Source organism: Pseudonocardia broussonetiae (genome assembly GCF_013155125.1).
Classification (GTDB): domain Bacteria; phylum Actinomycetota; class Actinomycetes; order Mycobacteriales; family Pseudonocardiaceae; genus Pseudonocardia; species Pseudonocardia broussonetiae.
Genome location: NZ_CP053564.1, coordinates 287190 through 342927, shown reverse-complemented (window position 1 = coordinate 342927; position 55738 = coordinate 287190). Strand labels below are relative to the sequence as shown.

The window sequence follows — 55738 nt, the reverse complement described above, 5'->3', positions numbered from 1 at the left end:
GAGGGTGCGCTCTCGGTGATCACAGAGCTGTGATCGTCGGGAGTGTGACGTGGGGGTCGTGGCGGGGGCAGTGGTGGTGCGGTTTCGGTGATCACCGGGCGGTGGTCGTCAGGAGCGTGACGTGAAGGCCGTGCGGACGACGTTGGTGGTGCGGTCTTGGTGATCACGGGTCTGGGGCCCGCGGCCGGATCCGCGGTGGTTGCGGCGGGTGCTCGGGTGCGGCGGGTGCGGTGATCGTCGAGAGTGCGCCGTCACGGTCGTGGGGAGGGCGCTGACGGTGCGGTCTCGGCGATCACTCGGCGGTGATCGTCGGGAGTGTGACGTGACGGTCGTGGCGAGGGCGCTGGTGGTGCGGTCTCGGTGATCACCGGTCCGGCTCCGCCCGCCCGCCGCCCACTCCGCCCGCCGCCCACTCCGCCCGCCGCCCACTCCGCCCGCCGCCCACTCCGCCCGCCGCCCACTCCGCGCGCCGCCCACTCCGCCCGCCGCCCGCCGCACCCAGCCGCCCCTCGGTGCCCGCCCCCCGGTTGCCCGCACCGGGTGCAGGCCCCCAGCCCGCCCCAGTGCCCACCCCCCCGGGTGCCCGCCGCCGGTGCCCGCCCCCCGCCGCCCGCCGCCCGGTGCCCGCCCCCCAAATGCCCGCAGCCCGCCGCGCCCAGCCCGCCCCCCGGCGCCCGCCGCCCCCAGCCCGCCGCCCCCCGCCCCAGCCCGCCGCCCGCCCCGCGCCCGTCGCCGACGTGTCGGGCGGGGCGGCTAGCGTTCGGGTGTGGAGGCTTCGTACGACCGCTCGTCCGCCCGCACCCGGGCCTGGGTGCACGAGGCGATCCGCCTGGTCGAGGCCGACGCCAACCGCTCCGCCGACACCCACCTGCACGTGTTCCCGCTGCCGCGGGACTGGGGGGTGAGCGTGTACCTCAAGGACGAGTCGGTGCACCCGACGGGCAGCCTGAAGCACCGGCTGGCGCGGTCGCTGTTCCTGTACGCGCTGGTCAACGGGCACATCGTCGAGGGCACGACGGTGGTGGAGGCCAGTTCGGGGTCGACGGCGGTGTCGGAGGCGTACTTCGCGCGGCTGATCGGGGTGCCGTTCGTGGCGGTGATGCCGCGGAGCACGAGCCCGGAGAAGGTCGCGCTGATCGAGCGGTACGGGGCGCGCTGCCACTTCGTCGAGCACGGGCCCGAGGTCTACGACGTCGCGCAGGGCCTGGCCGACGGCTGCGGCGGGCACTACCTCGACCAGTTCACCCACGCCGAGCGCGCCACCGACTGGCGCGGCAACAACAACATCGCCGAGTCGATCTTCCAGCAGATGGCGCAGGAGCCGCACCCGGTGCCGGAGTGGATCGTGGTCGGGGCGGGCACCGGCGGCACGTCGGCGACGATCGGGCGCTACCTGCGCTACCGCCGCCACGACACCCGCCTGGCCGTCGTCGACCCGGAGAACTCGTCGTTCGCGCCGGGGTGGGAGAGCGGGGCCCGCGACCACGCCACCGGCGTCAGCGGGAGGATCGAGGGCATCGGACGACCGCGGATGGAGCCGAGCTTCGTGCCCGGCGTCGTCGACGCCATGATCCGCGTGCCGGACGCGGCGAGCATCGCGGCCGCGCGGTTCCTGCGCGGGCGCACCGGCACGTGGGCGGGCGGGTCGACGGGCACCAACCTGTGGGGCGTGTGCGGGATCGTCGCGCGGATGCTGCGCGAGGGCCGGCGCGGCAGCGTCGTCTCCCTGATCTGCGACGGCGGCGAGCGCTACCGCCACAGCTACGACGACGACGGGTGGGTCGCCGCGCAGGGGATGGACCTCGCGCCGTACACCGCGACGCTGGAGCGGTTCGTCGTCGACGGGACCTGGGACCCGCCCGCGGGGGGATGACGAACGACCCCGGGCGGGAGCAGACGAAAGGATGACGACACCGCGCCGCGGCACGGGCACGGTGGTGCCATGAGCACCGCACCGTCCGCCGCCCCGCGCCTGCGGCTGCGCGCGCCCGCCCACCAGGTCGACCCCCGCGCGGTCACGTGGTGGCGGCTGCAGGACGCGCTGTTCTGGGTGGCGGTGCTCGTCGCCGTCGGGGTCGTGCTCGTGTTCTGGCGGCCCGGGTGGCTGGTGGCCCTGGAGGTCGCCGTCGCGGTGGTGGCGCTCGTCGACGTGGCCGTCTCGCCGCGCGTCCGGTACGCGCGCCACCGGTGGGAGGTCACCGACGTGGCCGTCTACGTGCGCACGGGCACGGTGATCGAGGACTGGCGGGTGGCGCCGCTGTCGCGGGTGCAGACCGTCGACACGCAGCGCGGCCCGCTGCAGCAGTGGCTCGGGCTGTCGACGGTGACCGTCACGACGGCGTCGACGGCGGGCGCGCTGAAGATCAAGGGGCTGGACCGCGACGCCGCCGCCGAGCTCGTCGAGCGGCTCACCGCCGCCACGGAGGCCACCCCCGGGGACGCGACGTGACCGTCACCGGCGCGCCGCCGGTGACCGCATGGAGCCGGCTCGACCGCCGCTCGATCTGGGTGGAGGCCGTGCGCCCGGCCGCGGGGCTGCTGCTCGCCGGGGCCGTGGCCGTGACGTTCCGCGGCTGGGACCGGGTCGGCTGGGTCGAGCCGGCGATCGGCGCGGTGGTCGTGGTCGGGATCCTCGCGCTGAGCGGGTGGGCCTGGGCGACCACGACCTACCGCGTCACCGACACCCACGTGGAGCTGCGCAGCGGGCTGCTCGTGCGGCAGGAGCGGTCGGTGCCGCGCGACCGACTCCGGTCGGTCGACCTCACCGTGGACGTCGTGCACCGCCTCGCCGGGCTCGCCGTCGTCGCGATCGGGACCGGGCGCCAGGGCGGGGAGTCCGACGACGACGTGAAGCTCCAGGCCGTGTCGACGGCCGAGGCCGAGCGGCTGCGGTCGGTGCTGCTGGCGCGCGGGCCCGCCCGCACGGACGAGCCCGGCGCCGGGTCCGTCGAGGAGGCGCCCACCGCCCCGATGGCCGCCTTCTCGGCGTCGTGGGTGCGGCTGGCGCCGCTCTCCCTGCTGGGCCTCGTCGCGGTCGGGGTGGTGGCCGCCGCGCTCGCGCAGTTCGCCGACGCGATCGACTACGGGCAGCTGTGGCGCTCGGGGCCGGTGCGGTCGGCCGTGGAGTGGGTCCGGGGCGTCGGGGTGCCGCTGGTCGTGCTCGCGGTGCTCCTCGGGCTGGTGCTGCTCAACACCGTGCTCTCGACGGTGCTCTACGTCGTCCTCTACGGCGGGTTCCGGCTGGTCCGCGGCGACGACCGGACCCTGCGCCTGACCTACGGCCTGCTGACGCAGCGCTCGGTGACGATCGAGGAGGCCCGGATCCGCGGGGTCCGCGTCGACGAGCCGCTGCTGCTGCGCCTGGGCGGGGGAGCGCGGGCCCGGATCGTGGCGGCGGGGGTCGGCGCGGCGGGCGCGGACGGGAAGGAGCGGCGCGACTCCGACCTGCTGCTGCCCGCAGTGCCCGCCGGCCTCGCCCACCGGGTCACCGCCGACGTGCTCGGCGTGCCGGACTCCCCGGCCGCGGTGCCCCTGCGCCGGCACCCGCGGGCGGCGCTGCGGGTGCTGCTGGTGCGGTGGGTGCCCGCGTCGGCGCTGCCCGCGCTCGGGCTGGCGGTCCCGGCGGGGCTCGGGGTGTTCGCGCACTGGCCGTGGCAGCTGGCGCTGCTGCTCGTGCCGGTGGCGGTGGCGGGCGCGCTGCTGGAGTTCGCGAACCTCGGGCACGCGCTGTCGGGTCCGTTCCTGGTGGCCCGGGGCGGGGCCGCGGTCCGCAGCACCGCGGTGGTGCGGCGCGACGGGATCATCGCGTGGCGGGTGCGGCGCAGCGTGTTCCAGCGGCGCCCGCGGCTGCTGTCGGTGACGGCAGCGGTGGCGGCCGGAAAGGGCGACCGGACGATCGCGTGGGCCGGCCAGGACGAGGTGCTGGCGCTGGCCGTCGACGCGGTGCCGGGGCTGCTGGCGCCGTTCGTGGAGCCCGATCCGCACTGACTTTGCTCTGCACACCGATACGCACCGGGTGGGACGGGCCGGTGCGTATCGGTGCGCAGAGCAAAGGGGCCCCGGCGTGACCGGCGTCAGGCGTAGCTGCGCGGGCTCGCCGCCGCCCCCACCGGCACCGGCCGGTGCTCCAGGCGGGCCGCGGCGGTGAGCAGGGCCGCCTCCGACCCCGGGCGGCCCACGAGCTGGACGCCGACGGCCCGGCCCGCGATCACGACCGGCGCCACCATCGCGGGCAGCCCGGCCAGGTTCCAGGCCTGCGTGAACGGCACCTGGCGGGTCTGGGCGAGCAGGGTGCGGGTGTAGCCGCGGCGGTGCAGCGAACCGGCGGCGGGCGCCGGACCGGCGACGGCGGGGCTCATCATCAGGTCGTAGCCGCCGTCGTCGAGCCAGGCGACCATGCGGTCGCGCCAGGCGCGCACCGCGCGGGGCCCGGGACGGGCGCGGCGGCCCCGGCGGGCCACGGCGGCGGTGCGCCGCTCGACGTCGGACGGGTCGAGCCCCAGCGCCGCCAGGTCCTGCGCCACGCCCGCGTGCCAGCGCCGCATCCACTGCAGCGCCAGGCCGGCGGGGTAGGGCGGGTCGGCGAGGGTGACGACGGCGCCGCCCGGACCGGCGCGCAGCCGCGCGGCCGCGCCGACGGCGGCCGAGCGGTGGTCGGGGTGCAGCCGCCCGATCGGCGACGGCACGCGCAGCGACAGCACGATCCGCGACGGCCCCCGCTCGCCCAGCACGACGGGCTCGCCGCGCAGCACGCCGAGCATGAGCGCGGCGTCGGCGGCCGTGCGGGCCAGCGGCCCGGCGGCCGACATGCCGTACCAGTGCTCCTGCGCCTTCCCCGGCAGCGGGACGACCCCGGAGCCGGGCTTGACGCCGACCAGCCCGCAGTAGGCGGCCGGGATGCGGATCGAGCCGCCGCCGTCGGTGCCCAGCGCGAGCGTGGCCATCCCCGCGGCGACCGCGGCGGCGCTGCCCCCGCTGGACCCGCCCGGGTCGAGCGCCTCGTCGAGCGGGTTGCGGGTGTCGCCGAGGCGCGACTGCGTGAAGCCCCAGATCGCGAGCTCGGGCATCCGCGTCTTGCCGATCACGACCGCGCCGGCCGCGCGCAGCCGCTTGACCAGCTCGTCGTCGCGCCGGGCGGGGGCGTCGGAGGTGGCGGTGCTGCCGTGGCGGGTCGGGTAGCCGGCGACGTCGACGCAGTCCTTGACGGCCACCGGCACGCCGGCGAGCGGCAGTGCGAAGCGGTCGGCCCGGCCGTCGACGGCCTCGGCCTCGGCGAGCACGCGGCGGGCGTCGACGACCTGGAACGCCCCCACGACGCCGTCGCGGGACTCGATGCGGGCGAGGTGGGCCCGTGCGACGTCGACGGCGCTGCTCCAGCCGTCGTGCACGCGCGCCGCGATCTCCGCGGCGCCCATCGCCGTCAGGTCGTCGGGGTCCATCGGCTCACGATCCCACTGAACAGGGGTTATCTGCCACCGACCCGCCGGGTGCGGTCCGCAACCGAACGGGGCACGCCTGCGCAGCGCACGGTGACGCGGACCGCGCAACGGCCCGGGTGGCGGAGGCGGACGGGAATCGAACCCGCCTGGCCGGGATGCCCGGCCACGTCGGTGTTGAAGACCGCGGGGGCCACCAGGCACCCTCACGCCTCCCTGCCCCGGCAGGGGCGACGAGCGCCTCAGGCGCTGACGTCGAGGGCCTCCGACACGCCGTCGGCGGTGTCGAAGAGGGTGAGCAGGCCGGTGGCCTGCAGGGCGCGGGTCACGATGCGCGAGCCGCAGACCAGGCGCAGGCGGTGCCCGCGGCGGTCGGCGTCGTCCTTGGCCGCGACCAGGACGGCGAGGCCGGCCGAGCCGAGGAAGGTGACGTCGCTGAGGTCGAGGACGACGAGCGGCACGGCCGCGATCTGCTCGTCGAGCTGGGCTCGCAGCAGGGGGGCCGTCAGCGTGTCGATCTCGCCGACCACGTGCACGACGGTCGCACCGTCGCCGTGGCCGACCACGTCGAACCGGATGACCTCGCCGACGTCGCCGGGGTCACCGGACACCCCGCCGTCGAGGGGAAGATCGCCACTCATGCGCACAGGCTCCTCGAGCGTTCGTGGACTGAGGCGCGGACTGTGTACTCGAACCGCCGCTCAACCCTACGACCGGCCCAGGGCGCGCACAACATCAGCCCCCGTCACCGCGAACGGACCAGTCGACGCCCGTTTGCCGCAGCGCTGAACGGGGTACCCCTGCCCAACTGATCGGGTTCGAGGGAGAGCACGTGATGCGCAGGGGAACAGCGGCGGACGTCCAGCGGGTCCGGCACGTGCTCAGCGGCCTGGCCTTCCCGGCCGCCAAGTGGCAGCTGATCATCCACGCGGAGGAGTACGGCGCCGACGCCGCCACCCGCACCGATCTGTGGGCCCTGCCGACCGGCACCTACGACAGCGCCGCCGCCGTCGTCGCGGCGATGGGGCTGACGGCGGCACCTCCGCGCCGGTCGTTCCGCTCGGCCCCGCCCGCCCAGGCGGCGGCGCGGGACCTGCCGCGCCGCTGACGGCCCCTCAGCCCGGTTCCTGCTCCCCACCTGCGGTGAGGGCGGTGCGCAGCTCCTCGGGCCACGGCGAGGGGCGGCCGGTGCCCGGGTCGACCAGCACGGTGGAGAGCGTCCCGCGCGCGGCCGTCACGCCGTCGCGGGTGACCGTGAAGGCGTAGCGGGCCGACGTCGTGCCGACGTGCTCCACGGCGAAGTCGACGTCGACGGCCTCGCGGAAGTACAGCCGCTCGGTGAAGTCCACCGTGGCGTTGACGCGCGGCTCGCGGCCGAACGTCACGTCGGCGATGCCCAGCCGCTCGTGCAGCACGGTCTCCGCCTGCTCGGCCCAGTGCAGCACCGCCGTCCAGTGGTGGTGGCCCGCCGCGTCCGTCTGCGCCCACTCGACCCGGCGGCGGATCCGCACCCGGGCCGGGTCCTGCATCTGCGTCATGGCCGGAGATCATGCCCGCATGGCCCCCTTCTCGGTCCGCGTCGGCGTGCGCAGCTACGAGCTCGACATGAACGGGCACGTCAACCACGCCGTCTACCACCAGTTCGGTGAGCACGCGCGCAGCTCGCACCTGGCCGCCGCCGGCTGCTCGTTCGGCCGGATGGTCGAGCTCGGGCTCGGCATCGTGCTGCTGGAGACGCGCGTCCGGTTCCTGCGCGAGCTGCGCCAGGGCGACGAGGTGGAGATCGACTCGCGCGTGGGCTTCGGCGCGGGGCGGGCCTTCACGATCGACTCCACGGTCCGCCGCGACGACGGCGTCGTGGCGGCGGAGATCTCCTGCGTGATGGGCGTGCTCGACCAGGGCACCCGCCGGCTCGTCCACGCACCCGCCGACCGGCTGCGCGAGATCGCGACGGCGCCGGAGGTGCTGGGGCTCTGACGCCCGGCCCCCTCCGCTGCGCCGGACGGCGGGGGTGCTGGCCGCACCGCGGCGGTGGGGGTGGGGTGCGGAGCGGTCGGCCGGGCAGCAGGGTCGGTGCGGCGGCGCCGCGGCGACAGGCTGGGCGCCAGACGCCGCCGGGCCCCGGCGGCCCGCCCGCAGGAGCACCGATGAGCGCCCCGACCCTCGCCCGCCACCACGCGGCCCCGCGCGTCCACCCGTTCCCCGGTGCGCCCGACACCGCCCCCACGGTCGTCCTCGCCCCGCTCACGGCCGCGTGCACGCCGCGCCTGGGCCGCCGCGCCCTGCTGCACGAGCACCGCGCGACGCTCGCCACCCCCCGTCGCCCGTACGGCCCCGTCGCGCGGCTGCTGTTCGTCACGATGGACCTGCTCTACGGCAGGCGGGGGACGCTGGAGAAGTTCATGGTCCTGGAGGTCGTGGCGCGGATCCCGTACCAGATCTGGGAGAACGCGGCCTACCGCGCGCTGGGCCGCCGCCACCGCGACGCCGGGCTCGCCCACCGGATCACCGAGCGGATCGAGGAGAACCGGGCGCAGCAGGACAACGAGCAGTGGCACCTGCTGATCCTCAGCGAGCTGGTGGCCGCCCGCGGCGGGGGCCGCTCGTGGTTCCGGTTCCGGCTGCTGCCGTGGGTGATGGCCGCGAGCTACTACCACCTGTCCTGGCTGCTGCACGTCGTCGCGCCGCGCCGGGCGTACCGGCTCAACGCCGACTTCGAGGACCACGCCGAGCACACCTACGCCGAGTTCGTCGCCGAGCACCCCGAGCTCGAGGCGGTGCCCCACCGCTCCGCGTTCGCCGCGCGGTACGGCTCCCACGGCTCCGTCGCCGACCTGCTGCGCCAGATCTCGCACGACGAGCGGATGCACAAGCTCGAGTCGGAGCGGTACCTGGACGAGGCCCCGCTGCGCTGACCACTCGCGCGCCGATGGTGGTGGTAGCACCCCCGTGCCGCGCTTGCCGCCGTTCCTAGGCTGCGCGGGTGGACGATCGGACGCCCGCGCTCGTGGTGCGCGGCCTGCGCCGGACCTACGGGTCCGGCTCCGGCGGGGACGTCGCCGTGCGCGCGCTGCGCGGGGTGGACCTGACGGTGGACAGCGGCGAGTTCGTCGCGCTGATGGGGCCCTCGGGGTGCGGCAAGTCGACGCTGCTGCACCTGCTCGCCGGGCTGGACCGCGCGGACGAGGGCGCCGTCGAGCTCGCCGGCACCCGCGTCGACGACCTGGGTGCCGCCGCGCTCGCCCGCCTGCGCCGCCGCCACGTCGGGCTGGTGTTCCAGTTCTTCCACCTCGTCGAGCACATGTCGGCGCTGGAGAACGTGGCCCTGGCCGCGCTGGTGGCGGGGGAGCGGCCCGCGCGGGCGACGGAGCGCGCGCGCGACCTCCTCGACACCCTCGGCCTGCTCGACCGCTCCGGCGAGCTGCCCGGCGCCCTGTCCGGCGGGCAGCGCCAGCGCGTCGCGATCGCCCGCGCGCTGGCCAACCGGCCGACGGTGCTGCTCGCCGACGAGCCGACGGGCGCGCTCGACTCCGACGGCCAGGCCGAGGTGCTCGACCTGTTCGCCCGCCTGCACGCGGCCGGGCAGACGATCCTGCTCGTCACGCACGCGCCCGAGGTGGCCGCGGCGGCCCAGCGGGTGGTGCGGATGCGCGACGGCCGGGTCGTCGACGACGGCCGGGTGCCGGCCGGGGCGGCGCCGTGAGGCCGGGGGTCCGCGCGCGCTGGTCGCTCGTGGCGGCGGGCGTGCTGGTGGCGGCCGGCGTGCTGCTCGTCGCGCTGGCGGGGTCGCTGCTGGGCGGCGGGCCTGCGCTGCCCGTGGCCGCGTGGTGCGCGGGCGGGTCGGTGCTCGCGGGCGTCGTCGCGGCGGAGGTGCCGCCGCTGCGGCGCGCGAGCGCGGCCGTGCTGGCGGGCGGGGCCGTCGTCGCGGCCGTCGGGCTGGCGGCGGCGCTGGGCCTGGTCACCGCCCTGCTCGTGCTCGGGCGGCTGCCGGTCGGGGCGGAGCGGGGGCTGGGCACGCCGCTGGTGGTGGGCACCGCCGTCGCCGCCGCGCTGGCCCGCCCGCTCGCCCGCCGGGCCGCGCACGCCGCCCGCGCCGCCCTGCACGGCACCCGCCGCTCGCCCGACGAGCTGCTCGCCGCCGTCGCCGATCCCGCGTCCGACTCCGCGGAGGGCGGCGACGGGGAGGGCGACGACGAGGACCTGCTGCGCCGCCTCGCCGAGTCGCTGCGCCGCGAGCACCGGCTCGCCCGCGTCGAGATCTGGTCGCCTGCCCCCGGCGGCGACGACGTCCTGCACCGCACGCTCGCCGTCCCGGCCGGGGACGAGCCCGGGCCGCGCCCGCTCGACAAGGCCGAGCTCGCGCTGCTGGCCCGCGCGGGCGTCGGCGGTCCCGGGTGGCTGCGGCTGTGGCTGCCCCGCCTGCTGGAGGGCCGCGGGCCCGACGTCCAGCTGCGGTTCGCCCCGGCCGTGCACGGGGGGCGCGTGCTCGCGCTGCTGGTCGTCGAGCGGACCGGGGACGCCGACGCCCTCACCGGCGCCGACGAGCGCGCGCTCGGCGAGGTCGCCCGCCGGCTCGCGATCGTGCTGCGCAACCGCGCGCTGGACGAGGCGCTGACCGACACCCTCGCCGACCTCCGCCGCGCCAACGCCGAGCTGCAGGCCTCCCGCGCCCGCCTGGTCAGCACGGCCGACGCCGAGCGGCGCCGCATCGAGCGCGACCTGCACGACGGCGCGCAGCAGCACCTCGTCGCCATCGCGGTGGGCCTGCGGCTGGTGCGCGACACCGCGGAGAGCGCCGGCAACACCGCCGACGTCGAGCTGCTCGACGAGCTCGACCGCGGCGTCCGCGAGTCGATCTCGGCGCTGCGCGACCTCGCCCACGGCATCTACCCGCCGCTCCTGCGCGACGCGGGCCTGCCCGACGCGCTGCGCGCCGCCGCCGCGCGCAGCCCGCTCGCCGTCCACGTCCGGGCGGGCGACGTCGGCCGCCATCCCGAGCCGGTCGAGGCCGCCGTCTACTTCTGCTGCCTGGAGGCCCTGCAGAACGCGGCCAAGCACGCCCCCGGCTCCGAGGTGGAGATCGACGTCGACCGCCGCGACGGCCACCTCGTCGTCGAGGTCGGCGACACCGGCCCCGGGTTCACCGGCGCCCCCACGGGCGCGGGGCTGCAGAACATGGCCGACCGGCTCGGCGCGGTCGGCGGCTCGGTGCGCTGGACGTCCACGCCCGGCGTCGGGACGACCGTCACGGCGACGGTGCCGGTGGAGCGGAGGTGAGCGCCGTCCGGGCCGTGGCGCGCGCGGAGCTGCGGACGCGGTGGCGCGCCCTGCTCGCGCTCGGCCTGGTGTTCGGCCTGGCCGGCGGGGTCGTGCTGGCGGCGGCGGCGCTCGCGGTGCGCACGGCCACCGCCTACCCGCGGCTGGTCGAGGCCGTGCACCTCGACGACGCCCGGGTGCTCGTCCCGGCCGACCAGCCCGCGCTCGCCGCCGCCGTGCCGGGGCTGCCGGGCGTCGAGCGGGCGTGGGTGACGACGGGGTTCATCGCCCAGATCGACGGCCCGGCCGTGCGGTACGTGTCGCTGGGGGCCGGCGCCGACCCGCCGGGCGACCTCGTCGAGCCGGTGGTGCTGCAGGGCCGCGCCCCCTCCCCGGACGCCGTCGACGAGGTGCTGATCGGCGAGCCGCTGGCCGGGACGGGCGGCTACGGCGTCGGCGACGAGCTGACGCTGCGGATGCTCACCCTCGACGAGGTGGCGCGGTTCGACGTCGGCTTCGGGACGCCGGACGGGCCGGTCGCGACCGTGCGGGTCGTCGGGATCGCCCGGATGCCCGGCTGGGGCGGTGCGCTGGCGAACGTGCTGGCCGGGCCGGCGTTCGCCGAGCGGTACGCGGCCGACGCCGTGTCGAGCCCGGTGTTCGTCGACCTGCGCGACGGCGCCGCGGACGCGTTCGCCGGGGCCTACGCGGCGGCCGCGGCCGCGCAGCCGCCGTCGCTGGTGGCGCAGTACTTCTTCCCGACCGTCGACCGGCCGCGCCTCGACGTCGACCCGGCCGTCCGCACGGCCGAGCGCGTCCTCACCGGAGGGCTCTCCGTGTTCGCCCTGGTGCTGGCCGCCGGCGGGCTGCTCGTCGTCGGGCAGGCGCTGCTGCGCCACCACGGCGCCGGGCACGCCGCGCAGCGCGTCGAGTCGGCGCTCGGGCTCACCGCCGCCGGACGGGCCGGCGCACGGGTGCTCGCCGCGGCTCCGGCGGCGGCCGTCGCGGGGCTGGTGGGCGGCGCGCTGGCGTTCACGGCGGGGGTGCTGCCGCCGCTGGGCAGCCAGGCCGCCTACGAGCCCGATCCGGGGTTCCGGCCGCCGCTGGCGCTGGCCGCGGGCGGCGCCGTGCTGCTCGCCGCGGTGTTCCTGCTGCTCACGGCGCTGGCCGCGGTCGTCGCCGGGCTGCGCGCGCCGGGGGTGCGCCGGGTCGTGTCGCGCGCGCCGCGCTGGGGCGGCCGGGCGCCCGCCGTGGTCGTCGGCCTCGGGCTGGCGCTGCGCCGCGGGCCGCGCGAGCTGCTGGCGACGCTCGGCGCGGCCGCCGCCGTCACCGGCGTGGTGGCCGCGGCCGTGTTCGGGGCGGGCGCGGCCCGGCTCGTGGAGACCCCGGCGCGGTACGGGCAGGTCGCCGACCTCACCGTCGTCGACGCGCGCCCCGACGACCTCGCCGCGCTCGCCGCCGACCCGCGGGTGGCCGCGCTGGAGGTCTCGAACGGGGCCGACGTCGAGATCGCGGGCGTGCGGCTGGAGGCCTCGGCCCGGGAGCGCCGCGTCGGGTCGCTGCCGGTGGAGACCGCGCAGGGCCGCCCGGCGCAGGCTCCGGGGGAGGTGGCGCTCGGACCGCGGTTCGCCGCGCGCCTGGGGATCGCCGTCGGCGACACCGTCACCGCGCGGGCGCCGGACGGCAGCCCGGTGCCGCTCGCCGTCACCGGACTGGTGGTGGTGCGCTCGGAGAACACCGGCGTGCTCGGGGAGGTCGCGCAGCTCGTGCCGGAGCAGCTCGCCGCGATCGGTCTCAACGAGCCGCTCGTCGCCGGGCACGTGCTGGCCGTGCCGGGCGCGGCGGGCGAGCTCTACGCCGAGCTGTCGGCGCGGCTGGAGGTGTTCGAGCGGGAGGTGCCGCCGTCGGTCGCCACCCTCGCCGACCTCGTCGCGCTGCCGGAGCTGCTCGCGCTCGTCCTCGCGCTCGTCGGCGGGGCCGGCACGGCGCAGGCGGTGCTGTCGGCCACCCGGCGCCACACCGGCGATCTCGCCGTGCTGGCCGCGCTCGGCGGCACCCCGGGGCAGCTGCGGTCCACGGTCGCGGTGCTGGCCGCGGCCACCGTCCTGCCCGCGCTGCTGGTCGGGGTGCCGCTCGGGCTGGCCGTCGGGCGGGTGCTGTGGGCGGAGGTGGCGCTGTCGACGGGCGTGGCGGGCGACGTCGCGGTCCCCGTCACGCTGCTCGTCGCGATCGGGCCGGTGGCGCTGCTCGGCGCGCTGCTGGCCGCGGCGCGCCCCGGGCTGCGGGCGGCGCGCACGCCCCCGGCGGCGGCGCTCAGCGAGAGCTGACGGCGTCCTCCCAGACCGCGCGCAGCGCGGCCGGGCGCAGCTCCTCCTTGTGCAGGTAGGCGGCGACGCCCGGGCTGTCCACGGGGAACGGGAGGTCGGCGCGGGCGTAGCTGGAGCACAGGACGACGACGGTCCGCGGCGCCCGCTCGACGAGCAGCGCGGCCACCTGCACGCCGCTGAGGCCGGGCAGCCGGACGTCGAGCAGGACGAGGTCGGGGTGCAGCGACGCCGCGAGCACCAGCGCCTCCTCGCCCGTGCCGGCCTCGCCGACCAGCAGGAACCCCGGCGTCCGGGCGAGCACGGCGGCGGCGACCAGCCGGAACGGCCGCTGGTCGTCGACGACGAGCACCCGGACGGGCTCCATCGCGATCAGTCCTCCTGCAGGTACATCAGGACGGCGCTGACGCGGCGGTTGAGGTCGCGCTCCTCGGAGAGCCCGAGCTTGGAGAAGATCGAGTTCGTGTGCTTCTCGATGGCCCGCTCGGACAGCACGAGCGCGGCGGCGACGGCGGCGTTGCTCTTGCCCTGCGCCATCTCGCCGAGCACCTGCAGCTCGCGCGGGGTGAGCCGGTCGAGGTCCGAGGGCGCGGCGCGGTTGGCCGCCACGAGCCCCTCGATCACCGTCGGGTCGATCACCGAGCCGCCCGCGGCCACCCGCCGGATCGCCTCCGCGAGCTCGTCGCCGTCGGCCACGCGCTCCTTGAGCAGGTAGCCGCGCCGCGCGGTGCCCGACGCGAGCAGCGCCATCGCGTAGGGCGCCTCCGCGTACTGGCTCAGCACGAGCACGCCGATCCCCGGGTGCTCGTCGCGCAGCCGGGTGGCCAGCGCGATGCCCTCGTCGGTGTGCGTGGGGGGCATCTTGATGTCGGTGACGACGACGTCGGGCGCCTCGCGGTCGACGAGGTCGGTGAGCGCGGGGAGGTCGGCTGCGGCGCCCACGAGGGTGAGGTCCTCGGCGGCGTCGACGAGCCGGACCAGGCCGGCGCGCAGGAGGGCGTTGTCCTCGGCGAGGACGACTCGGGTCTGCACGCGAGGAGCGTAGGGCGCGCGCCGCCGGTGTGACGGGGGTGCTGGCACCACAGCCGAAGCGCCAGGGAACACCGGTCCGCGGAGGGCCCGGCGGGAGCACGCTCGTTCCCGTCAGCCCGACCGACCGACACCCCTGGAGCGCCCGATGACCAGCACCGCCGCCACCACCGTCCCCGCGACCCTGCCCCGCGAGGTGCCCGTCGCGCCGGCCACCCCCTTCCGCCGCCGCGCGCTCGGCGCCACCGGCGTCGTCGCCGGCCTGGTCACCGTCGCCGGCTTCGCGGCGACGAACTGGGAGACCTCCGAGGGCACGCTCGCCTACCTCGACTCGCTGGCCGCCGACCCGGTCCGCAGCCAGGTCGCCGCGCTGCTGCTGCAGTACGGCTACCTCGGCATCGTGCCGGTGCTGCTGGCGCTGGGGATCATGACCAGGCGGCGGAGCCGGGTGGCCGGGAACGTCGGACTGGGCCTGGCGCTGCCCGGCGCGCTGGCGCTGCCCGGCCTGCTCGTCAGCGACTTCTACGACCTGGCGATCCGCCAGAACCTGCCCGCCGAGCAGGCCGTGGTGGTCTCCGACGCCTCCCACGGCCTGCCGCTGGCCGGGTTCCTCGTCGCCGGGCCGCTCCTGATGGCGAGCTTCCTGGGCATGACGGTCCTGGGCCTCGCCGCCTGGCGCGCCGGGTTCTTCCACTGGATCCCGAGCCTGCTGGTCCCGCTGTCGATCGTCGCGGCGGTGGTGCTGCCGATGGGCACGGTCAGCGGCGTCGCCCAGGGCCTGGGGCTGGGCCTGTTCATGGTCGCCGCGGGCGTCGCGGCGCTGCGGATGACCGACGAGGAGTGGGTGAGCGGCAGCCGGGGCGCCGGACGCTGACCCTCCCTGCACGACCCGCCGCGCCGGCCCGGACCACAGCGGTCCGGGCCCGCGCCGCGTCGTGCCCTACCCTCCGCCCGTGCCCCCACTGCGCGGTGACCTCGAGGTCCTGCGCGTGCTGCGGGACCGCCGCGGCACCCGGCCCGGCGACCGCGGCGACCCGCACCGCGTCGCGCTGGTCGTCGGCGGCGGCGGGATGCGCGGGGCCTACGTCGCCGGGATGCTGCACGCGCTCGACCGCGCGGGCCTGCGCGACGGCGTCGACGAGGTCTACGGCTCGTCGTCGGGCGCGGTGTCGGCGGCGTCGTTCCTCACCGGCCGCGCCGACGCCGGGGCCGCCGCGTTCCCCGAGGACCTCGCGTCCCCGGCGTTCATCGACCTGCGCCGCCTGGGCACCCGCCGCCCCGCCGTGAGCCTGGACCACCTCGTCGACGGCGTCCTCGACGGCACGAAGCCGCTGCCGTGGGAGGTGCTGCGCGACAGCCCGGTGCCCCTGCACGTCGTCGCCACCGACGCCGCCGACCTCACCCCGCACGTCCTGACCGCCCTGGACACCGTCGACGACTGGCGCCGCGGCCTGCGCGCCACCGCCGCCATCCCGCTGCTCACCGGGCCGCCCGTGCAGCACGCCGGCCGCCGCTGGGTCGACGGCTCGGTCGGCGAGCCGCTCGCGACGGCGCGGGCGCTGCGCGGCGGGGCGACGCACGTGCTCGTGCTGGTCTGCCGGCCCGAGGCCGAGCTCCACGGCGACGTCGACGCCGGGCCGTCGTTGTGGGCCCGCGCCCTCGACCGGGCCGTCCCCGGGCTCGGCTCGCTCGCGCAGGGAGCCCGCCGCTACGGCGCCGACCTGCGCCTGGTCACCGACGCGGCGCACCCCGGCCGTGGCCCCGGGCACCTGCTCGCGCTCGGCCCGGTGCGCTCGGTCGGGATCGGCGCGCTGTCCACCGACGCCCGGCGGGTCGCCGACGCCGTCGCCGTGGGCGACGAGTCGGCCCGCGCGGCGGTAGCGTCGCGGGCATGAGTGGATCAGTGAGCCGGCCGCGGGCCGCGGTCGTCGTCACCGGGAGCGAGCTGCTCACCGGCGCGATCTCGGACAGGAACGGCCCGTGGGTCGCCCAGCACCTCGGTGAGCTGGGGTTCGAGGTCTCGCACGTGCTGGTCGTCGGCGACCGTCCCGCCGACCTGGCCGACGCGCTGCAGTTCGTCCGGGGTGCGGCGCTCGTCGTCACCAGCGGCGGGCTGGGTCCCACGGCCGACGACCTCACGGCCGAGGTCGTCGCCGGGTTCGCCGGGGTGCCGCTCGAGCTCGACGAGCCGATGCGCGCGCACATCGCCGACATCCTCGCGGCCTGGGCGCGGCGCACCGGCTTCGACGGCCCGGCGCTGGAGGAGGCCAACCGCAAGCAGGCGATGGTGCCGCGCGGCGCCACGGCGCTGGCCCCCGTCGGCACAGCGCCGGGACTCGTCGTCACAGTGCCGGACGGGCCGGTCGTCGTCGTGCTCCCCGGGCCGCCGCGCGAGCTGCAGGGCATGTGGCCCGCCGCGCTCGCCGCGGAGCCGGTGCGCGCGCTGCTCGAGTCGGTGCCGCCCGCGCGGTCCCGCTCGCTGCGCTACTTCGGGCTGCCCGAGTCGGAGATCGCGGCGACGCTGCGCGACATCGAGGCGGGCGGCCTCGACCTCTCCGGCATCGAGGTCACGACCTGCCTGCGCCGCTCCGAGCTCGAGGTGGACGTGCGTCCCGGGCCGGGTGCGTCGGCCGACGCGCTGGCCGACGCGCTGATCGCCGCGCACGAGCGGCACCTGGTCAGCGCCGACGGCACCAGCACCGACGAGCTCGTCGCCACCGGCCTGCTCGACAAGGGCTGGACCGTCGCCACCGGGGAGTCGTGCACCGGCGGCATGCTGGCCTCGCGGCTGATCGACCGCGCCGGGTCGAGCGCCTACGTCGCCGGCGGGGTGGTCGCCTACTCGAACGCGGCGAAGACCGCGCTGCTCGGGGTGCCCGCGGAGATGATCGCCGAGCACGGCGCCGTCTCGCCCGAGGTGGCCCGCGCCCTGGCCGACGGCGCCCGCGAGCGGCTCGGGGCCGACGTCGGCATCGGCATCACCGGGGTCGCCGGGCCGGGCGGCGGCACGGAGGCGAAGCCCGTCGGCTACGTCTGCTTCTGCGTCACCACCGCCGACGGCCTGGTCATCGCCCGCGACCCGCGACTGCCCGGGGGCCGCTCCGACGTGCGCGAACGCTCCACCGACGCGGCGATGCACCTGCTGCTGCGGGCCGTCCGGGGCTAGGGGTGGACGGGCTGCTCGCCGTCGTGCGTCCGCTCTGCCTCGCCCTGCCCGAGGCGCACGAGGAGCGCGCGTGGCGCGGCGTGCGCTGGCGGATCCGCACGCGCACCTTCGCCCACCTGCTGCCGATCGAGGGCGGTCACCCGCCCGCCTACGCCCGGGCGGCCGGCACCGACGGACCGGCGACGGTCCTGACGTTCCACTCCGCCGGGGCCGAGCTCGCCGCCCTGCAGCACTCCGGACCGCGGTTCTTCGACGCGCCGTGGGGGCCGCAGATCGTCGGGATGGTGCTCGACCCCGGGCCCGAGGTGGACCCGGGGGAGCTCACGGAGCTGCTGACCGAGAGCTACCGCCTGCTGGCGCCGCGGAAGCTGGCCGAGAGGGTCTGAGAACGCCCGGGCGGGGACGGCGGCGCTGCTGTGGCCGGCCGCCGCCCCCGCGAGCGCGTCACTGGGGAGTGCGGCCGGTGGTGGGGTCGGGGGCGAAGGAGCCGGACCCGTTGCCCGGGTGGTCCGTCGGCGCGCTCTGCGTGACGGGAGCGGCCGGGCGCATCTCCTCGGTGGGCGGCTCGGACGAGAACGACGCGGTGGTCGGCCCCGAGGTGCTGGTCCGGGCCTGTGCGGCCGCCCGGGGCGCCTCCTGCTCGGCCCGGTTCAGGATGTGCTCCCAGCGCTGGCGCATCGGGGCGATCAGGCCGCCGCCGACACCGACGACGAGGATGCCGCCGACGGTGGCGAGCACGGTGATCAGCACCGGCAGCGTGACCGCGATCGCGACGCCGATCTGCGAGAGGGCGGCGATGACGCCCAGGCCGATGATGAAGACCGACGCGACGGTGGCCAGGATGCGGCCGTAGGACAGGCCGCCTAGCGCACCGCCGATGAGGTCCTTCACGGCCGCGGCGATGGCGGCGGCGATCACGACGATGACGATGGCGACGGCGATCCGCGGCAGGAACGCGACGAACTGCGTGAGCAGGTCGGAGATCGGGTTCGGCCCGAACGCGGAGAACGCGATCTGCAGCGTGATCAGCAGGATGGCGTAGTAGACGACGAGGGCGAGCAGGTCGCTGGCGTCGTACTTCGACTGCGACAGCATGCGGCCGATGCCGCCGCGCTCGACGGCGCGGTCGAAGCCGACCCGCTCCAGGATCGCGTTCGTGGCCTTGCGCAGGCCCTTGGCGATCAACCAGCCGATGAGGAGGATGACCAGGAAGAGCAGCAGCTGGGGCACGAACCGGGCGACGAGGCTGAGCCCGTCGCGCAGTGCTGCTCCGATGTTGTCCAGCATGGCGGTGAGCCCTTCGTGTGGTGGCCCCGGCGGTACTCGCCGGGTCCGGATGGGCGCTAGTACCCATCCGTCACAAACGCCACACGTGGCACTCCCCGCAGTCGATCTACGGAGTCGATCTACCGGTGTGGGGTCCGGCCCGGTGCGCCCCGCGACGAACCCCCGGTGCGGGTCCCGCCGGCCGGGGCGCGGGTGCGTCCGTGCACCCGCCGGTAGCTGAAGACCAGCAGCCCGAGCAGGACCAGCCCGGACAGGACCAGGCTCGACCCGGTGGGCCAGCCGCCCAGAGGCAGCCCGGGCACCAGGCCCCACACCACCCCGGCGACGACCAGGGCGAGGCCGGTCAGCACCGAGAACGCGATCCGGAGCGGGGAGGCGACGCTCTGGTCGGCGGCGTCCATCGCGCGCCGGCGGACGGGCCCGACGTACCGCTGGGCCGCGGGGAACCCGTGCGCCAGGACGAGCAGGCCCCCGAGCACGAGCAGCAGCCCGGGCCCGGGCAGCACGAGGAGGGCGATCCCGGCCAGCAGGAGCAGGCCGCCGACCACCAGGTACAGGACGCGTGCGGCCGCGTTCGGATGCTCGCTCACCTCCACCGGGTACCCGCTGCGGCCCCGGGCACTCGGGAACCCCGAGCACTCGGGAACGACGAACGGCGCCGTCCGGCGGAACGGGTCCGCCGGCCGACGCCGTCGAGGGCCTGGGTCAGGCAGCGGCCTTGGTCTCCCAGAAGATCTTGTCGATCTGGGCGATCAGGTCGAGCAGCTCCTGGCCGGTGGCCGGGTCCATCGAGGACTTGGCGCCGTCGGCACCGCCGCCGGCCTTCTTCGTGGCCTTGTTGAACAGCTCGTGCAGCTCCGGGTACTTCTCGAAGTGCGGGGGCTTGAAGTAGTCGGTCCAGAGCACCCACAGGTGGTGCTTGACCAGGTCGGCGCGCTGCTCCTTGATGTCGATCGCGCGCACCCGGAAGGCCGGGTCCTCGTTGCCCTGGTACTTCTCCTGGATGGCCTTGACCGACTCGGCCTCGATGCGCGCCTGGGCCGGGTCGTACACGCCGCAGGGGAGGTCGCAGTGCGCGGTGGCCTCCAGCCGCGGGCGGAGAATACGGGACAGCATCCGCATTGTGTCCTTCCTCGTTCGATGATCGTTCTCGCTTCTGCCACCCTACTCCCGCGTCGTTCCGAGAACGGGATGGAGATCGGTGTGCGGTGGTGGCGGCGGGTCGCGGTGCGGGGTCCGTCGATGTCCCCGGCGGTGCGCGACGGCGACGTCCTGCTGGTGCGGTTCGGCGGGGAGCCCTCACCCGGTGACGTGGTGCTCGTGCGCTGGTCAGCACGGCCCGAGCAGCTGTCGGTGAAGCGTGCGGTGCGCCCCGAGGACGGGGGGTGGTGGGTGCTCGGGGACAACCCGTTCGGCTCCACCGACTCCCGCGTCCTGGGGCCCGCGGAGGTGGTCGGGATCGCGTCGGCGCGAATGTGGCCGCGGCCCGGCCGGCTGCGCCCGGCACCCCATTCCTGACGTTTCGGCCATCCATTATCCACTGCAATTCATTGGCGAGAAGGGTCCGTCCGCCGATCCGGGACGGCCGCGGGGGCCCGGTCCGTGTGACGATGGGCGTCATGACGGGATCGCGGCGGTTCGGGGACGGGCTCGCGGTCGGCCCCGACCTGCTGGGCGCCGCCGAGGTCGCGGTCGCGCAGGCGCTGGCCCCGCTCGAGGGCGCCGTGCCCGACCTGCTGGGGGTGTTCGTCGCGCCGGGCCGCCTCGGCGCCGACGCGGCCGGGGCCGCCGGGCTGCGCGCGATGGAGCTGGCCGGGGCCCGCACCAGCATCGGGGGCACCTCGGGCGGCGTGATCGGCGACGGGCGGGGCGTCGAGCACGGCCCGGCCGTCGCGGTGTGGGCGGCCGTGCTGCCCGGCGCCACGGTCCGCGCCGTCCGGCTCGTCGCGGAGCAGGCGGAGGGCGGGATCCGGGTCGCCGGGATGCCCGTCCCGCGCTCCGACGACCGCGTCGCCGCGCTCGTCGTCGACCCCTACTCGTTCCCGGTCGGCGGGTTCCTGGAGCACGCCAACGCGGTGAACCCCGGGTTCCCCGTGGTCGGCGGGCTCGCGGGCGCGCCCGGCGGCCCTGGCGCCAACCGCCTGTTCCTCGACGGCGAGGTGCACGAGCGCGGCGGCGTCGGCGTGGTGCTCGGCGGCGACGCGGGCGTCCGCACCGTCGTCAGCCAGGGGTGCCGCCCGATCGGCCCCGCGATGGTCGTGACGCGCGCCGAGCGCAACGTCCTGCACGAGCTGGCCGGCTCGCCCGCCTACCGGCGCCTCGCCGAGATCGTGACGTCGCTGCCGCCCGCCGAGCAGGAGCTCGCCGGGCGCGGGCTGCACGTCGGCATCGCCATCGACGAGTACGCCGACGACCACGGCCGCGGCGACTTCCTCATCCGCGGCGTCACCGGCGTCGACCCCGAGGCGGGAGCGGTCGCGATCGGCGAGCTCGTCGAGGTGGGGCAGACCGTGCGGTTCCAGGTGCGCGACGCCGCGGGCGCGGGCGAGGACCTCGAGGAGCTGCTGGGCACCGAGCCGGTGTCGGGCGCGCTGCTGTTCTCCTGCAACGGCCGCGGCACCACGATGTTCCCCTCGGCCGACCACGACCCCGCCCTGCTGCGCCGCGTCCTGGGCGACGCCGGGGTGGCCGGGTTCTTCGCCGCCGGGGAGATCGGGCCGGTCGGCGGGCGCAACCACCTGCACGGCTTCACGGCGTCGGTGCTGACCTTCCGCTAGCTACCGCACCATCCGGAAGAACGCGCGCACCTCGTCGACGAAGATCTCCGGCTGCTCCACCGACGGGAAGTGGCCGCCGACGTCGGGCTGGCTCCAGTGCCGGATGTCGGTGTAGCGGCGCTCCAGCCAGGACCGCGGCAGCCGCCACAGCTCCTTGGGGAACAGCGTGATGCCGGTGGGCACCTCGACGGGGTCGAGCCGGCGGCGGCGGTAGCTCTCCCAGTACAGCCGCGCCGACGACGCCCCGGTGCCCGGCAGCCAGTACAGCATCACGTCGTCGAGCATCCGGTCGCGCGGGACGACGTTCTCCGGGGGCCCGGCGCTGTCGGTCCAGTCCCAGAACTTCTCCACGACCCACATGCACTGGGCGACGGGGGAGTCGGCCAGGCCGTAGCCCAGGGTCTGCGGGCGCGTGGCCTGGATCGCGGAGTAGCCCGAGCGGTGGGTCTCGAAGTAGCGCCGGTCGGTGAGCGCGGCCTCCTCGGCCTTGGTCAGCGGCGGCACGGAGCCCTCGGGCGGGCGCTGGGCGAGCGGGAGCGTCACGTGGATGCCGGCGACGTTGTCGGGCATCCCGGTGCCCAGCGCCGAGGTGATCATGGCGCCCCAGTCGCCGCCCTGGGCGCCGTAGCGGTCGTAGTCGAGGCGGTCCATGAGCTGCGCCCACGCCGTCGCGATCCGCTCGACGCCCCAGCCCGACGTCGACGGCTTCGCGCTGAAGCCGTAGCCGGGCAGCGACGGGATGACGAGGTGGAAGGCGTCGCGCGGGTCGGGCGGGTCGGTCAGGGCCTCGACGACGTCGAGGAACTCGATCACCGAGCCCGGCCAGCCGTGCGTGAGCAGCAGCGGGAACGCGCCCTCGTGGCGCGAGCGGACGTGCAGGAAGTGGATCTGGCAGGAGTCGTCGCCGCCGCCGTCGAGCGGGGTGGTGAACTGCGGCAGGGCGTTGAGCTCGGCCTCGCAGCGGCGCCAGTCGTAGACCGTGGTCCAGTGCTCGACGAGCTCGCGGGCGTAGTCGAGCGGCACGCCCTGCTGCCACCCCTCGACGGTGGCGGGCTCGGGCCAGCGCGTGCGGGCGAGGCGGTCGCGCAGGTCGTCGAGGTCGGCCTGCGGGACGTCGATGCGGAACTCGCGCATGGCTAGAGCTGCACCCCGCGGGTCAGGGCGCCGTCGACGACGAGGTTGGTGCCCGTGATGAACGACGCGCGCGGGCTGGCCAGCATCGTCACGGCGTAGGCGATCTCCTCGGCCCGGGCCATCCGCCCGGTGGGGTTCATGCCCAGCGCGGTGGCGAACAGGTCGGGGTTGCCGCCCTCGATGCCCTGCCACACCCCGCCGGGGAAGTAGGTGTTGCCGGGGGAGACGCAGTTGGCGCGCACGCCCGCGGCGGCGTGCTCGAGGGCGAGCCCGGCGACGTAGTGCACGACCGCGGCCTTCATCGTGCCGTAGGCGTCCTTGGCGAAGTCGATCTCGCGGCCGGACACCGAGGAGATCGCGACGATCGACCCCTGCGTCCGGAGCAGGTGCGGGAGCGCCGCCTCGCACAGGCGCACGGTGTGCATGAGGTCGACCTCGAAGCCGGCCTTCCAGTTGTCCTCGCCCGGCCCGATCGCCAGCGCGCTGACGTTGGCCACGGCGACGTCCACCCGCCCGAAGCGCTCGGCGCTCGCGGCGACCCAGGCGGCGAGCGCCGCGCCGTCGGCGACGTCGACGGCGGTGCCCGCGGCGGCGGACCCCAGCTCGGCCTCGGCCTTCTCGACGTCGTCCGCGGTGCGCGCGCAGAACGCGACGGACGCGCCCTCCGCGAGCAGCGCCTCGACGACGGCGCGCCCGATGCCCTTCGTGCCGCCGGTGACGAGCGCGGTCTTGCCGGCCAGCTGGAGATCCATCAGGTCAGTCCAATCGCTAGGGAGCGCAGGTGGGAGTGCATGCCGCCGTGTGCGGCGGCGTCGGGGAGCAGGCGCTTCTCGATCTTGGTGAGCGCGCTGTAGTTGGTGTCGCACACGTTGGCCAGCGGGGAGAGCGCCACCTGCGTGAGGAGCTGGTAGGCGTCGAGGCGGTCGAGCCCGTACAGCTCGCCGAGCCACGCGACCATCCCCACCTGGCTCGCGCGCCACGCGTCCTCCAGGGGGCGGGCGGAACCGACCACGGCGTAGTGGTCGTCGTGCTCCAGACGGGGCCACGCGGGCGCGCCGCCCTTGATCAGCTCGACGATCAGCGTCACGTCCATCGCGCCCTCGACCGCGGTGCCGCAGCTCTCGCCCTCGCCCTGCCGGTAGTGCCCGTCCCCGACGGAGAACAGCGCGCCCTCGACGTTGACACCCAGGTAGCAGGTGGTGCCCGGCTTCATCTCCGGGGTGTCCATGTTGCCGCCGAACGTGTCGGGCACCAGGCTCGACCGCACCTCGCGCCCGGGCGGCGCCACCCCGACGGTGCCCAGCATCGGCTCCAGGGGCAGGTCGAGGGTGAGCGCGGCCGACTCGAACCGGACGGTGCCCGCGGCCCGGTCGAGCTGGTAGATCCACGTCCGCTCGGGCAGCGGCTCGTGCAGCGTCGACGGGTGGGTGAGCGCGCCGAAGAACGGGATCGTCGTCGACGCGGCCCAGTCGCGCGCGGGCGTCAGGTCGACGATGTGGATCGCGAGCGTGTCGCCCGGCTCGGCGCCCTCGACGAAGAACGGGCCGGTCTGCGGGTTGACCTGCGTCATGTCCAGCACCTGCGACGGCATGTCCGTGGTGCGCTGCAGGCGACCGGAGAACGCGTCCTCGGTCCACAGCTTCAGCACGGTGCCGGGGCGGATGCGGTGGCTCGGCGCGACCCCGCCGAAGGTCCAGGCGTACTGGTCGGGGGTGGGCCGGAACTCGACGACGTCCATCGTCGGGATCGTTGCGGCTGGAAGCACGTGGACGCAAGTGCCGTCAGCCGGACGCCCCGAGCGACCGCGACACACCCCGGGCCGCCGCCCGCACCACCGGCACGTAGGCCCGCGCGTCGGACGTGGCCGCGGGGACCACGACCGACAGGGCCGCCACCACCTCGTCGCGCGGCCCGCGGACCGGCGCGGCGACCGACAGCGCCACGAGCTCGATCTGCCGGTCGCTCACCGCCACCCCGGTGCGCCGCACGTCGGCGAGCACCCGGCGCAGCTCGGCCGGCGCGCAGATCGTGCGCTCGGTGTAGCGGCGCAGCGGGGCGGCCAGCACCTGCTCCTGCAGCGCTGCGGGGGCATGCGCGAGCAGCACCAGCCCGACCCCGGTGGCGTGCAGCGGCAGCCGCCCGCCGACGCGGGTGATGACGTTGACGGCGCCGCGCCCGGAGATCCGGTCGACGTACACGACCTCGGCGCCGTCGAGTACCGCGAGCTGCACGTTCTCGCCGGTGACCTCGTGCAGGTCGGTGAGGAACGGCATCGCGGCCTCGCGCAGGCCCACCGACCGCGGGGCCAGCGCGCCGACCTCCCACAGCCGCAGACCGATCCGGTAGCGCCCGTCGTCGCCGCGCTCCAGCGCGCCCCAGCCGGCGAGCTCGGCGACGAGCCGGTGCGCCGTCGACAGCGGGAGCGCCGACCGGCGCGCGATCTCGGTCAGCGTGAGCTCGGGGTGCTCGGCGGAGAACGCGTCGAGGACGCCCAGCACGCGCGCCGTCACCGTGTCGCCCACGCGGGCCATCCTTCCGTTCAGCGGAAGGCCCGTCGAGTTCGGGCGGCCCGCTCCGTCATCGTGGCGCCCATGCGGACACAGGTGGGCATCGTGGGCGCGGGACCGGCGGGGCTGCTCCTGTCGCACCTGCTCGCCCGGCGGGGGATCGAGTCGGTGGTGCTGGAGGCGCGCAGCCGCGAGTACGTCGAGAAGCGGGTGCGGGCCGGCGTGCTGGAGCACCCGACCGTCGAGCTGCTGCGGGAGGTCGGCCTCGGCGAGCGCCTCGACCGCGAGGGCATGGCGCACGAGGGCGTCTCCCTGCGCTTCGACGGCGAGGAGCACCGCATCGACTTCGCCGACCTCACCGGGCGCGGCATCGTCGTCTACGGGCAGCAGGAGGTCGTCAAGGACCTCATCGCGGCCCGGCTCGCCGACGGCGGCGACGTGCGGTTCGAGGTGTCGGGCGTCCGGATCGAGGACGTCACGAGCGATCCGGTGATCCACTTCGACGGCGGCGAGCTCCGCTGCGACGTCGTCGTCGGCGCCGACGGGTTCCACGGCGTCAGCCGCGCCTGCGTGCCGCACACCGCGCACGACCGGCAGTACCCGTTCGCCTGGCTGGGGATCCTCGCGAAGGCCGCCCCGACCCAGGACGAGCTCGTCTACGCCCACCACGAGCGCGGCTTCGCCCTCTACTCGATGCGCAGCCCCGAGATCACGCGGCTGTACCTGCAGGTCCCGGTCGACACCGACGCCGACGACTGGTCGGACGCCCGGATCTGGGACGAGCTGCACGAGCGGCTGGGCACCGAGATCAACGAGGGCCCGCTGCTGGAGAAGGGCGTCACCGGGATGCGCAGCTTCGTCACCGAGCCGATGCGGCACGGGAAGCTGTTCCTGGCCGGCGACGCCGCGCACATCGTCCCGCCGACCGGGGCGAAGGGCATGAACCTCGCGATCGCCGACGTCCGGGTGCTGGCCGACGCGCTCACCACCCACCTGCAGGACGGCGACGACACCGGGATCGACGGCTACTCCGACACCTGCCTGCGCCGGGTGTGGCGCGCCGAGCACTTCTCCTGGTGGATGACATCGATGCTGCACACCGACCCGGCCGCCGACGCGTTCGACCGCAGGCTGCAGCTCTCCCAGCTGCGCCAGACGGTCAGCTCGCGTGCCGCGGCCACCACCCTCGCCGAGAACTACGTCGGCCTGCCCCACGGGAGCGTCTGATGACCTACCGCCCCGCCGCCGACGGCACGCACCCGCCGCTGCTGTCGCCGGGCTACCGCAGCACCGCGCTGCGCGCGCCGTCGCACGCGCCCGTCGTGCTGCCGCAGGGACTCACGGAGCTGGCCGGGCCCGCGCTCGCCGGCCCGTCCGGCCCGTCCGACCACGACCTCACCCGCCAGCACGCGGGGGAGCCGATCGGGCAGCGGATCATCGTGTTCGGGCGCGTCCTGGACTCCGACGGGCGCGCCGTGCCCGACTCGCTCGTCGAGATCTGGCAGGCCAACGCGGCGGGCCGCTACGCCCACGCCCGCGACGACTGGCCCGCGCCGCTCGACCCGAACTTCACCGGCGGCGGCCGCGTGGTCACCGGCTCCGACGGCTCGTACTCGTTCACGACGATCAAGCCCGGCGCCTACCCGTGGGGCAACCACCACAACGCCTGGCGCCCCGCCCACATCCACCTCTCGCTGTTCGGGCGCGCGTTCACCCAGCGGCTCGTCACGCAGATGTACTTCCCGGACGACCCGCTGTTCGCCCAGGACCCGATCTTCGGCTCGGTGCCCGACGAGAAGGCGCGGATGCGGATGGTGTCCACGTTCGACCTCGACGCCACCCGCGCCGACTGGGCACTGGCCTACCGCTTCGACGTCGTGCTGCGCGGCCGCGACCAGACCCCGTTCGAGGAGCCTCATGAGTGAGACGCCGTCCCAGACCGTCGGCCCGTTCCTGTCGATCGGCCTGACCTGGCCCGACGGCCACCTCGTGGTGCCGGCGGGGAGCCCCGGCGCGGTGCGGATCTCCGGGACGCTCTACGACGGGGCGGGCGAGCCGGTCCCCGACGGGCTGATCGAGACCTGGCAGGCCGACGCCGAGGGCCGCTTCGACGACCCGCTGTTCGGCTTCGGCCGCGCCTCCACCCGCCCGGACGGCTCGTGGGAGGTCGTCACCGTGAAGCCGGGGGCGACCGGCGACGGCCAGGCCCCGCACGTCGACGTCTCGGTGTTCGCCCGGGGGCTGCTCGACCGCGTCGTCACCCGCATCTACTTCCCCGACGAGGCGGCGGCCAACGCCGCCGACCCGGTGCTGTCGGCGCTGCCGCCCGACCGCGCCGCGACCCTCGTCGCCACCGACGCCGGGCCGGGGGAGCTGCGCTTCGACATCCGCCTGCGCGGCGAGGGCGAGACGGTGTTCTTCGTCATCTGAGCCCCTCCCGCGCCCTCCCCGGCCGAACCGGTGAGGACCCTCACGCGTAGATCATGACGCGGTCGGGAAATCCTGCCGTGCTCACAGCGTTCACACAGGTGAGCGACAGCGCTCACCTCGTCCCGTGTGATGAGCTGGGGTCGAGGCGGAGGGGGGTGCGGGATGGTGGTGCTGACGGCGTCACGCGCACCGGGCCACTCGCTGCGCGAGCGGCACCCCGTGGCCGCCCAGATCGCCCGCTACGTCGTCGCCGGGGGCGTCGGGACGCTGGTCAACGCGCTCGTCTACCTCACGCTGCGGACCTCGATGGAGCTGCTGCCGGCCAACCTCGCGGCGCTGGTGGTCAGCACGCTGGTGAGCACCGAGGTCAACCGCCGCTTCACGTTCAGCGGCGAGGAGGTCCACCCCTGGCGCGCGCACGTGCAGACCGTCGGGATGGTCGCGTTCTACGCGGTCTACAGCTCGCTGGTGCTGCTCGCGCTGCACACGGCCGTCGACTCGCCGACGCCGCTGCTCGAGTCGGCCACCGTCGCGGCCGCCAGCGTGCTGGGCGGCGCGGGCCGGTTCCTGCTGCTGCGGTTCTGGGTGTTCGAGGACGACCACGAGGCCGACCACGACTCCGCCGGGGACCGGTCCGACGGCCCGGCGTGGGAAGCTGCGCACATGGGACATTCGACCGTGAAGCGCACCGTGGTGGCCGCGGCCGCCGGCGCCGCGATCCTGCTCAGCACCGGAGCCGCCTGCGGCCCCGCCGAGGGCGACGACGACGACGGCCCCGGCGTGTCGAACCAGCAGGACGAGGGCGACGACGACGGCGGCGAGGACGACTGACCGACCGGCGGGCCGCCGCGGGCCGATCTAGGCTCGGGGCATGACCGAAGGCGGTTTCGAACGGGAGCCCGTCGCGCTCGACGCGCGCATCACCTCCGACGGGTCCACGGCCTGGCCGGTCGAGGCGGGCCGCTACCGGCTCGTCGTCGCGCGGGCGTGCCCGTGGGCGCACCGCTCGGTGATCGTGCGGCGGCTGCTCGGGCTGGACCCGGCGATCTCGATGGGGATCGCGGGCCCGCTGCACGACGAGCGCAGCTGGCGGTTCCACCTCGACCCCGATTGCAAGGACCCGGTGCTCGGCATCGAGTACCTCGGCGAGGCCTACCGCGCCGCCGACCCCGACTTCGACGCCGGCGTCACGGTGCCGGCGATGGTCGAGGTGAGCAGCGGGAAGGTCGCCACCAACGGCTTCCAGCAGCTGACGCTGGACTTCTCCACGCAGTGGACCGCCCACCACCGCCCCGGCGCCCCCGACCTCTACCCGCAGGCGCACCGCGACGAGATCGACGAGGTCATCGCCTCGTTCTACGAGGACGTCAACAACGGCGTCTACAAGTGCGGGTTCGCGAGCACGCAGGAGGCCTACGAGAAGGCCTACGGCGAGCTGTTCGGCCGCCTCGACGCCCTGTCCGAGCGCCTGGCCGACCGCCGCTACCTCGTCGGCGACACGATCACCGAGGCCGACATCCGCCTCTGGGTCACCCTCGTCCGCTTCGACGCCGCCTACCACGGCCACTTCAAGTGCAACCGGCAGAAGCTGGCCGAGATGCCGGTGTTGTGGGCCTACGCCCGCGACCTCTTCCAGACCCCCGGCTTCGGTGACACCACCGACTTCGTGCAGATCAAGCAGCACTACTACGGCGTGCACCACACGATCAACCCGAGCGGCGTGGTGCCCCTGGGCCCCGACGTCCGCCCCTGGCTCGACCCCCACGGCCGCGAGGCCCTCGGCGGCCGCCCCTTCGGCGACGGCACCCCGCCCGGTGAGCCGGTGGAGGGGGAGCGGGTGCCGTCGATCAGCTGAGGCCCGCTCGCCGGCGCGACGGTGATCGCTGCCGACCGCACACCACGTTTGCCGCCGAGAACGTGAGGTGCGGTTCGCGGCGATCAAGGGCGAGCGGTGGCGTGCGGAGGGTGCGGCCGCCGGTGATCGTCGGGAGTGCGCCGTCACGGTCGTCCGGAGGACGCTGGTGTCACGTTCCTGCCCCGCCGCCGGTGATCGCGGCGCGACGACCACGCGGTGCGCCCCACCCCGCCACCCGTCAACAGCGCGGCGGCGGGGCGGGCGCGACACCTACATGTCCATCCCGCCGTTCACCGAGATGACGCTGCCGGTGATGTAGCCGGCCTCGTCGTCGACCAGGAACTGCACGGCCCGCGCGATCTCCGACGCCTGCCCCAGCCGCCCCACAGGCACCTTCGCGACGATCTTGTCGAAGGCCTCCTTCGGGATCGCCGCCACCATCTCGGTCTCGATGTAGCCCGGCGCCACGCAGTTGACGGTGATGCCCTTGCTCGCCGTCTCGCGCGCCAGGCTCTGGGTGAGGCCGAAGAGGCCGGCCTTGGAGGCGGCGTAGTTGACCTGGCCGATGTTGCCCATCTGGCCGATCACCGAGCTGATGTTGACGATGCGCCCGAACTTCTTCTCGAGCATGTGGTCGAGCACCGGCTTGGTCATGTAGAACGCGCCGGAGAGGTTGACGCGCAGCACCGCGTGCCAGTCCTCGACCGACATCTTGCGCATGGTCTTGTCGACGGTCACGCCCGCGTTGTTCACGAGGTAGTCGACGCGCCCGTACTGCTCGAGCACCTCGCCCACGACGCGCTGGCAGTCGTCGGGCGAGCCGACGTTGCCCTGGTGCGTCGACACCGAGGCGCCCTCGGCACCCAGCTTCTCGGCCAGCTCCTCGGCGGCCTGGCTGTTGGAGCTGTACCCGGCCGCCACGTGCACGCCGGACTTCGCCAGCGCGGTGGTGATGGCCGCGCCGATGCCGCGGGCCCCGCCCGTCACGATGGCCACTCGCCTGTCGGTCATGGTGTCCCTCATTCCCCGAACGCCACGCGGACGTCGTCAGTGGTGGTGGGTCGCTCGGCCGCGCGCGGGCCGTCGGTGGTGCCGGACGTCGCCGCGCGTTCCGGGGCGACGATCGACGGGTCGACGCGGAGCACGGCGTAGCCGCCGACCGCGCCCGCCCCGAACCCGGGCGCGAAGACCCGGACGGGAGAGTCGATCACGCCGTCGCGCACGGCGTCCGCGATGGCGATCGGGATGGATGCGGCGGAGACGTTGCCCATCGTCTCGATGTCGAAGTACAGCTGGTCGTGCGAGAGCCCGGCCTTGTCGGCCAGGCCCAGGATCATCGTCTTGTTGGCCTGGTGCGGCACGATGAGGTCGATCGAGTCGATCATCGGGCGGCCCGGCTCGTCGGGGTCGGGCTCGGTGGCCAGCTCGCCGAGCATCTGGTCGAGGTAGCGCTGCACCAGCGACTTGACCTCGGGCCCGTAGACGGTGATGTCGTTGTCGAACTCCGGGTTCGGCCAGATGATCGAGTTGACCTCGCTGACCGGCCCGCTGGCGTAGGTCTGCAGCAGCTCGACGTCGCTGGTCTCGCCGGGCGCCACCACGATCGCGGCCGCGCCGTCGCCGAAGATCATGCGCGAGGTGCGGACCGCGCCGATCTTGTCCGAGAACTTCTCGACGCACACGAGCAGCACCGGCCGCTGGACCTCCTGCAGCAGGCGCACGGCCTCCGACAGCCCGTAGGGCAGGCCCGCGCAGGCCGCGACGATGTCGGCCGACATGTGCGTCTGCAGGATGCCCAGCTGGCCCGACAGCCAGCACGCCACGGACGGGATCAGCCGCTCGCTGGTGCAGGTGGCGACGAGGACCGCGCCGATCTCGGCCGGCGTGCGGCCGGAGTGCTCCAGTGCGGCGAGCGCCGCGTCGAGGGCGAGCTGCTCCAGCGGCCGCTCCGAGTAGCGGCGCTCGTCGATGCCGGTCTTCTTGCTGATCTCCGCCGCGCTCATCGGCGACCAGGAGAAGCTGGCGTTGCGGATGACGTCGTCGTTGGAGCAGACGAGCTCGCCCCGCACCACCGACAGCGCCTCCAGCACCGGCTTGACCGCGAAGGCCTCGCGCACCCGCGTCGGCGGGTAGGGCGTGACCGGCTCGACGGGCGGCAGCGGCGGCGGCAGCACCGACGCCGTCGCGGACGTGCCGGAGCGGACGCGCTCGATGAACGCGCTGACGTCGCGGTTGCGCGGGTGCAGCGCGATCACGACGTCGTCGTCGCCGATCTCGCCGACGGGCCGCAGCGCCGTCTCGGCGCGCTCCCACGGGTACTGGTTGTGCAGCACCATCGCCCAGCGCGAGAGCGCCTCCAGCTCGGGCACCGACTCGTCGGCGTCGAGGATGTCGGCGACCGAGAAGGTCGGGAAGTCCGGGTCGTGCGCGGGCAGGACCCAGGTGAGCGCCTCGGGCTGCGCGAGCAGCTCGGCCACCGTCGGCTTGATCGCCGGCAGCTCCGTGGCGTGGTGGCGCTTGTGCCGGAAGACGTCGAACAGCAGCGCGAACGCGCGGTCCTCCGCCTCGGCGTCGTAGGTGGCGGGCAGGGACCGGTAGGCCTGCTCGACGGCCGCGACCTTGCGCTCGCCGTCCTCCCACGGGGTGAGGACGGGGAGGAAGACGTCACCGCGCGTGCGCGGCAGGTCGCGGAAGCGGGTGGGTCTCTTGTCGAACATGGTCATGGAGTAGCGGTTGACCCAGAACAGGTTCTGGGCCAGGTCGCGCAGGAGCGCGAACCGGCTGTCGTAGGCACCGGCCTCGACCCGTTGCAGCAGGTCGGTGCCGGTCGGGGCCTTGGACTCGTAGTCCCTCCCGATGACGGCCGTGAACTGCTCGAGGGTGTCGAGGACCGAGAAGTCGAGTTCCCCGAGGATCGTCGCGGGGAACACGAGCTTGCCGTGGCTGTTGATCACGAACGGCTTCACGGTCCCTACCCAACGTGATCTCACACGGTGATCACAACCGCCAGTCGACCCATGTTCGTGAGGTCATACCCCGACGCGCGCGTCGGGTGTGAGTGTCGTCGCGGGCCGCGGGGTGGAGGATGAGCGGTGATGAGCCGCCCCCACACGCACCACTCGTCCGTCCGCCTGCGCGCCCGCGCCGTCCCGGCCCGCCGGTCGGCCGGGCCGTGGCTCGTCGGGCTGGCGGCCGGGGTGCTGGCGTGCACGGGGGCGTTCCTGGTGCCGACCGGTCCCGCCCCCGCGGCGCCGGTGCCCCTGGCCGCGCGCGCGGCCGCGCCCGCCCCCGTCGACGACCGGCTGCCCGACTGCGCCGCCGTCGTCGCCGCGATGTCGCCGCGGGCCCTGCTCGCGCAGCGGCTCATGGTGGGCGTCGACGCGGCCGACCCGGCAGGGGCGGCGGAGACCGTGCGCACCTCGCAGGTGGGCGGGGTGTTCCTGCCCGGCAACGCCACGGCGCTGCTGCGCGACCAGGCGCTGCGCGCGCTGCAGGCCGGGGCGCGGATCCCGGTCACCGTGGCCGTCGACGACGAGGGCGGGCGCGTGCAGCGCGTCGACGAGCTCGACGGCGACCTGCCCAGCGCCCGCGAGATGAGCGGGCTGACCACCGACGAGGTGCGGGCGCTCGCGCTGCAGCGCGGCCGCGCGCTGGCGGCCCGCGGCGTCACGCAGGACATCGCGCCGGTCGTCGACCTCGGCGGGCAGTCCGCCCGGGAGGTGATCGGCGACCGGTCCTTCGGCACCGACCCCGACGACGTCACGCGCTACGCCCTCGCGTTCGCCGAGGGCCTGCGGGAGGCCGGGATCGAGCCGGTGGTCAAGCACTTCCCCGGCCACGGCCGGGCCGACGGCGACTCGCACGCCGGGCGCGTCACCACCCCGCCGCTCGAGGACCTGCGCGGCGCCGACCTGCGCCCCTACGCCGACCTCGTCGGCCCCGGCGCCCCGCTGGCGACGGGCCCGCTGCCGGCCGCGGTGATGGTCGGGCACCTCGACGTCCCCGGCCTCACCGACGGCCTCCCCAGCTCGCTCACCCCGGCGGTGTACGCGCTGCTGCGCGACGAGTACGGCTTCGCCGGCGTCGTCTACACCGACGACCTCGGCGCGATGAAGGCCGTCACGGGGCAGTACGAGCTGCCCGAGGCGGTGCTCGCCGCGCTGGACGCCGGGGCCGACGTGGCCCTGTGGTCGGCGGGCGGCGACCCGGAGCCGATCCTCGACGCGCTGGAGCCGGCCCTGGCCGCGGGCACCCTGGACGCGGGGGAGAACACGGCGGCGGTGACCCGGGTGCTGCGGGCGAAGTCGGTGTGCGGCTGACGCCACCCGTGAGTGGATACGGGTGCCGGAGCACTCGTATCCACTCACGGGTCAGGCCTGCGCCAGCGCCCGCTCCATCCCCTTGCGCACCGCGGCGATGAGGTAGGGCCGCAGCTCAGGGCCCGGCACGATCTCGTCGATCGAGCCCACCCGCTTCGCCCGCTGCACGCTGTGCGCGGTGTCGAACTCGTCGGCCACCTGCCCCAGCTTCTCCGAGCGCACGCTGGGCCGCACCGCCGCCAGCTCCGCGGTGAGCCGCCCGGCCTCGGCGTCGTCGCCCGCCTGCTCGGCCTCGGCGATCCGGGCGACCAGCCCGGCCACCCGCGGATCGGCCGCCGTGCGCTTGTTGACCTCGCCCGCGAAGACGACCGCCGCGGCGGGCGCGCCGCCGATCACCGACGCGTAGGAGCCCTCGACGGCGGCGACCTGCATGTTGTCGTGCAGCGTCTTCGAGAACACGACGAACGCGCCGCCGTGGTAGCGCGACACCACGCAGAACACGATCGGCCCGTCGAAGTTGACGACGGCCCGCCCGATCTCCGCGCCGTTCTCCAGCTGCACCTCGCGCAGCGACTCCGGCGACCCGTCGAAGCCCGACAGGTTGGCCAGCACCACCAGCGGGCGGTTGCCGCTGGCCGCGTTGATCGCCCGCGCCGTCTTCTTCGACGACTTCGGGAACAGCGTGCCCGCCGTGAACGACGACGGCCCGTCGACGGGGATCCGCCCGCGCCGCGGCAGCGGCCGCGACTCGATCCCCAGCATCGCGACGGGCTGCCCGCCCAGGTGCGCGTCCATCACGACCACGCCCTCGGCGTCGATCATGTCGGCCCAGCGCTCCAGCGTCGGGTGGTCGGCGTCGGCGACCGAGGCCATGACCGAGCGGATGTCGAAGGGCTTCTTGCGCTCGGGGTTCGTGACCGAGGAGAAGATCTCGCCGACGGTCGTGAAGTCGCAGCCCGGCCCGCTGTGCGGCGACGGCGAGACGTCGCGGTCGACAGGGTCGGACGACGGCGCGGGCCGCGGGAACCGCTCACCCGGCGCGCGGTAGGTGTGCCCGTAGTGGGCCAGCAGGACGTCGACGGCGCCGGACAGGTCGGGCGCCCAGTACTGCGCCTGCCCGTTCGGGCCCATGATCCGGTCGTAGCCGCCGATGCCGAAGTTGTCCTCGGCGCTGACGCCGCCGGAGTAGTCGAGGCTCTGCTTCCCGGTGAGCACCATCGCGCTCTCCGGCGTCATCACCAGGATGCCCTTGGTGTGCATGAGCATCGTGGCCTCGGCGTTCCAGTACGGCTGGGCGCCGACGTTGATGCCGGTGACCACCACGTTGAGCTCGCCGCCGGCCTGCGTGAACTCGATGATCCCGCGCAGCACGCGGGAGATCCAGTCCATGTTCTCGGTGCCGGAGTCCATCGCGATCTTCGCGCCGGCCGACACCGCGAACCACTCGATCGGCGCGTCGAGGCGCCGCGCGAGCTCCAGCGCGGCCATCACGCGCGCGCACTCGGGCTCCGCCAGCGCGCCCAGGGCCTTCGTCGGGTCGCCGATCAGGACGACGCGCGTCATGCCCTCGGGGTAGCGCTCGGTCGGCGTGGTGATCGTGCCGAGCACGAGGTTGGCGGTGTTGCCGCCGGGCGGGCGCTCGACGACGACGGGCGAGCCGCCCTCGCCGAGGTCGTACTCCGTGAACACTCCCGGCCGGCCCCCGGGGTCGGGGTTGCGCAGCAGCATCGGCACGAGCTCGTAGGGGTAGACCGCGCCGCGGCGCCGCGCGCGGATCACCTTCTGCGCGTAGGCGTCGAGCTCGCGCATCGGCTCCGTGGGCGGGTCGGTGACCCGCACCGTGAGCCCGGCGCCGGGCGGGCGCGACAGGCGCAGCAGCTGCTCCGAGGGCTCCCCACCCGCCGGATCGGCCAGCCGGAACTGCACCATCACCTGCTCCAGCCCGAGCGCGTCGCTGCGTGGTGCGAGCAGGCGGACCAGCGAGTCGAGGTCGGCGAGCGGGAGGTCCGCGACCGGCCACACGTAGAGCAGGACGCGGTTCCACTCCAGCTTCGCGTCGGCGCGGCTGGCGGCGCGGGCCGAGCGCAGTGCGTCGAGGCAGGCGTCGAGGACGTGCTCGAGCTGCGGGATCGCGCGGATCGTGCCGTCGTCGGCGCGCTGCACGGTGACGTCGCGGACGTCGGACAGCGCGAGCAGGCGCACGTCGTCGGGCACGTTGCGGCCGACGGCGCGGAACAGGTGGACGTCGACGGGCGAGGGCAGCCGCGTGAGCGTGAAGTCGCCGAAGCGCCACAGGCCCAGCCGCTCGGCGACCATCGGGTGCAGCCCGCGCAGCGTGGTGTCCTCGACGGGCCGCCGGTCGGGCCCGGGACGGAAGGTGAACCACGCCGAGCGCTCGTCGCCCCGCGGACGCCGGACGGCGACGGCCACCTGCGCGAGCGGCTCGGGCAGCCGGCCCAGCAGCGCCAGGATCTTCTCCGCGGACCGCTCGGGGTCGGCGTCGGGCGCCTCGCCGGCGATCACGTAGAGGTCGAGCGCGACCTTCGATCCCGCCGGGACCTGCAGCAGCAGCCGCCGCAGGTCGCCCTGCACCGCCCGCGGGTCGGTGCCGGCCGGCGCGTCGGGGGAGGTGTAGACGGTGGTGGCGAGGACCGTGACCTCGCCGCCGTCGTGGGTGTAGGTCGCCGTCAGCAGGGGGCGCCCGCCGCGGTCGGAGACGGTGACGTCGCGCAGCGGCCGGATCCGGTAGTAGCGCCGGGTCATCACCTCGAGCATCGCGGCGTGGTGCTGCTCGCCGAACACGTCGAGGATCGGCTCCGCGGCGGCCACGATCCGCTCGATGCCCTCGGCCCGGGCGGGGTCGCCCGGCTCGGGCAGCACGTCGAGCTGCGCGCGCACCTGCTGCTGCCCGGCGGCCCGCTCGGCGGCGATCAGCGGGGCGTCGAAGCAGGTGTAGCGGACGCGCCGCGCCAGGCTGCCGACGACCGGGTGCCGCAGCTGGGTGGCCGTGACGAGCTGGTCGAGCGTGCGCAGGTACTCCTCGCGCGCGGACTCCGGCAGCGCGTCGGGGTGCGTGAGGCGCCACTGCAGCAGCGCGAGCACCACCGGCACGTGCGCCGAGGCGCGGCGGTGCGCGAGGAACATCCGGTAGAGCGCGCCGGACAGGGCGTCGGACTGCTCCAGGTCGGGCACGCCGTAGTGCGCCAGCGCCTGCCGCAGCCGGGCCTGGAACGACTCGGGCAGCCCCTCGGCCTCCGCGTCGCGCGAGCGGAGGTAGGCGTGCAGGTACTCCTGCGGGTTGCGCTCCTGCTCGCCGGTCGGCTCGCCGTCGACGGAGCCGCGGCGGTTGCGCGAGAGGGCGGCGAGGTCGGAGAAGATCCGCAGGACGGCGGTCTCGCCGGCCAGGACGGCCGGGTCGTCGGGCGCCAGCGCGTCGCGGGCGGCGGTGAGGCGGGCGAGCAGCGGGCGCGCGTCGCGGTCGTCGATGTCGAAGCCGAGGACGAGGTAGCGCAGCGAGTTCAGCGCGTCGGCGGCGTCGGTCGCGCTGTCGGACGGGCGCGCGTCGACGCCGGTGAGCGCCGAGAAGTCGACGCGCTGCCCGCCGGGGCCCGCCTCGGCGTCGGTGTCGGGCTGGAGGCGGACGAGCTTCGTGCCGCCCTCGACCTGCGTGTTCGCGTCGACGAGGATCTCCGCGACGCGGCCCGCGACCGGCGCGCGCAGCGCCGTCTCCAGCTTCATGCTCTCCACGACCGCGACGACGTCGCCGGCCTCGACCTCGTCGCCCGCGGACACCGGGATCGAGACGACCATCGCCGGGGCGGGCGCGCGGACGAGCCCGACCTCGCCGCCGGAGATCCGGTGCACGGCCCCGTCGACCTCGACGAGCACGTCCGGGTCCTGTGGCGCGGTGAGCACCGAGTAGGTCTGCCCGCCGACGGTGAGGCGGCGCTCGAAGCGGCTGGTGCGCTCGGTGTCGACGTCGAGCGCGGTGCCGTCGAGGAGGACCCGGTAGCGCGTGCCGCGCGCCTGGGCGACGTGCAGCCGGTAGGACTCGCCGCCCGCGCGGACGTCGACCTGGTACCAGGTCTCGTGCCCGACCTCGGGCCGCCCGCGCTCGGCGGAGGCGAACAGCCGCTCGCGCTGGCGGGCGACGTGCGCCTCCTGCGCCTCCACCGCCGTGGCGAGCAGGGCGACGTCGAGGCGCTGGGGCGGGGTGTAGCCCGCGGCCATGAGGCCGTCGAGCCAGGTGGTGTCGGTCTCGCCGGTGAGGACCTCCGGGCGGCCGAGCAGGTCGATGAGGAACGCCTTGTTCGTGGTGCCGCCCTCGATCACCGCGGCCGTCTGGCGCAGGGCGCGGCCGAGCCGGCCGCGGGCCTCCTCGCGGTCGCGGCCCCAGGCGATGATCTTGGCGATCATCGAGTCGTACTGCGGCGGGATGACGTCGCCCGCGGCCACGCCGGTGTCGACGCGGATGCCGGGGCCGCTGGGCAGGGCGAGGTGGTCGATCCGCCCCGGTGCGGGCGCGAAGCCGTTCTCCGGGTCCTCCGCGGTGAGCCGGGCCTCGATGGCGTGCCCGCGCGCGGGCGGCGCCTCCGGGGCGATGTCGACGAGCTTCCCGCCCATCGCGACGTGCAGCTGCAGCTTGACGATGTCGACGCCGGTGGTCACCTCCGTGACGGGGTGCTCCACCTGCAGCCGGGTGTTGACCTCCAGGAACGACAGCAGCCGCTCCTTGGGCTCGTAAAGGAACTCGACGGTGCCCGCGTTGACGTAGCCCGCGGCCTTCGCCAGCGCCGCCGCGGAGTCGCGCAGCAGCTGCTCCTGCTCGGCGTCGAGCGCCGTGGACGCGGACTCCTCCAGCACCTTCTGGTTGCGCCGCTGCACCGAGCAGTCGCGGACGCCGAGCGTCCACACGTCACCGGTGGCGTCGGCGACGACCTGCACCTCGACGTGGCGCCCGCCGGAGATCGCGCGCTCCAGGAACACGGTGGCGTCGCCCGCGGTCTTCGCGGCCTCCGACCCCGCGCGCTCGAACGCCTCGGCCAGCTCCTCGGGCGCGTTGACCTTGCGGATGCCGCGCCCGCCGCCGCCCGCCGTGGCCTTGACCATCAGCGGGTAGCCGATGGTCTCCGCGTGCCGGCGCGCGTCCTCGACGTCGGCGACGGGCCCGCCGCTCCACGCCGCCAGCGGGACGCCCACCTCCTCGGCCAGCTTCTTCGCGGCGATCTTGTCGCCGAGGCGCTCCATCACCTGCGCCGAGGGGCCGATGAACACGATCCCCAGGTCGGCGCACAGCTGCGCGAACTCGGCGCGCTCGGAGACGAAGCCCCAGCCGGGCCACACGGCCTCGGCGCGGCACTCCTTGAGCGCGCGCTCGAGCTCGGCGTAGTCGAGGTAGGGGTTGGTGCCGGTGAACGCCTGGTCCGGGTCGTCGGAACCGATGAGGACCGACTCGTCCGCCTCGCGCACGAACATCGCGGCCCGGTCGACCGCGGTGTAGAACGCGATCGTCCGCAAGGGCACGCGGTCGGGCTGGGCGTTCCACTCCCGCACGGCATGGATCAACCGCATGGCGGGCTCGCCGCGGTTGACGATCGCGATGCGCTGGAACGCCTGGTTCATCTCGCTCCCCTCGTCCGGTGCGCCGGGGTCACCGGCCGGGACCCACCCAAGCCGACCCGGCGGGGGCGGCACAACCTGCGGCCGGGGGAACCGAGGTGAAACCCGCCATGATGGGCGCGTGACGGTACGAACGACGGCGGTACGCATCCCGGTGGGCACGCTCGACGTCCGCGAGGCCGGCCCGCCCGACGGCCCGCCGGTCCTGCTGCTGCACGGCTTCCCGCAGGGACCGGAGTCCTGGGACGAGGTGGTCCCCGCGCTGCACGACGCCGGCTACCGCACGATCGCGCCCGAGCAGCGCGGCTACGCGGCCGGTGCGCGGCCGTCCGGGCGCGGCGCCTACCGGGTCGCCGACCTGACCTCCGACGCGCTCGTGGTGATCGCCGAGCGCGCGGGCGGCCGCGCGCACGTCGTCGGCCACGACTGGGGCGCGGCGGTCGCGTGGCGGCTCGCGAGCCGGTACCCCGACGCCGTGCGCTCGCTCACCGCGGTCTCGGTGCCGCCCGCCGCGGCCTACGCGCGCTCGCTCGTGACGACCCGGCAGGTGCTCGCGTCCTGGTACGTCGGGGCGTTCCAGCTGCCGTGGGTGCCTGAGCGGCTGCTGCGCCCCGACGACCGGGGCTGGTCGCCGGTGCTGGAGGGGGCGCTGCGCCGTACCGGTCAGACGCCCGAGCGCGCCCGCCGCGACGCGCAGCGGATGGCGCAGCCGGGCGCGCTCACCGCCGCGCTCAACTGGTACCGGGGCATCGCCGTCGGCGACCTGCGCGAGGGCGACCCGCCCGTCACCGTGCCCACGCTGTTCGTGTGGAGCGACGGCGACACGGCGATCACCCGGCAGGGCATCGAGCTCACGCACCGCCACGTCACCGCGCCCTACACCTACGCGGAGCTGCGCGGGGTCAGCCACTGGGTCCCCGAGGAGGCGCCCGACGAGCTCGCCGCGCGCCTGCTCGACCACCTCGCCGCGCACCCGGGCTGACGCGTGGAGATCCTCTCGTCGCGCGTCCTGCTGCGCCCCGCCGACCACGACGTCACGCTCGCCTTCTACCGCGACGTCCTGGGCCTCGCGATCGCCCGCGAGTTCCCCGGCGGCACGGTGTTCTTCGCGGGCAACGGGTTCGTCGAGGTGTCGGGCGCGCGGGAGCCGGGGGAGCGCACCGGCGTGGCCCTGTGGCTGCAGGTCCGCGACCTCGACGCGGCCGCCGCCGAGCTCGCCGCGCACGTCGTGCGGGAGCCGCGGACGGAGCCGTGGGGCCTGCGCGAGATGTGGCTGGCCGACCCCGACGGCGTCCGCATCGTGCTCGTCGAGGTGCCGCCGGACCACCCGATCCGGCGCGACGTGCGGCACGAGTGACGCCTACGGCGCGGCGGGGTCGGCGCCCTGCTCGACGTTGCGCTTGATCGCGTCGAGGGTCTCCTCGAGCCCGCGCTCGATCCGGTCGTCCTCGACGTGCTCGGTGTGCAGGCGCACGGTGACCTGCGAGCCGGAGGCGGCGCCGGTGACCTCGAGCTCGCCGCTGTAGTCGTGCGGGCCGGGGGCGCCCCAGCGGATGGTGCGCGACTCCTCCTCGGCGGTGAACCAGGCGTCGCCCTCGCGCTCGGTGCCCTCCACCTCCGCGACGGTGTGCACCTTCTCGCCGCCCGCGGGCTCGGCCGACCGCATCGCGGCGAAGTAGTGCGGGAGGTTCTCGACGTCGGAGAGGTAGTCGAACAGGACGCCGGGCTCGGCCTCGACGGTCGCGCTGCGTTCGTAGTCACCCATGGTGGCGGGCGTACCCCGCGCCCGTGCGCGCCAACCGGAGCGCCCTGCCGTCACCCCGCCCGCAGGGCCGGTTCGAGCGCGACGGTGTGCAGGCGGGTCCCGGACTCCACCAGGTGGCCCTCGGCGCAGCGCACCTCGACGTGCACCGGCGCGCCGCACCCGGCGTGCTCGACGCGCATCGGCGGGCCGTCGGAGCCGGCCAGGTGGCGGTCGCCGTAGTCGATCATCGCGAGCAGCAGGGGGCGCAGGTCGCGGCCCGCCGGGGTGAGCCGGTACTCGTGGCGCTCGCGGCGGCCGGGCTCGCGGTAGGGCACCTTCTCGACGAGGCCGTGCTCGGTGAGCGTGGACAGCCGCCGGGTGAGCACGTTGCGCGCGATGCCGAGGTGGGTCGTCAGGTCGTCGAAGCGGCGGATGCCGTTGAACAGGTCGCGCAGCACGAGGACGGTCCACGCGTCGCCCACCAGCGCCGCGGTCCGGGCCACGGAGCAGCGGCCGCTGGGCAGCTCCCTGAAGTCCATGCGGCCAGGGTATCCCGCGGATGGGTTGCGCGCGAGGACGCAGCGTGCTTGTCTGCGTCCACCATGAGAACTCAGCGGCCCGCCCTCGTGCTCACGGTGACGTCGCTCGCGGCCTTCCTGGTCTTCCTCGACGTCACGATCGTCAACATCGCCTTCCCCGACGTCCGGGAGACCTGGCCCGAGACGTCGCTGGCCGACCTCTCGTGGGTCTTCACGGCCTACAACGTCGTGTTCGCGGCGCTGCTCATCCCCGCCGGCCGGCTGGCCGACGCCCGGGGCAGGCGCCGCATCTTCGGCGTCGGGCTGGTGCTGTTCGGGCTGGCCTCGCTGGCCTGCGCGGTGGCGCCGACGGCGGGCGCGCTCATCGCCGCGCGCGCGGCGCAGGCCGTCGCCGCCGCGCTGCTCGCGCCCGCCTCGCTCGCGCTGCTGCTCCCGGCGTTCCCGCCGGAGCGGCGCGGCGCGGCCGTCGGGCTGTGGGGCGCCACCGGCGCGATCGCCGCGGCCACCGGCCCGGCGCTGGGCGGCGTGCTCGTCGACGCCTTCGGCTGGCGCGCGGTGTTCTTCGTCAACCTGCCGGTCGTCCTGCTGACGCTCGTCGCCTCGCGGTTCGTGCTCGTCGAGTCGCGCGACCCCGACGCGCGCCTGCCCGACCTCGTCTCGGTCGTGCTGCTCGGGACCGGCGTCGCCGCGGTGTCGCTGGGGATCGTGCGCGGGGAGGACGGCGGCTGGGGCGACGCGGTGTGGCCGCTGGTCGCCGGCGCCGTGCTGCTGGTGCTGTTCGGCGTCCGCAGCGCCCGCGTCGCGCGCCCTCTCGTGGAGCCCGCGCTGTTCCGGCTGCGCAGCTTCGCCGGCTCGATCGCGGGCTACCTCGTGTTCTCCGGGGGCTTCTACGCCCTGCTGCTGTCCAACATCCTGTTCCTCACCGGGGTCTGGGGGTACGACGTCCTCACGGCCGGGCTCGCCGTCACGCCCGGGCCGCTGATGGCCGCGGTGGCGTCGTCGGTGGGCGGGCGGCTCACCGACCGGTTCGGCGCCGGCGCGTCGGTCGTCGCCGGGGGGCTGCTGTTCACGGCGGGCTGCGTGCTGTTCGCGGTCGCCGTCGGGCCCGACCCGGCGTGGCTCACCGTGTTCCTGCCCGGGCAGCTGCTCACCGGCCTCGGCGTCGGCGCCGTCTACGCCGGGCTCGGCACGGCGGCGGTGTCGGAGCTGCCGCCCACGCGCTTCGCCACGGGCAGCGCCGTCGGCACCTGCGCCCGCCAGATCGGCGCCGTCCTCGGCATCGCGCTGCTGCTGTCCGGGCTGGCCGCGGCGGGCTCGTCGTTCGAGGCGTTCCGCACGTCCTGGATCGCCATGGCCGCGGGTGGGATCGTCACGGTCCTGTGCGGGGTCGTCGTCGGCGCCGCCCGGGCCCGCTCCGCCCCCGCACCCACACCCGTTCCCCTGGAGGAGCCGGCATGACCGCCGCCCCGACCCCGACACCCCCGACCGCCGTGCGCGAGCGCACGCACCGCTGGGAGGACCCGATGGCGACCGCAGCCGCAGCGGAGGGCGTCGACGGGCTCACGTTCCTGCGCCGGGTCCTCGCGGGGGAGGTCCCGCTCGCACCCATCGGCTCGACGCTCGGCATGGCGCTGCTGGAGGTCGAGGAGGGGCGCGTGGTGTTCGGGCTGGAGCCCGCGGAGTACCACTTCAACCCGCTCGGCTCGGTCCACGGCGGGGTGTACGCGACCATGCTCGACTCGGCCACGGGCTGCGCGGTGCACTCCGCCCTGCCGGCCGGCGTCGGCTACACGAGCCTGGACCTCAGCGTGAAGTTCCTGCGCGGCCTGGGCGAGGGCTCCGGGCCGGTGCGGTGCGAGGGCCTGGTCGTGCACCTGGGTGGGCGGACGGCGCTGGCGGAGGCCCGGCTGTACGACGGCAAGGACCGGCTGTGCGCCCACGCGACGAGCAGCTGCATGATCTTCCGCCCGCCCACCTGACGCCCTCCACACGCCGGCGAGTTCGCCCCTCCGCCGCGCGAGTTCGCCGCTGGTGCCCGGCGAGTTCGCCCCTCCGCGGCGGGAGTTCGCCGCTGGTGCCCGGCGAGAGGCCCGTCAGGCCGCCGCCGCGCTCATCCTCGGCGCCGAGGTGGGGTGCGGGGCGCGCGGCGTCAGCGCCGAGATCACCGCCGCCGCCGTCGCCGCCCCCGCCGCCGCCAGGAAGACCACCGTGTACGCCGTGGCCGCCGGCAGCACCGTCCCACCGACCGTGATGGTCAGGCCGCTCGCCACGGCCGCCACCACCGCGCTGCACGACGACGTGCCGAGCATGCGCATCAGGGTGTTGAGGCTGTTGGCGGCGGCGGTCTCGGTCGGCGGCACCGCGTCCATGATCAGCAGCGGGAGCGCGGAGTAGGACAGCGCCGCGCCGATGGCGGTGACCGTCGCCGCCGCCATCACCAGGGCGATCGAGCCGGGCAGCGCGGCCATCGACAGGTTGCCGGCGATCAGCACGACCGTGCCGGCGGTGAGCGTCGCCCGCGGGCCGAACCGCGCCGACAGCCGGGCGGAGACGGGGGAGAACACCGCCATCGCCCCGCCGATCGGCAGCAGGACGAGCCCGGCCGTGATCAGCGAGAAGCCGAACCCGTAGCCCGACTCCACCGGCGCCTGCAGCAGCTGCGTCGTGACCAGGAACTGCGCGAACATCGCGAAGCCGATGAGGATCGAGCCGAGGTTCGTCCACAGGACGGCGGGGCGGGCCGTGGTGCGCAGGTCGACCAGCGGCGACGCCGACCGCAGCTCCATCCGCCCCCACGCGACGAACAGCACGACGGCGGCCACGAGCAGGCCGAGCACGACCGGGCTGCCCCAGCCCCAGTCACTGCCCTTGGAGATCGCGAGCAGCAGGCAGACGAGCGCGGCGGACAGGCCCAGCGCGCCGGGGAGGTCGAAGCGCCCGCCCGACCGCGACGGCGACTCCGCGACGACCCGGCGCACCAGCAGGAACTGCGCCGCCCCGAGCACCGCGGCGCCGACGAACAGCCACCGCCAGCTCGTCTGCTGCGCGACGAAGCCGGTGAGCGGCAACCCGATCGCCCCGCCGATGCCCAGCGACGAGCTCATCAGTGCGACGCCGCTGCCGACGCGCTCGGCGGGCAGCAGGTCGCGCATGATGCTGATCCCCAGCGCCACGACGCCCAGCGACGCGCCCTGCAGCACCCGCGCCACGAGCAGCACCTCGATGCCCGGCGCCACGGCCCCCAGCGCCGACCCGACGGTGACGGACCCGAGCGCGACCAGCAGCATCCGCCGCTTGCCGTACATGTCGCCCAGCCGCCCGAGCACCGGCGCGCACACCGCACCGGCGACGAGCGTGGCGGTGACCAGCCAGGTGACGGTCGACGTCGACGCGCCCAGCAGGCGCGGGAACTGCGGCAGGAGGGGGACGACGAGGGTCTGCATCAGCGACACGGCCAGGCCGCAGGACGCGAGCACGCCGATCACGACGGCTGGACGGGACACTGGAGACGCCACCCCATCAGGTGAACAGAAATGGTTGGCAATGGCAAGTTGATAGCGTCCGTCCGTGCGCACTCTCACCGACGTCTCCGACGGGTTCCGCGAGTTCTGGACCGAACGCCACCTCTGCACGCTCGTCACGCTGCGCGCCGACGGCAGCCCGCACGTCGTGCCGGTGGGGGTCACGCTCGACGTCGAGGCGGGCATCGCGCGGGTGATCTGCCGCGGCGGTTCGGCCAAGGCCCGCAACGCCGCCGAGCGCGGTACGGCGATCGTGTCGCAGGTCGACGGCGGGCGCTGGTCGACGCTGGAGGGCACCGCGGTGGTGCGGACCGACCGGGAGTCGGTCGGCGACGCCGAGCGCCGCTACGCGCAGCGCTACCGCGTGCCGCGGGAGAACCCGGAGCGGGTCGTCATCGAGATCGCGGTCAGCCGGGTGATGGGGTTGAGCTGACGGGGTGCCGCACGGCACACTGAACCGGTCAAGACCGGCTCGTCGGCGCGCCGGACCCTGCCCTGAGGAGGAGCGCGCCGTGAGCGAGCCCGCCCGTGTCGTCAGCCTGCCGCGCAGCGCGTCGCCGTCGCCCGACCTGACGATCTCGACCCTCGGTCCGGCGCGCATCGCGTCCCCGCTGGCCGAGCTGCTCGACAACAGCCGCACCAGCGAGCACTACGTCGACGAGGACGACAAGGTCCTGCTCGACGACACCCTCGCCGGCATCACCTCGCGCGGCGTCCCGGCGTCGGAGCTGCCGGGCATGGAGCCGTGCGGGCCGCGGCGCAGGATCTTCTTCGACCCCGCGAAGACGCGGGCGGCCGTCGTCACCTGCGGGGGCCTGTGCCCGGGGCTCAACGACGTGATCGCGGGGCTCGTCCGCACGCTGACCTACCACTACCGCGTGCGCCGCGTCATCGGCATCCGCAACGGCTACCAGGGCTTCGTCCCCTCCTACGGCCACGACGTCGTCGACCTGACGCCCGAGTCCGTGCGCGACATCGCCACCGACGGCGGCACGGTGCTGGGCACCTCGCGCGGCCACCAGGACCCCGACGAGATCGTCGACTGCCTGGAGCGGCTGCACGTCAACGTCCTGTTCGTCGTCGGCGGCGACGGCTCGATGCGCGGGGCCATGCGGATCGCCGCCACCGTCGCCGAGCGCGGCCTGATGATCGCCGTCGTCGGCATCCCGAAGACGATCGACAACGACATCCCCTACATCGACCAGAGCTTCGGCTTCCAGACCGCCTTCTCCCACGCGAGCGACGCCATCCGCGCCGCGCGCGTCGAGGCGACCTCCACCGCCAACGGCATCGGCCTCGTCAAGCTCATGGGCCGCCACTCCGGCTTCATCGCCAGCTACGCCGCGCTCGCCCGCAGCGGTGCCGACGTCGTCCTCATCCCGGAGGTGCCGTTCGGCCTCGAGGGCGAGGGCGGCCTGCTGGCGCACCTGCGCCGGCGGGTGGAGGAGCGCGGGCACGCCGTCGTCGTGGTGGCGGAGGGCGCGGGGCAGGAACTGCTGGGCCACGATCCCGACGCCGACGCCTCCGGCAACGCGCGCCTCGGCGACATCGGGCCCTACCTGCGCCGCCGCATCGGCGACCACTTCGCCGACGCCGGCATCGAGACCTCCATCCGCTACATCGACCCGAGCTACGCCATCCGCAGCGTCCCCGCCAACCCCTACGACTCCGTCTACTGCGTGCGCCTCTCGCAGGCCGCCGTGCACGCCGCGATGAGCGGGCGCACGGAGATGGTGGTGGGCCGCTACCGGCGCCGGTTCGTGCACGTGCCGATGGCGGCCGCGGTGAGCAGGCGCAACCAGGTCGACCCGCACGGCGACCTGTGGATGGCGGTGCTGGAGTCGACCGGGCAGCCGGTGACCTTCGCCTGAGCACGGCCGGACGACTCGCCGGGGGTACGCGGCGAACTCGCCGGGGGTACGCGGCGAACTCGCCGGGGGTACGCGGCGAACTCGCCGGGGGTGGAGACCGGTCGGGTGCGAGTCGATCGTGGACGCCCCGGCAGCGATACTGATCCCGTGCAGATGCGTTTCCTCGGCCACTCCACCGTCCGGTTGGAGCTGGCCGGGCGGGTGGTGCTGACCGACCCGGTCCTGACCGGGCGGGTCGGGCCGCTGCGCCGCACCGCAGCGCCCGTCGCCCCGGCCGACCACGCGGGCGTCGACCTCGTCCTGCTCTCCCACCTGCACGCCGACCACCTGCACCTGCCCTCGCTGCGCCGCCTCACCGGGGCGACGGTCGTCGTGCCGCGCGGGGCGGGGGAGTGGTTGCGGGGCAAGGGGATCCGCGGCGTCGAGGAGCTGGGGATCGGCGAGGAGCTGGTCGATGGCGGCCTGCGCGTCACCGGCGTCGAGGCCGCGCACAGCGGCCACCGCTGGGGCCCGCGCTCCACCCGCGGCCCGCAGGCGCGCGCGATGGGGCACCTCGTCGAGGCCGACGGGCTCACCGTCTACGTCTCCGGCGACACCGACCTCTTCGACGGCATGGCCGACCTCCCGCGTCCCGACGTCGCGCTGCTGCCGGTCTGGGGCTGGGGGCCCTCGCTCGGCCCCGGGCACCTCGACCCGGCGCGCGCCGCGGAGGCCGTCGCACTGCTGCGCCCGCGCGTCGCGGTGCCGGTGCACTGGGGCACGCTCGCGCCGGCCGGGCTGACCCGCGCCCCGGGTGCCCGCGGCGAGAAGATGCGCCGGCTGCTGGTGGAGCCGCCGCGCGAGTTCGCCGCCGCCGTCGCCGCGTCCGGCGCCGGCACGCACGTGGCGCTGACCGAGCCGGGCGAGCGGGTCGCGCTGCCGCCGCTGCCGGTGCAGCGGTGACCGTCCTCGGGATCGACTGGACCGACCCCACGGCGCTGGGCTACCCCGTCGTGTTCGGCGGCGTGCTGCTCGGCTCGATCGTGCCGGTCGTCCCGACGGGGGCGGTGGTCGGCGCGGCCGCCGCGATCGCCGTGACGACCGGGCGGCTGTCGCTGGTGCTGGTGCTGCTGCTGTCCGTCGCGGGGGCGCTGATCGGCGACCTCGTGACGTTCGCGCTGGCCCGCGCGGGCGGCGCGGCGGCGAAGCGGTGGCTGGCGCGCGGGCAGTCGCAGGACCGCCTCGACGCCGTCCGCGGGCAGTTCGCGACGCGCGGCGGGCTGCTCGTCGTCGTCGGGCGCCTGCTCCCCGCGGGCCGCATCCCGGTGCTGCTCGCCGCCGGAGCGCTGGACTACCCGTGGCGGCGCCTGGTGCCCGCGGCGCTGCTGGCGTGCGTGCTGTGGGCCGCCGCGTACGCGGTGCTCGGCGTCGTCAGCGGCGGTCTGTTCGACTCGCCCGTGGTGGCCACCCTCGTGGCCACCGGGCTGGTGTTCGCCGTGGCCGGGGTGAGCGCCCTGGTGTCGCGGCTGCGGTCGGACGCGAGGAAGGCCCGCGCATGAGTCCTCCCGAGGGCGCCGGACGCGTGGTGCGCGGCGGCCGCGTGCTGCTGCGGGTGATCGCCGTCTGGGTGCTGACGACGGGTGCGCTCAACCTGCTCGACGGGCTGCTGGTCGGCTTCGAGATGACGAGCTGGTGGCAGCCGACGGTGCTCGCGCTGGCGCTCGGCGTGCTCAGCGCGGTGGTGTGGCCGCTGATCCTGCGGGTCGCGCTGCCGGTCGCGCTGTTCACCCTCGGCGTCGCGTCCTACCTGGTGATCGGCGCCGCGCTGCTGCTGCTGTCGTTCGCGATCCCGGGCGTCACGATCGTCAACTTGTCGACGGCGGTCGGCGTCGCGATGGTCATGTCGGTGGTCGGCGCTCTCGTGTCGGGCCTGCTCGCGATCGACGAGGACGAGATCTTCTTCCGGCGCGCCGCCCGCCGTCCCGGCGCCACCTCCGACACCGACGACCGGCCGCCCGGCGTGCTGTTCCTGCAGGTCGACGGCCTGGGTCACGACACGCTGCGGCGCGCGCTGCGCAGCGGGGAGATGCCGGTGTTCTCGCGCTGGCTCGCCGAGGGCAGCCACCGCCTGACGCACTGGAACACCGACTGGAGCTCCCAGACCGGGGCGAGCGTCTGCGGGATCCTGCACGGCGACTCGTCGGGCATCCTGGGCTTCCGGTGGTACGAGAAGCCCGGCGACCACGTCATGGCGTGCTCCAACCCCGAGGACGCCGCGGAGATCGAGCGCCGCGCGTCCGACGGGCGCGGGCTGCTCGCCGTCGACGGGGCCGGGCACGGCAACCTGTTCACCGGCGACGCCCCCTACGTCAGCCTGACGATGAGCGCGGTGCCGGTGCTGAGCGGGCGGGGCAGGCGCGGGCGCCACCACGTCGCCTCCGGGTACGGGTACTTCGCCTACTTCGCGAGCCCGGTCAACGCGCTGCGCACGCTCGGCGGGGCGGTCGCGGAGATCGTCCGCGAGCTGCGGGCGTCGATCACGCAGCGGCAGCGGCGGGTGTTCCCGCGCGTGCACCGCGGGCTGTGGTTCCCGTTCGTGCGCGCCGGCACGAACGTCATCGCCCGCGACGTCGTCGTCTCGGCGATCATCGAGGACATGTTCGACGGCCGGGCCTGCGTGTACGCCGACTTCCTGGGCTACGACGAGGTCTCGCACTACTCCGGCGTCGAGCGCTGGGACTCCCTCGCGGTGCTGCGCGACATCGACCAGCACATCGGGCGCCTGCACCGGGCCACGCAGCTCGCGCCGCGGCGCTACCTCGTGGTGTGCCTGTCCGACCACGGCCAGACGCAGGGCTGGGCGTTCGCCGACCGCTTCGGCGAGTCGGTCGAGGAGCTGGTCGGGCGCCTGTGCGGCGCGCCGGACACCACCCACGGCGCCACCGGTCGCTCGGAGAAGGGCTGGCAGGCGGGCACGGTCCTCGCGGAGGCGTCGGGGCGCGGGTTCGTCGCCAACCGGCTCCGCGAGCGGGTGGAGCGCGTCCGCGCCGAGGAGCCGGCGCCGCACGTCGCGCAGGACGAGCGGGTTCCGCGCGTCGCGCCGGGCGTCGTCGCCGTGGCGTCCGGGCACATGGCGATGGTGTCGTTCACCGACCACGAGGGCCGGGTGGAGCTGGAGACGATCGAGCGCGAGTTCCCCGACCTGCTGCCCGGCCTCGTCGACCACCCCGGTATCGGGTTCCTGCTCGTCCGCAGCGCGGAGTTCGGGCCGGTCGTGCTGGGCCGCGACGGGCTGCACCGCCTCGCCACCGGCGTCGTCCTCGGCGAGGACCCGCTCGCGGGCTACGGCCCGCACGCCGCCGACCTCGTCCGCCGGGTCGACACCTTCGACAACTGCGCCGACCTGATGATCAACAGCCGCTACGACCCCGCCACCGAGGAGGCTCCGCCGTTCGAGCCGCACGTCGGCAGCCACGGCGGGCTCGGCGGCGCGCAGTCGCGCGGCTTCCTGCTGCACCCGGCGGTGCTGCCGGCGCCCGACCACGAGATCGTCGGCGCGGGCGACCTGCACCGCGTGCTGCGCGGCTGGCTCACCCACCTCGGGCACCCCGTTCCCGACGCCGTCCGGCCGGCGGAAGTGACGGGCTGAACCCTTTTCCGCGTATTGCCGGGAACGGTGCGGCGTCGATAGGGTCGACGCCATGACTGCCGGGTCGGCCTCGCGCCGCTCACGAGACGGGCACCCGGCCAGGGCGTGACCGCCCGGCGGGCCCGTGGCCCGCCCCACCGCTCTGAACACCCTCCTCCACCTGCGGATCCTCCGTGTCCGCGGGCTCCTCGCCGCCGGCCCTGTCCGGCCGTGCGTCCCCTCCCCACTGCCCTCCACCGCCGCGGCACGCCCACCGCCCCGGCGGCACCTCGTCATGCCCAGGAATGGAGAAGAATTGCCGAACGCCTTCAACGACCCGATCATCGCGGAGTTCCGCGCGCACCACGGCAGGGTCGGCGGCTGGTTCGCCGACGCCCGCCTGCTGCTGCTCACCACCACCGGTGCCCGCACCGGTGCCCCGCACACCGTGCCCCTGGGCTACCTGCCCGACGGCGGCGAGCGGGTCCTCGTCATCGGGTCGGCGGGCGGCGGACCGCGCCACCCCGCCTGGTTCCACAACCTGCGCGCCGACCCGCGCGGCACCGTCGAGACCGGCGTGTTCACCTACCCCGTCGAGGCCGAGGTCCTCGACGGCGACGAGCGCGACGCCGCGTTCGCACGCGCCGCCGAGGCCGACCCGGGCTGGGCCGCCTACCAGGACGGCACCACGCGCGTGCTGCCCGTCGTCGCCCTGCGCAGCGTCCAGGAGGGCCCGCCCGACATCGCGGCCGACTCGCCCGGCACGGCCCTGCGGCTGGTGCACGACGTGTTCCGGCGCGAGCTCGCGCTGATCCGCGCCGAGGTGGCGGGCGCCGGCCCTGGACTCGGTGCCCAGCTCCGGATGAACTGCCTGACGCTGTGCGCCGGCCTGCGCAACCACCACGGCGGCGAGGACCTGGCGATGTTCCCGTTCCTCGACCGCACCCGCCCCGACCTCGCGCCCGTGCTGGAGCGGCTGCGCCGCGAGCACGAGGAGATCGCCGCGCTCACCGCGCGGCTGGCCGACGTGCTGGCCGAGGGGGGAGCGGGGGTGGCGGCGCAGGTCGACCGCCTCGTCGACGACCTCGAGCGCCACCTCGCCTACGAGGAGGAGCACCTCATCCCCGTGCTCGACGGCGCGCGCTGACGCCCGCACAGCCCGCACACAGGCCGCGGGGCCCGCACACAGGTCCGGACCTGTGTGCGGGCCCCGGGCCCTGTGTGCGAGCCGCCCCTCGTGAGACGCGGCGGAGCGGGCGTCAGCTCCCCGTGCCCTCCGGCGCCTCCACCTCGCGGCGCAGGATCTTGCCGGTCGGGCCCTTGGGCAGCTCGTCGACGACCCACACGTGCCGCGGGTACTTGTACGCCGCCACGCGCTCCTTCACGAACGCCTTCAGCTCGTCGGGCTCGGCCGACTCGCCGGACTTGAACGCGACCGCCGCGCCGACCTCCTCGCCAAGGTCGGAGTGCTTGATCCCGATGACGGCGGCCTCGGCGACGGCGGGGTGCTCGTAGAGCGCCTCCTCGATCTCGCGCGGGTAGACGTTGTAGCCGCCGCGGATGATGAGGTCCTTCTTGCGGTCGACGATCGTGTAGTAGCCGTCGGCGTCCTTCGTGGCGATGTCGCCGGTGCGGAACCAGCCGTCGGGGATCGACTCGGCCGTGGCCTCCGGGCGGCCCCAGTAGCCCTTCATGACGTTCTCGCCGCGGATGGCGATCTCGCCGGGCTCGCCCTCGGCGACCTCCTTGCCGTCGTCGTCGACGACCTTCATCTCGCAGCCGGGGACCTCGAAGCCGATGGTGCCGGGCTTGCGCTCCTTGCCGGGCTGGTTGAACGAGGCCACCGGGGAGGTCTCGGACAGGCCGTAGCCCTCCAGGATCGTGCAGCCGAACTTGTCCTCGAACGCCTTCATGATCTCGACCGGCATCGCCGAGCCGCCGGAGATGCAGGTGCGCAGCGAGGAGACGTCGGCCGAGTCGGCGTCGTCGTGGTGCAGCATCCCGGCGTACATGGTCGGGACGCCCTCGAACACGGTGACCTGGTCGCGCGCGACGACCTCGAGCGCCTTGCCGGCGTCGAAGCGCGGGATCAGCGTCAGGCACGACCCGGTGACGACCGACGCGTTGAGCCCGCAGGTCAGGCCGAACACGTGGAACAGCGGCAGGCAGCCCATGATCACGTCGTCGGGCGTGATCTGGATGAGCGCGTCGACGGTGGTGCGGCAGTTGGTGTCGAGGTTGTGGTGCGTGAGCTCGGCGCCCTTGGGCTGCCCGGTGGTGCCGGAGGTGTAGAGGATGACGGCGGTGTCGTCGTCGGCCCGCTCGACGGCCTCGGGCGCGGGCGCCGCGCCGCCGAGCTGCTCCTCGCTCGGCCCCATCGCGCCGACGACGACCGCGTCGATGCCGACGTTCTTCGCACCGTCGGCGACCGCGTCGCCGCCGCCGTCCCAGCCGAACACGAGCGACATGCCCGAGTCCTTGAGGTAGTACTCCACCTCGCGGGCCTTGAGCAGCGGGTTCATCGGCACGACCGTGGCGCCGGCCAGCAGGGCGCCGTAGAAGACGATCGGGTAGGCGGGGACGTTGGGGAACACCAGGCCGACGCGGTCGCCCGGCTCGATCCCGCGCTCCTTGAGCATCCCGGCGACACCGGCAGCGGACGAGAGCAGGTCGGAGTAGGTCAGGACGGCGTCGTCCAGGCGCACCGCCGGACGGTCGCCGTGGTCGGCGGCCGTCTGCACCAGGTTGGCTGCGAGGTTCGTCATGGACGGACCCTAACCGGGTGCGTGGTGGGTCACACGCCAGAGCGTCCCGCGGTGATCACGGGGAGCAGCACCCGGTCGACGAGGGTCTCCACGAACTCGGCGTCGGCCGGCTCGTCGGTGAGCAGCAGGTGCTGCAGCGTCATGCCGCGGGTGACGTCGGCGACCAGCATCGCGTCGACGTCGTCGCCGACCTCCCCGCGCTCGCGCGCCCGCGCCAGGATGACCTTCATCAGCCGCGCCTCCTGCGAGCGCAGCAGCTCCAGGGCCAGCGCGCCGAGCTCGCCGCTCGACGCCGCCACCGCGAGCAGCCCGTGGGTGAGGTTGCGGGTCGGCGCGCCGGTGGGGCGGTGCAGGTTGGCGACGAGGTCGCCGCGCAGCGTGCCGGTGTCGGGCACGTCGCCGGACCCGTGACCCGCGCGGATGACGGCGTGCTGCAGCGCCGCCGTCATCAGCTCCTCCTTGCCCGACCAGCGCCGGTACACCGTCTTCGCGCTGGCGTGGGCCCGCTTGTGCACCGCGGAGACGGTCAGCCGGTCGTAGCCGACCTCGGCCAGGACCTCCAGGGCGGCGTCGAGGATCGCCGTCTCGCGCTCCGGGTCCGGCGGGCGTCCGGGCCCGCGTGTGGTCGAGGTCATACGGTCGGATCTCCTCTCCGGGGAACACAGGTGCGGGCTTCGTACGTCAGACTACAGGGAAACGACACACTGCCCTTTCCTAATGCCGCCACGCCGGAACGGATGACGCTCATGGACGTACCCGCCCTCGTCTGGGGCTTGACGATCGTCGGGATCGTCGGCCTCCTCCTCTTCGACTTCGTCTTCCACGTGCGCAAGGCGCACATCCCCACGCTGCGCGAGGCGGCGGTCTGGTCGGCGATCTACGTCGGCATCGCGATCGTCTTCGGCATCGGCGTGTGGTGGTTCGGCGGAGCGACCATGGGCACCGAGTACTTCGCCGGCTACGTCACCGAGAAGGCGCTCTCGGTCGACAACCTGTTCGTCTTCCTGATCATCATGGCGAGCTTCGCCGTGCCGCGGGCGGACCAGCAGAAGGTGCTGCTGTTCGGCATCGTGTTCTCGCTGCTCGCCCGCACGGGGTTCATCTTCCTGGGCGCGGCGCTGATCAACTCCTTCGCCTGGGTGTTCTACATCTTCGGCGCGATCCTCATCGTCACCGCGGTGAACCTGCTCCGCGAGGACGAGGACGAGGAGCAGCAGGACAACGTCATGGTCCGCCTCGCCCGCCGGTTCTTCCACACCAGCGAGCACTACGACGGCGACAAGATGTTCACCTACGAGAACGGCAAGCGGATGCTGACGCCGATGCTCCTGGTGATGGTCGCCATCGGCGCCACCGACCTGCTGTTCGCGCTCGACTCCATCCCGGCGATCTTCGGCCTGACCCAGAACACCTACATCGTGTTCACGGCCACCGCGTTCTCGCTGATGGGCCTGCGCCAGCTGTTCTTCCTGATCGACGGCCTGCTCGACCGGCTCGTCTACCTGTCCTACGGGCTCGCGATCATCCTCGGCTTCATCGGCGTCAAGCTGATCCTGCACGCCCTGCACGAGAACAACCTGCCGTTCCTCAACGGCGGCGAGCCGCTGCCGGTCGTCGAGATCAGCACCGGGCTCTCGCTGGTCGTCATCATCGGCGTCCTGGCCGTGACGGTCGTGGCCTCGCTGTTCAGCGCGTCGGGCAAGGCGAAGAGCGTGTCGTCGGCGGCGCGCAAGCACGCGAAGGAGGCCGTCGACCAGGAGCTGGACGATGACACCCGCGCCCGCAACTACGCGCTGCTCGAGGCCGACGAGCAGCGGATCAAGGACCTGCCCGACGACAAGCACGGCACGGAGGTCCGGGAGGACGCCGAGCTGCGCGAGCTCATCGAGCGGGCCCACCGGGAGCACGCGCTGCGCTGACGCACCCGTGAGTGGCGATCGTGGCCAGGACCACGATCGCCACTCACGAGGGTTCAGCTGATCAACGGGTCGCGGGGCAGGCCGAGCAGCCGCTCCGCGACCTGGTTGCGTGCGATCTCCGACGTGCCGCCCGCGATCGTCAGGCACCGCGCCCACAGGTAGCAGCGCATCACGAGCTCGTTGCCGCCGGCCACGGCCGCCGTGCCGGCCAGGCGCACCGCCAGCGCCGTGACGCGCTGGGCGTGCTCGGAGGAGAACAGCTTGTTGAGGTTGCCCTCCGGGCCGGGCTCGGTGCCGCCGACGGCCCGCGCCGCCTGGCGCAGCAGGAGCAGCCGCTTCGTCAGGTCCTCGACGACCAGCGCCCCGACCTCCCGCTCCGCGGTGTGCGGGTCGGCCGACGCGTCGGCGAGGGGCAGCAGGTCCTTGGCGCGGAACGGGATCGTGCCCGCGCCGCCCCCGCCGATCGACACGCGCTCGTTGCCCAGCGTCGCCCGCGCCACCCGCCAGCCCTGCCCGACCTCGCCGACGACGTCGGAGTCGGGCACGAACACGTCGTCGAGGAAGACCTCGTTGAACAGGGCGTCGCCGGTGAGCTCGCGCAGCGGCCGGACGTCGACGCCCGGCGAGCGCAGGT

At 75.1% G+C, this 55738-nt stretch carries 53 protein-coding genes and 1 tRNA gene (1 of these 54 running past the window's edge); 32 read left to right on the top strand and 22 right to left on the bottom strand.

Annotated elements, in window-relative coordinates; genetic code table 11:
- Positions 1–766: 766 nt before the first annotated feature.
- From cds1 to HOP40_RS01640, 3 genes are all read left to right on the top strand, one after another.
- The gene (gene cds1 / locus HOP40_RS01650) at positions 767–1873 is read left to right on the top strand and encodes an L-cysteine desulfhydrase Cds1 (RefSeq protein WP_172154073.1); all 1107 of its coding nucleotides are present in this window, start codon (positions 767–769) and stop codon (positions 1871–1873) included.
- Between the two features lie 69 nt (positions 1874–1942).
- Positions 1943–2449 carry a PH domain-containing protein gene (locus HOP40_RS01645; protein WP_172154072.1) on the top strand — a complete coding sequence of 169 codons (507 nt, stop codon included), beginning with the start codon at positions 1943–1945 and terminating at the stop codon, positions 2447–2449.
- A complete protein-coding gene (locus tag HOP40_RS01640) occupies positions 2446–3987 on the top strand; it encodes a PH domain-containing protein (protein ID WP_172154071.1) in 1542 nt (513 codons plus the stop codon). The genes HOP40_RS01645 and HOP40_RS01640 overlap by 4 nt, the downstream gene beginning before the upstream one ends.
- 86 nt (positions 3988–4073) lie before the next feature.
- Here HOP40_RS01640 and HOP40_RS01635 read toward each other — a convergent pair whose 3' ends face one another.
- The 3 genes from HOP40_RS01635 to HOP40_RS01625 form a co-directional block, all read right to left on the bottom strand.
- Positions 4074–5438: an amidase gene (locus tag HOP40_RS01635; RefSeq protein WP_205347050.1), complete on the bottom strand. Its 1365-nt coding sequence runs from the start codon at positions 5436–5438 to the stop codon at positions 4074–4076.
- A 117-nt stretch (positions 5439–5555) separates the two neighbouring features.
- Positions 5556–5651 (bottom strand) — tRNA-Sec (locus HOP40_RS01630).
- Positions 5652–5677: 26 nt separating this feature from the next.
- The gene (locus HOP40_RS01625; protein WP_172154070.1) at positions 5678–6076 is read right to left on the bottom strand and encodes an STAS domain-containing protein; all 399 of its coding nucleotides are present in this window, start codon (positions 6074–6076) and stop codon (positions 5678–5680) included.
- A 194-nt stretch (positions 6077–6270) separates the two neighbouring features.
- Here HOP40_RS01625 and HOP40_RS01620 point away from each other — a divergent pair, with 194 nt between their 5' ends.
- The gene (locus HOP40_RS01620; RefSeq protein WP_172154069.1) at positions 6271–6543 is read left to right on the top strand and encodes a DUF2795 domain-containing protein; all 273 of its coding nucleotides are present in this window, start codon (positions 6271–6273) and stop codon (positions 6541–6543) included.
- 7 nt (positions 6544–6550) lie between these two features.
- On the opposite strand, the gene HOP40_RS01615 is transcribed toward HOP40_RS01620, so the two are convergent.
- On the bottom strand, positions 6551–6973 hold the full coding sequence (locus HOP40_RS01615) for an acyl-CoA thioesterase (protein WP_172154068.1): 423 nt from the start codon (positions 6971–6973) through the stop codon (positions 6551–6553).
- Positions 6974–6992: 19 nt separating this feature from the next.
- Here HOP40_RS01615 and HOP40_RS01610 point away from each other — a divergent pair, with 19 nt between their 5' ends.
- The 5 genes from HOP40_RS01610 (at position 6993) to HOP40_RS01590 (ending at position 13018) form a co-directional block, all read left to right on the top strand.
- Positions 6993–7412, top strand: coding sequence for an acyl-CoA thioesterase (locus tag HOP40_RS01610; protein WP_172154067.1), 420 nt, complete (start codon positions 6993–6995; stop codon positions 7410–7412).
- Between the two features lie 170 nt (positions 7413–7582).
- A complete protein-coding gene (locus HOP40_RS01605) occupies positions 7583–8350 on the top strand; it encodes an alternative oxidase (protein ID WP_172154066.1) in 768 nt (255 codons plus the stop codon).
- A gap of 68 nt (positions 8351–8418) precedes the next feature.
- Positions 8419–9138, top strand: coding sequence for an ABC transporter ATP-binding protein (locus tag HOP40_RS01600; protein ID WP_172154065.1), 720 nt, complete (start codon positions 8419–8421; stop codon positions 9136–9138).
- Positions 9135–10712, top strand: a complete 1578-nt coding sequence (locus HOP40_RS01595) for a sensor histidine kinase (RefSeq protein WP_172154064.1) — start codon at positions 9135–9137, stop codon at positions 10710–10712. The genes HOP40_RS01600 and HOP40_RS01595 overlap by 4 nt, the downstream gene beginning before the upstream one ends.
- Positions 10709–13018, top strand: a complete 2310-nt coding sequence (locus HOP40_RS01590; RefSeq protein WP_172154063.1) for an FtsX-like permease family protein — start codon at positions 10709–10711, stop codon at positions 13016–13018. The genes HOP40_RS01595 and HOP40_RS01590 overlap by 4 nt, the downstream gene beginning before the upstream one ends.
- On the opposite strand, the gene HOP40_RS01585 is transcribed toward HOP40_RS01590, so the two are convergent.
- Positions 13005–13382, bottom strand: coding sequence for a response regulator transcription factor (locus HOP40_RS01585; protein WP_172154062.1), 378 nt, complete (start codon positions 13380–13382; stop codon positions 13005–13007). The two genes, HOP40_RS01590 and HOP40_RS01585, sit on opposite strands and share 14 nt — an antisense overlap.
- Before the next feature lie 5 nt (positions 13383–13387).
- Positions 13388–14047, bottom strand: a complete 660-nt coding sequence (locus tag HOP40_RS01580) for a response regulator transcription factor (protein ID WP_172154061.1) — start codon at positions 14045–14047, stop codon at positions 13388–13390.
- A gap of 145 nt (positions 14048–14192) precedes the next feature.
- On the opposite strand from HOP40_RS01580, the gene HOP40_RS01575 reads away from it, so the two are divergent.
- From HOP40_RS01575 to HOP40_RS01560, 4 genes are all read left to right on the top strand, one after another.
- Entirely contained in the window at positions 14193–14918 is a 726-nt protein-coding gene (locus tag HOP40_RS01575; RefSeq protein ID WP_172154060.1) for a hypothetical protein, read from the top strand.
- 79 nt (positions 14919–14997) lie between these two features.
- On the top strand, positions 14998–15939 hold the full coding sequence (locus tag HOP40_RS01570; protein ID WP_172154059.1) for a patatin-like phospholipase family protein: 942 nt from the start codon (positions 14998–15000) through the stop codon (positions 15937–15939).
- Positions 15936–17210, top strand: coding sequence for a competence/damage-inducible protein A (locus HOP40_RS01565; RefSeq protein ID WP_172154058.1), 1275 nt, complete (start codon positions 15936–15938; stop codon positions 17208–17210). Before HOP40_RS01570 ends, HOP40_RS01565 begins: the two co-directional genes overlap by 4 nt.
- A gap of 2 nt (positions 17211–17212) precedes the next feature.
- A complete protein-coding gene (locus tag HOP40_RS01560) occupies positions 17213–17596 on the top strand; it encodes an MmcQ/YjbR family DNA-binding protein (RefSeq protein ID WP_172154057.1) in 384 nt (127 codons plus the stop codon).
- Positions 17597–17654: 58 nt separating this feature from the next.
- Here HOP40_RS01560 and HOP40_RS01555 read toward each other — a convergent pair whose 3' ends face one another.
- The 3 genes from HOP40_RS01555 to sodN all read right to left on the bottom strand — a co-directional run bounded on the left by HOP40_RS01555 (position 17655) and on the right by sodN (position 19619).
- Entirely contained in the window at positions 17655–18497 is an 843-nt protein-coding gene (locus tag HOP40_RS01555) for a mechanosensitive ion channel family protein (protein ID WP_172154056.1), read from the bottom strand.
- A 119-nt stretch (positions 18498–18616) separates the two neighbouring features.
- Positions 18617–19087, bottom strand: coding sequence for a PGPGW domain-containing protein (locus HOP40_RS01550; protein ID WP_172154055.1), 471 nt, complete (start codon positions 19085–19087; stop codon positions 18617–18619).
- A gap of 115 nt (positions 19088–19202) precedes the next feature.
- Complete coding sequence (gene sodN, locus HOP40_RS01545) at positions 19203–19619, bottom strand: superoxide dismutase, Ni (RefSeq protein WP_172154054.1); 417 nt, start codon at positions 19617–19619, stop codon at positions 19203–19205.
- Positions 19620–19688: 69 nt separating this feature from the next.
- Here sodN and HOP40_RS01540 point away from each other — a divergent pair, with 69 nt between their 5' ends.
- Together HOP40_RS01540 and HOP40_RS01535 are read left to right on the top strand one after the other, a co-directional pair.
- Positions 19689–20015 (top strand): S26 family signal peptidase, encoded by a 327-nt coding sequence (locus HOP40_RS01540; protein WP_172154053.1) that lies wholly within the window; start codon positions 19689–19691, stop codon positions 20013–20015.
- Positions 20016–20116: 101 nt separating this feature from the next.
- Positions 20117–21274, top strand: coding sequence for an FIST signal transduction protein (locus tag HOP40_RS01535; RefSeq protein ID WP_172154052.1), 1158 nt, complete (start codon positions 20117–20119; stop codon positions 21272–21274).
- Here the strand turns inward: HOP40_RS01535 and HOP40_RS01530 are convergent, their stop codons facing one another.
- From HOP40_RS01530 to HOP40_RS01515, 4 genes are read right to left on the bottom strand one after another with little or no spacing between them, the layout of a single operon-like run.
- Positions 21275–22408, bottom strand: coding sequence for an epoxide hydrolase family protein (locus HOP40_RS01530; protein WP_172154051.1), 1134 nt, complete (start codon positions 22406–22408; stop codon positions 21275–21277).
- A 2-nt stretch (positions 22409–22410) separates the two neighbouring features.
- A complete protein-coding gene (locus HOP40_RS01525; protein WP_172154050.1) occupies positions 22411–23160 on the bottom strand; it encodes an SDR family NAD(P)-dependent oxidoreductase in 750 nt (249 codons plus the stop codon).
- The gene (locus HOP40_RS01520; protein ID WP_172154049.1) at positions 23160–24146 is read right to left on the bottom strand and encodes an acetamidase/formamidase family protein; all 987 of its coding nucleotides are present in this window, start codon (positions 24144–24146) and stop codon (positions 23160–23162) included. The genes HOP40_RS01525 and HOP40_RS01520 overlap by 1 nt, the downstream gene beginning before the upstream one ends.
- 43 nt (positions 24147–24189) lie before the next feature.
- On the bottom strand, positions 24190–24939 hold the full coding sequence (locus HOP40_RS01515; protein ID WP_172154048.1) for an IclR family transcriptional regulator: 750 nt from the start codon (positions 24937–24939) through the stop codon (positions 24190–24192).
- Between the two features lie 60 nt (positions 24940–24999).
- Here HOP40_RS01515 and HOP40_RS01510 point away from each other — a divergent pair, with 60 nt between their 5' ends.
- The 5 genes from HOP40_RS01510 to HOP40_RS01490 all read left to right on the top strand — a co-directional run bounded on the left by HOP40_RS01510 (position 25000) and on the right by HOP40_RS01490 (position 29200).
- Complete coding sequence (locus HOP40_RS01510; RefSeq protein ID WP_172154047.1) at positions 25000–26142, top strand: 4-hydroxybenzoate 3-monooxygenase; 1143 nt, start codon at positions 25000–25002, stop codon at positions 26140–26142.
- A complete protein-coding gene (gene pcaH / locus HOP40_RS01505; RefSeq protein ID WP_172154046.1) occupies positions 26142–26840 on the top strand; it encodes a protocatechuate 3,4-dioxygenase subunit beta in 699 nt (232 codons plus the stop codon). The genes HOP40_RS01510 and pcaH overlap by 1 nt, the downstream gene beginning before the upstream one ends.
- Positions 26833–27345: a protocatechuate 3,4-dioxygenase subunit alpha gene (gene pcaG, locus HOP40_RS01500; protein ID WP_172154045.1), complete on the top strand. Its 513-nt coding sequence runs from the start codon at positions 26833–26835 to the stop codon at positions 27343–27345. The genes pcaH and pcaG overlap by 8 nt, the downstream gene beginning before the upstream one ends.
- A gap of 162 nt (positions 27346–27507) precedes the next feature.
- Positions 27508–28176, top strand: coding sequence for a GtrA family protein (locus HOP40_RS01495; RefSeq protein WP_172154044.1), 669 nt, complete (start codon positions 27508–27510; stop codon positions 28174–28176).
- A gap of 40 nt (positions 28177–28216) precedes the next feature.
- On the top strand, positions 28217–29200 hold the full coding sequence (locus HOP40_RS01490; protein WP_172154043.1) for a glutathione S-transferase family protein: 984 nt from the start codon (positions 28217–28219) through the stop codon (positions 29198–29200).
- A gap of 270 nt (positions 29201–29470) precedes the next feature.
- Here the strand turns inward: HOP40_RS01490 and fabG are convergent, their stop codons facing one another.
- Both fabG and HOP40_RS01480 read right to left on the bottom strand, forming a co-directional pair.
- The gene (gene fabG, locus HOP40_RS01485; protein ID WP_172154042.1) at positions 29471–30211 is read right to left on the bottom strand and encodes a 3-oxoacyl-[acyl-carrier-protein] reductase; all 741 of its coding nucleotides are present in this window, start codon (positions 30209–30211) and stop codon (positions 29471–29473) included.
- Between the two features lie 8 nt (positions 30212–30219).
- Positions 30220–32166: a 3-oxoacyl-[acyl-carrier-protein] synthase III C-terminal domain-containing protein gene (locus tag HOP40_RS01480; RefSeq protein ID WP_172154041.1), complete on the bottom strand. Its 1947-nt coding sequence runs from the start codon at positions 32164–32166 to the stop codon at positions 30220–30222.
- Positions 32167–32295: 129 nt separating this feature from the next.
- On the opposite strand from HOP40_RS01480, the gene HOP40_RS01475 reads away from it, so the two are divergent.
- Positions 32296–33519 (top strand): glycoside hydrolase family 3 N-terminal domain-containing protein, encoded by a 1224-nt coding sequence (locus HOP40_RS01475; protein ID WP_172154040.1) that lies wholly within the window; start codon positions 32296–32298, stop codon positions 33517–33519.
- A gap of 51 nt (positions 33520–33570) precedes the next feature.
- On the opposite strand, the gene HOP40_RS01470 is transcribed toward HOP40_RS01475, so the two are convergent.
- Positions 33571–39141, bottom strand: a complete 5571-nt coding sequence (locus tag HOP40_RS01470; protein WP_172154039.1) for an ATP-binding protein — start codon at positions 39139–39141, stop codon at positions 33571–33573.
- Positions 39142–39259: 118 nt separating this feature from the next.
- Here HOP40_RS01470 and HOP40_RS01465 point away from each other — a divergent pair, with 118 nt between their 5' ends.
- Positions 39260–40120 carry an alpha/beta fold hydrolase gene (locus tag HOP40_RS01465; RefSeq protein WP_240157458.1) on the top strand — a complete coding sequence of 287 codons (861 nt, stop codon included), beginning with the start codon at positions 39260–39262 and terminating at the stop codon, positions 40118–40120.
- 3 nt (positions 40121–40123) lie between these two features.
- Positions 40124–40495 (top strand): VOC family protein, encoded by a 372-nt coding sequence (locus HOP40_RS01460; protein ID WP_172154038.1) that lies wholly within the window; start codon positions 40124–40126, stop codon positions 40493–40495.
- 3 nt (positions 40496–40498) lie between these two features.
- Here HOP40_RS01460 and HOP40_RS01455 read toward each other — a convergent pair whose 3' ends face one another.
- Both HOP40_RS01455 and HOP40_RS01450 read right to left on the bottom strand, forming a co-directional pair.
- Positions 40499–40903, bottom strand: a complete 405-nt coding sequence (locus HOP40_RS01455; protein WP_172154037.1) for an SRPBCC family protein — start codon at positions 40901–40903, stop codon at positions 40499–40501.
- A 50-nt stretch (positions 40904–40953) separates the two neighbouring features.
- On the bottom strand, positions 40954–41421 hold the full coding sequence (locus HOP40_RS01450) for a winged helix-turn-helix transcriptional regulator (RefSeq protein WP_172154036.1): 468 nt from the start codon (positions 41419–41421) through the stop codon (positions 40954–40956).
- Positions 41422–41484: 63 nt separating this feature from the next.
- On the opposite strand from HOP40_RS01450, the gene HOP40_RS01445 reads away from it, so the two are divergent.
- Together HOP40_RS01445 and HOP40_RS01440 are read left to right on the top strand one after the other, a co-directional pair.
- Positions 41485–42879, top strand: coding sequence for a DHA2 family efflux MFS transporter permease subunit (locus HOP40_RS01445; RefSeq protein ID WP_172154035.1), 1395 nt, complete (start codon positions 41485–41487; stop codon positions 42877–42879).
- The gene (locus HOP40_RS01440; RefSeq protein WP_172154034.1) at positions 42876–43400 is read left to right on the top strand and encodes a PaaI family thioesterase; all 525 of its coding nucleotides are present in this window, start codon (positions 42876–42878) and stop codon (positions 43398–43400) included. Before HOP40_RS01445 ends, HOP40_RS01440 begins: the two co-directional genes overlap by 4 nt.
- Before the next feature lie 114 nt (positions 43401–43514).
- Here HOP40_RS01440 and HOP40_RS01435 read toward each other — a convergent pair whose 3' ends face one another.
- Positions 43515–44924, bottom strand: a complete 1410-nt coding sequence (locus HOP40_RS01435) for an MFS transporter (RefSeq protein ID WP_275691331.1) — start codon at positions 44922–44924, stop codon at positions 43515–43517.
- Positions 44925–44988: 64 nt separating this feature from the next.
- Between HOP40_RS01435 and HOP40_RS01430 the strand changes: the two genes are divergently transcribed.
- The 6 genes from HOP40_RS01430 to HOP40_RS01405 all read left to right on the top strand — a co-directional run bounded on the left by HOP40_RS01430 (position 44989) and on the right by HOP40_RS01405 (position 51567).
- Entirely contained in the window at positions 44989–45375 is a 387-nt protein-coding gene (locus HOP40_RS01430; protein ID WP_172154033.1) for a pyridoxamine 5'-phosphate oxidase family protein, read from the top strand.
- A gap of 79 nt (positions 45376–45454) precedes the next feature.
- Positions 45455–46813 (top strand): ATP-dependent 6-phosphofructokinase, encoded by a 1359-nt coding sequence (locus HOP40_RS01425; RefSeq protein ID WP_240157457.1) that lies wholly within the window; start codon positions 45455–45457, stop codon positions 46811–46813.
- A 153-nt stretch (positions 46814–46966) separates the two neighbouring features.
- Positions 46967–47755: an MBL fold metallo-hydrolase gene (locus HOP40_RS01420; protein ID WP_172167667.1), complete on the top strand. Its 789-nt coding sequence runs from the start codon at positions 46967–46969 to the stop codon at positions 47753–47755.
- An 11-nt stretch (positions 47756–47766) separates the two neighbouring features.
- Entirely contained in the window at positions 47767–48351 is a 585-nt protein-coding gene (locus HOP40_RS01415) for a DedA family protein (RefSeq protein ID WP_172167664.1), read from the top strand.
- A complete protein-coding gene (locus HOP40_RS01410) occupies positions 48348–50441 on the top strand; it encodes a phage holin family protein (RefSeq protein ID WP_172154032.1) in 2094 nt (697 codons plus the stop codon). Before HOP40_RS01415 ends, HOP40_RS01410 begins: the two co-directional genes overlap by 4 nt.
- 295 nt (positions 50442–50736) lie before the next feature.
- Complete coding sequence (locus HOP40_RS01405; RefSeq protein WP_240157456.1) at positions 50737–51567, top strand: nitroreductase/quinone reductase family protein; 831 nt, start codon at positions 50737–50739, stop codon at positions 51565–51567.
- Between the two features lie 112 nt (positions 51568–51679).
- On the opposite strand, the gene HOP40_RS01400 is transcribed toward HOP40_RS01405, so the two are convergent.
- Together HOP40_RS01400 and HOP40_RS01395 are read right to left on the bottom strand one after the other, a co-directional pair.
- Positions 51680–53185 carry a long-chain-fatty-acid--CoA ligase gene (locus HOP40_RS01400; RefSeq protein ID WP_172154030.1) on the bottom strand — a complete coding sequence of 502 codons (1506 nt, stop codon included), beginning with the start codon at positions 53183–53185 and terminating at the stop codon, positions 51680–51682.
- A 29-nt stretch (positions 53186–53214) separates the two neighbouring features.
- The gene (locus HOP40_RS01395) at positions 53215–53820 is read right to left on the bottom strand and encodes a TetR/AcrR family transcriptional regulator (RefSeq protein ID WP_172154029.1); all 606 of its coding nucleotides are present in this window, start codon (positions 53818–53820) and stop codon (positions 53215–53217) included.
- A 111-nt stretch (positions 53821–53931) separates the two neighbouring features.
- Here HOP40_RS01395 and HOP40_RS01390 point away from each other — a divergent pair, with 111 nt between their 5' ends.
- Entirely contained in the window at positions 53932–55104 is a 1173-nt protein-coding gene (locus HOP40_RS01390) for a TerC family protein (RefSeq protein WP_172154028.1), read from the top strand.
- A gap of 53 nt (positions 55105–55157) precedes the next feature.
- Here HOP40_RS01390 and HOP40_RS01385 read toward each other — a convergent pair whose 3' ends face one another.
- Positions 55158–55738: the final stretch of an acyl-CoA dehydrogenase family protein gene (locus HOP40_RS01385; protein WP_172154027.1), read on the bottom strand. Its footprint extends 1564 nt past the window's final position; only the last 581 of its 2145 coding nucleotides appear in the window; the start codon falls outside the window, past its right edge — the gene reads right to left on this strand; it ends in the stop codon at positions 55158–55160.

What these genes read in the sequence shown, in the direction of transcription:
- HOP40_RS01495 (WP_172154044.1), top strand. Translation starts at nt 27,508, where the DNA reads ATGGTGGTGCTGACGGCGTCACGCGCACCGGGCCACTCGCTGCGCGAG.
- HOP40_RS01620 (WP_172154069.1), top strand. Translation starts at nt 6,271, where the DNA reads ATGCGCAGGGGAACAGCGGCGGACGTCCAGCGGGTCCGGCACGTGCTC.
- HOP40_RS01445 (WP_172154035.1), top strand. Translation starts at nt 41,485, where the DNA reads ATGAGAACTCAGCGGCCCGCCCTCGTGCTCACGGTGACGTCGCTCGCG.
- HOP40_RS01605 (WP_172154066.1), top strand. Translation starts at nt 7,583, where the DNA reads ATGAGCGCCCCGACCCTCGCCCGCCACCACGCGGCCCCGCGCGTCCAC.
- HOP40_RS01520 (WP_172154049.1), bottom strand. Translation starts at nt 24,146, where the DNA reads ATGGACGTCGTCGAGTTCCGGCCCACCCCCGACCAGTACGCCTGGACC.
- HOP40_RS01475 (WP_172154040.1), top strand. Translation starts at nt 32,296, where the DNA reads ATGAGCCGCCCCCACACGCACCACTCGTCCGTCCGCCTGCGCGCCCGC.
- HOP40_RS01410 (WP_172154032.1), top strand. Translation starts at nt 48,348, where the DNA reads ATGAGTCCTCCCGAGGGCGCCGGACGCGTGGTGCGCGGCGGCCGCGTG.
- HOP40_RS01610 (WP_172154067.1), top strand. Translation starts at nt 6,993, where the DNA reads ATGGCCCCCTTCTCGGTCCGCGTCGGCGTGCGCAGCTACGAGCTCGAC.
- HOP40_RS01525 (WP_172154050.1), bottom strand. Translation starts at nt 23,160, where the DNA reads ATGGATCTCCAGCTGGCCGGCAAGACCGCGCTCGTCACCGGCGGCACG.
- HOP40_RS01625 (WP_172154070.1), bottom strand. Translation starts at nt 6,076, where the DNA reads ATGAGTGGCGATCTTCCCCTCGACGGCGGGGTGTCCGGTGACCCCGGC.
- pcaG (WP_172154045.1), top strand. Translation starts at nt 26,833, where the DNA reads ATGAGTGAGACGCCGTCCCAGACCGTCGGCCCGTTCCTGTCGATCGGC.
- HOP40_RS01490 (WP_172154043.1), top strand. Translation starts at nt 28,217, where the DNA reads ATGACCGAAGGCGGTTTCGAACGGGAGCCCGTCGCGCTCGACGCGCGC.
- HOP40_RS01645 (WP_172154072.1), top strand. Translation starts at nt 1,943, where the DNA reads ATGAGCACCGCACCGTCCGCCGCCCCGCGCCTGCGGCTGCGCGCGCCC.
- HOP40_RS01440 (WP_172154034.1), top strand. Translation starts at nt 42,876, where the DNA reads ATGACCGCCGCCCCGACCCCGACACCCCCGACCGCCGTGCGCGAGCGC.
- HOP40_RS01555 (WP_172154056.1), bottom strand. Translation starts at nt 18,497, where the DNA reads ATGCTGGACAACATCGGAGCAGCACTGCGCGACGGGCTCAGCCTCGTC.
- fabG (WP_172154042.1), bottom strand. Translation starts at nt 30,211, where the DNA reads ATGACCGACAGGCGAGTGGCCATCGTGACGGGCGGGGCCCGCGGCATC.
- HOP40_RS01390 (WP_172154028.1), top strand. Translation starts at nt 53,932, where the DNA reads ATGGACGTACCCGCCCTCGTCTGGGGCTTGACGATCGTCGGGATCGTC.
- HOP40_RS01635 (WP_205347050.1), bottom strand. Translation starts at nt 5,438, where the DNA reads ATGGACCCCGACGACCTGACGGCGATGGGCGCCGCGGAGATCGCGGCG.
- HOP40_RS01565 (WP_172154058.1), top strand. Translation starts at nt 15,936, where the DNA reads ATGAGTGGATCAGTGAGCCGGCCGCGGGCCGCGGTCGTCGTCACCGGG.
- HOP40_RS01400 (WP_172154030.1), bottom strand. Translation starts at nt 53,185, where the DNA reads ATGACGAACCTCGCAGCCAACCTGGTGCAGACGGCCGCCGACCACGGC.
- HOP40_RS01470 (WP_172154039.1), bottom strand. Translation starts at nt 39,141, where the DNA reads ATGAACCAGGCGTTCCAGCGCATCGCGATCGTCAACCGCGGCGAGCCC.
- HOP40_RS01455 (WP_172154037.1), bottom strand. Translation starts at nt 40,903, where the DNA reads ATGGGTGACTACGAACGCAGCGCGACCGTCGAGGCCGAGCCCGGCGTC.
- pcaH (WP_172154046.1), top strand. Translation starts at nt 26,142, where the DNA reads ATGACCTACCGCCCCGCCGCCGACGGCACGCACCCGCCGCTGCTGTCG.
- HOP40_RS01510 (WP_172154047.1), top strand. Translation starts at nt 25,000, where the DNA reads ATGCGGACACAGGTGGGCATCGTGGGCGCGGGACCGGCGGGGCTGCTC.
- HOP40_RS01395 (WP_172154029.1), bottom strand. Translation starts at nt 53,820, where the DNA reads ATGACCTCGACCACACGCGGGCCCGGACGCCCGCCGGACCCGGAGCGC.
- HOP40_RS01585 (WP_172154062.1), bottom strand. Translation starts at nt 13,382, where the DNA reads ATGGAGCCCGTCCGGGTGCTCGTCGTCGACGACCAGCGGCCGTTCCGG.
- HOP40_RS01515 (WP_172154048.1), bottom strand. Translation starts at nt 24,939, where the DNA reads ATGGCCCGCGTGGGCGACACGGTGACGGCGCGCGTGCTGGGCGTCCTC.
- HOP40_RS01420 (WP_172167667.1), top strand. Translation starts at nt 46,967, where the DNA reads ATGCGTTTCCTCGGCCACTCCACCGTCCGGTTGGAGCTGGCCGGGCGG.
- HOP40_RS01450 (WP_172154036.1), bottom strand. Translation starts at nt 41,421, where the DNA reads ATGGACTTCAGGGAGCTGCCCAGCGGCCGCTGCTCCGTGGCCCGGACC.
- HOP40_RS01575 (WP_172154060.1), top strand. Translation starts at nt 14,193, where the DNA reads ATGACCAGCACCGCCGCCACCACCGTCCCCGCGACCCTGCCCCGCGAG.
- HOP40_RS01540 (WP_172154053.1), top strand. Translation starts at nt 19,689, where the DNA reads ATGGAGATCGGTGTGCGGTGGTGGCGGCGGGTCGCGGTGCGGGGTCCG.
- HOP40_RS01535 (WP_172154052.1), top strand. Translation starts at nt 20,117, where the DNA reads ATGACGGGATCGCGGCGGTTCGGGGACGGGCTCGCGGTCGGCCCCGAC.
- HOP40_RS01530 (WP_172154051.1), bottom strand. Translation starts at nt 22,408, where the DNA reads ATGCGCGAGTTCCGCATCGACGTCCCGCAGGCCGACCTCGACGACCTG.
- HOP40_RS01615 (WP_172154068.1), bottom strand. Translation starts at nt 6,973, where the DNA reads ATGACGCAGATGCAGGACCCGGCCCGGGTGCGGATCCGCCGCCGGGTC.
- sodN (WP_172154054.1), bottom strand. Translation starts at nt 19,619, where the DNA reads ATGCGGATGCTGTCCCGTATTCTCCGCCCGCGGCTGGAGGCCACCGCG.